The organism is Bifidobacterium pseudolongum subsp. pseudolongum DSM 20099, from assembly GCF_000771225.1.
GTDB classification, from domain to species: Bacteria; Actinomycetota; Actinomycetes; order Actinomycetales; family Bifidobacteriaceae; genus Bifidobacterium; species Bifidobacterium pseudolongum.
Window position 1 is genome coordinate 403555 of record NZ_JDTZ01000003.1, and the last position, 57671, is coordinate 461225.

Annotated in this window: 51 protein-coding genes and 1 tRNA gene (2 of these 52 only partly in view); 36 read left to right on the plus strand and 16 right to left on the minus strand. The window is 63.7% G+C overall.

All coding sequences use genetic code 11. The annotated features are described in order from the left end of the window. On the plus strand, positions 1-397 hold the 3' portion of the coding sequence (locus OU02_RS03900; RefSeq protein WP_033488826.1) for a metal-sulfur cluster assembly factor. The gene continues 161 nt to the left of window position 1, outside the view; only the last 397 of its 558 coding nucleotides appear in the window; its start codon lies beyond the left edge, outside the window; its stop codon occupies positions 395-397. Here OU02_RS03900 and OU02_RS03905 read toward each other — a convergent pair whose 3' ends face one another. Further along, positions 398-1270 (minus strand): TrmH family RNA methyltransferase, encoded by an 873-nt coding sequence (locus OU02_RS03905; RefSeq protein ID WP_033488827.1) that lies wholly within the window; start codon positions 1268-1270, stop codon positions 398-400. A 54-nt stretch (positions 1271-1324) separates the two neighbouring features. Then, on the minus strand, positions 1325-2122 hold the full coding sequence (locus tag OU02_RS03910; RefSeq protein WP_033488828.1) for a 16S rRNA (uracil(1498)-N(3))-methyltransferase: 798 nt from the start codon (positions 2120-2122) through the stop codon (positions 1325-1327). 95 nt (positions 2123-2217) lie between these two features. Here OU02_RS03910 and OU02_RS03915 point away from each other — a divergent pair. The 6 genes from OU02_RS03915 (at position 2218) to era (ending at position 6998) form a co-directional block, all read left to right on the plus strand. Beyond that, positions 2218-2305: transfer RNA gene (locus tag OU02_RS03915), tRNA-Leu, on the plus strand. 212 nt (positions 2306-2517) lie between these two features. Then, positions 2518-2853: a histidine triad nucleotide-binding protein gene (locus OU02_RS03920; protein WP_033488829.1), complete on the plus strand. Its 336-nt coding sequence runs from the start codon at positions 2518-2520 to the stop codon at positions 2851-2853. A 77-nt stretch (positions 2854-2930) separates the two neighbouring features. After that, positions 2931-4058, plus strand: a complete 1128-nt coding sequence (locus tag OU02_RS03925; protein WP_026643132.1) for a PhoH family protein — start codon at positions 2931-2933, stop codon at positions 4056-4058. Further along, on the plus strand, positions 4055-4600 hold the full coding sequence (gene ybeY / locus OU02_RS03930) for an rRNA maturation RNase YbeY (RefSeq protein WP_022857593.1): 546 nt from the start codon (positions 4055-4057) through the stop codon (positions 4598-4600). Before OU02_RS03925 ends, ybeY begins: the two co-directional genes overlap by 4 nt. A gap of 12 nt (positions 4601-4612) precedes the next feature. Beyond that, on the plus strand, positions 4613-6034 hold the full coding sequence (locus OU02_RS03935; protein WP_033488830.1) for a hemolysin family protein: 1422 nt from the start codon (positions 4613-4615) through the stop codon (positions 6032-6034). Beyond that, positions 6021-6998 carry a GTPase Era gene (gene era, locus OU02_RS03940; protein ID WP_033488831.1) on the plus strand — a complete coding sequence of 326 codons (978 nt, stop codon included), beginning with the start codon at positions 6021-6023 and terminating at the stop codon, positions 6996-6998. The genes OU02_RS03935 and era overlap by 14 nt, the downstream gene beginning before the upstream one ends. Before the next feature lie 105 nt (positions 6999-7103). Here era and OU02_RS03945 read toward each other — a convergent pair whose 3' ends face one another. Further along, complete coding sequence (locus OU02_RS03945; protein WP_033488832.1) at positions 7104-9158, minus strand: AMP-dependent synthetase/ligase; 2055 nt, start codon at positions 9156-9158, stop codon at positions 7104-7106. A 263-nt stretch (positions 9159-9421) separates the two neighbouring features. Between OU02_RS03945 and OU02_RS03950 the strand changes: the two genes are divergently transcribed. The 3 genes from OU02_RS03950 to OU02_RS03960 are packed head-to-tail and all read left to right on the plus strand — an operon-like array spanning position 9422 to position 12281. Then, positions 9422-10561: an NAD(P) transhydrogenase subunit alpha gene (locus OU02_RS03950; RefSeq protein WP_033488833.1), complete on the plus strand. Its 1140-nt coding sequence runs from the start codon at positions 9422-9424 to the stop codon at positions 10559-10561. Positions 10562-10563: 2 nt separating this feature from the next. Then, positions 10564-10866, plus strand: a complete 303-nt coding sequence (locus OU02_RS03955; RefSeq protein WP_022857588.1) for an NAD(P) transhydrogenase subunit alpha part 2 — start codon at positions 10564-10566, stop codon at positions 10864-10866. After that, positions 10866-12281 carry an NAD(P)(+) transhydrogenase (Re/Si-specific) subunit beta gene (locus OU02_RS03960; protein ID WP_033488834.1) on the plus strand — a complete coding sequence of 472 codons (1416 nt, stop codon included), beginning with the start codon at positions 10866-10868 and terminating at the stop codon, positions 12279-12281. Before OU02_RS03955 ends, OU02_RS03960 begins: the two co-directional genes overlap by 1 nt. Positions 12282-12369: 88 nt before the next feature. Here OU02_RS03960 and OU02_RS03965 read toward each other — a convergent pair whose 3' ends face one another. Beyond that, entirely contained in the window at positions 12370-13383 is a 1014-nt protein-coding gene (locus OU02_RS03965) for an alpha/beta hydrolase (protein ID WP_051918219.1), read from the minus strand. A gap of 254 nt (positions 13384-13637) precedes the next feature. Here OU02_RS03965 and OU02_RS03970 point away from each other — a divergent pair, with 254 nt between their 5' ends. From OU02_RS03970 to OU02_RS03980, 3 genes are all read left to right on the plus strand, one after another. Beyond that, a complete protein-coding gene (locus OU02_RS03970) occupies positions 13638-14264 on the plus strand; it encodes a 50S ribosomal protein L25/general stress protein Ctc (RefSeq protein ID WP_033488835.1) in 627 nt (208 codons plus the stop codon). Positions 14265-14532: 268 nt separating this feature from the next. Continuing rightward, positions 14533-15660, plus strand: coding sequence for a branched-chain amino acid aminotransferase (locus tag OU02_RS03975; RefSeq protein WP_033488836.1), 1128 nt, complete (start codon positions 14533-14535; stop codon positions 15658-15660). Between the two features lie 117 nt (positions 15661-15777). After that, positions 15778-16599: a trimeric intracellular cation channel family protein gene (locus OU02_RS03980; protein ID WP_080720472.1), complete on the plus strand. Its 822-nt coding sequence runs from the start codon at positions 15778-15780 to the stop codon at positions 16597-16599. A gap of 96 nt (positions 16600-16695) precedes the next feature. On the opposite strand, the gene rpsT is transcribed toward OU02_RS03980, so the two are convergent. Then, a complete protein-coding gene (gene rpsT, locus OU02_RS03985) occupies positions 16696-16956 on the minus strand; it encodes a 30S ribosomal protein S20 (protein WP_026643121.1) in 261 nt (86 codons plus the stop codon). Between the two features lie 152 nt (positions 16957-17108). On the opposite strand from rpsT, the gene lepA reads away from it, so the two are divergent. From lepA to OU02_RS04010, 5 genes are all read left to right on the plus strand, one after another. Next, positions 17109-18989, plus strand: coding sequence for a translation elongation factor 4 (gene lepA, locus OU02_RS03990; protein ID WP_033488837.1), 1881 nt, complete (start codon positions 17109-17111; stop codon positions 18987-18989). Between the two features lie 37 nt (positions 18990-19026). Then, on the plus strand, positions 19027-20196 hold the full coding sequence (hemW, locus tag OU02_RS03995; protein WP_033488980.1) for a radical SAM family heme chaperone HemW: 1170 nt from the start codon (positions 19027-19029) through the stop codon (positions 20194-20196). A 333-nt stretch (positions 20197-20529) separates the two neighbouring features. Further along, positions 20530-25050: a glutamate synthase large subunit gene (gltB, locus tag OU02_RS04000; protein WP_051918218.1), complete on the plus strand. Its 4521-nt coding sequence runs from the start codon at positions 20530-20532 to the stop codon at positions 25048-25050. Position 25051: 1 nt separating this feature from the next. After that, a complete protein-coding gene (locus tag OU02_RS04005; protein ID WP_033488838.1) occupies positions 25052-26587 on the plus strand; it encodes a glutamate synthase subunit beta in 1536 nt (511 codons plus the stop codon). A gap of 86 nt (positions 26588-26673) precedes the next feature. After that, positions 26674-27132, plus strand: coding sequence for a tripartite tricarboxylate transporter TctB family protein (locus OU02_RS04010; protein ID WP_026643116.1), 459 nt, complete (start codon positions 26674-26676; stop codon positions 27130-27132). 112 nt (positions 27133-27244) lie between these two features. Here OU02_RS04010 and OU02_RS04015 read toward each other — a convergent pair whose 3' ends face one another. After that, positions 27245-27733: a peroxiredoxin gene (locus tag OU02_RS04015; RefSeq protein WP_033488839.1), complete on the minus strand. Its 489-nt coding sequence runs from the start codon at positions 27731-27733 to the stop codon at positions 27245-27247. Positions 27734-27817: 84 nt separating this feature from the next. Between OU02_RS04015 and OU02_RS04020 the strand changes: the two genes are divergently transcribed. The 15 genes from OU02_RS04020 (at position 27818) to OU02_RS04090 (ending at position 45214) form a co-directional block, all read left to right on the plus strand. Then, complete coding sequence (locus tag OU02_RS04020; RefSeq protein ID WP_033488840.1) at positions 27818-28684, plus strand: ABC transporter ATP-binding protein; 867 nt, start codon at positions 27818-27820, stop codon at positions 28682-28684. 93 nt (positions 28685-28777) lie between these two features. Beyond that, positions 28778-29896 (plus strand): tRNA (adenine-N1)-methyltransferase, encoded by a 1119-nt coding sequence (locus tag OU02_RS04025; RefSeq protein WP_080720469.1) that lies wholly within the window; start codon positions 28778-28780, stop codon positions 29894-29896. A 90-nt stretch (positions 29897-29986) separates the two neighbouring features. Continuing rightward, positions 29987-30544 (plus strand): SixA phosphatase family protein, encoded by a 558-nt coding sequence (locus tag OU02_RS04030; protein WP_026643112.1) that lies wholly within the window; start codon positions 29987-29989, stop codon positions 30542-30544. A 172-nt stretch (positions 30545-30716) separates the two neighbouring features. Continuing rightward, complete coding sequence (gene metE, locus OU02_RS04035; protein ID WP_033488841.1) at positions 30717-33017, plus strand: 5-methyltetrahydropteroyltriglutamate--homocysteine S-methyltransferase; 2301 nt, start codon at positions 30717-30719, stop codon at positions 33015-33017. A gap of 101 nt (positions 33018-33118) precedes the next feature. After that, on the plus strand, positions 33119-33979 hold the full coding sequence (gene metF, locus OU02_RS04040; protein WP_274518166.1) for a methylenetetrahydrofolate reductase [NAD(P)H]: 861 nt from the start codon (positions 33119-33121) through the stop codon (positions 33977-33979). A 45-nt stretch (positions 33980-34024) separates the two neighbouring features. Continuing rightward, on the plus strand, positions 34025-37141 hold the full coding sequence (locus OU02_RS04045) for a bifunctional [glutamine synthetase] adenylyltransferase/[glutamine synthetase]-adenylyl-L-tyrosine phosphorylase (RefSeq protein ID WP_033488843.1): 3117 nt from the start codon (positions 34025-34027) through the stop codon (positions 37139-37141). A gap of 143 nt (positions 37142-37284) precedes the next feature. Then, positions 37285-38247: an aspartate carbamoyltransferase gene (gene pyrB / locus OU02_RS04050; protein WP_026643108.1), complete on the plus strand. Its 963-nt coding sequence runs from the start codon at positions 37285-37287 to the stop codon at positions 38245-38247. Then, complete coding sequence (locus OU02_RS04055; RefSeq protein ID WP_022857569.1) at positions 38247-38669, plus strand: aspartate carbamoyltransferase regulatory subunit; 423 nt, start codon at positions 38247-38249, stop codon at positions 38667-38669. The genes pyrB and OU02_RS04055 overlap by 1 nt, the downstream gene beginning before the upstream one ends. Further along, a complete protein-coding gene (locus OU02_RS04060) occupies positions 38669-40072 on the plus strand; it encodes a dihydroorotase (RefSeq protein ID WP_033488844.1) in 1404 nt (467 codons plus the stop codon). Before OU02_RS04055 ends, OU02_RS04060 begins: the two co-directional genes overlap by 1 nt. A gap of 51 nt (positions 40073-40123) precedes the next feature. After that, positions 40124-41077 (plus strand): orotidine-5'-phosphate decarboxylase, encoded by a 954-nt coding sequence (pyrF, locus tag OU02_RS04065; RefSeq protein ID WP_033488845.1) that lies wholly within the window; start codon positions 40124-40126, stop codon positions 41075-41077. 63 nt (positions 41078-41140) lie between these two features. Next, positions 41141-41959 carry a dihydroorotate dehydrogenase electron transfer subunit gene (locus OU02_RS04070; protein ID WP_033488846.1) on the plus strand — a complete coding sequence of 273 codons (819 nt, stop codon included), beginning with the start codon at positions 41141-41143 and terminating at the stop codon, positions 41957-41959. Positions 41960-41970: 11 nt separating this feature from the next. Beyond that, positions 41971-42933, plus strand: a complete 963-nt coding sequence (locus OU02_RS04075; protein ID WP_371836468.1) for a dihydroorotate dehydrogenase — start codon at positions 41971-41973, stop codon at positions 42931-42933. Positions 42934-42972: 39 nt separating this feature from the next. Beyond that, a complete protein-coding gene (gene pyrE / locus OU02_RS04080; RefSeq protein WP_033488847.1) occupies positions 42973-43668 on the plus strand; it encodes an orotate phosphoribosyltransferase in 696 nt (231 codons plus the stop codon). A 326-nt stretch (positions 43669-43994) separates the two neighbouring features. Further along, positions 43995-44633, plus strand: coding sequence for a serpin family protein (locus OU02_RS08075; protein WP_051918215.1), 639 nt, complete (start codon positions 43995-43997; stop codon positions 44631-44633). Positions 44634-44788: 155 nt separating this feature from the next. Beyond that, positions 44789-45214 (plus strand): GNAT family N-acetyltransferase, encoded by a 426-nt coding sequence (locus OU02_RS04090; RefSeq protein WP_080720513.1) that lies wholly within the window; start codon positions 44789-44791, stop codon positions 45212-45214. Positions 45215-45241: 27 nt separating this feature from the next. Here OU02_RS04090 and OU02_RS08845 read toward each other — a convergent pair whose 3' ends face one another. From OU02_RS08845 to ahpC, 6 genes are all read right to left on the minus strand, one after another. After that, a complete protein-coding gene (locus OU02_RS08845; RefSeq protein WP_162175183.1) occupies positions 45242-45382 on the minus strand; it encodes a rhodanese-like domain-containing protein in 141 nt (46 codons plus the stop codon). 63 nt (positions 45383-45445) lie between these two features. Then, positions 45446-45790 carry a winged helix-turn-helix transcriptional regulator gene (locus tag OU02_RS04095; RefSeq protein ID WP_033488849.1) on the minus strand — a complete coding sequence of 115 codons (345 nt, stop codon included), beginning with the start codon at positions 45788-45790 and terminating at the stop codon, positions 45446-45448. 165 nt (positions 45791-45955) lie between these two features. Further along, a complete protein-coding gene (locus OU02_RS04100) occupies positions 45956-46885 on the minus strand; it encodes a LysR family transcriptional regulator (RefSeq protein ID WP_033488850.1) in 930 nt (309 codons plus the stop codon). 33 nt (positions 46886-46918) lie between these two features. Then, positions 46919-47560, minus strand: a complete 642-nt coding sequence (locus OU02_RS04105) for an HAD family hydrolase (RefSeq protein ID WP_033488851.1) — start codon at positions 47558-47560, stop codon at positions 46919-46921. 195 nt (positions 47561-47755) lie between these two features. Beyond that, the gene (locus OU02_RS04110; protein ID WP_033488852.1) at positions 47756-49504 is read right to left on the minus strand and encodes an FAD-dependent oxidoreductase; all 1749 of its coding nucleotides are present in this window, start codon (positions 49502-49504) and stop codon (positions 47756-47758) included. A gap of 26 nt (positions 49505-49530) precedes the next feature. After that, positions 49531-50094: an alkyl hydroperoxide reductase subunit C gene (gene ahpC, locus OU02_RS04115; protein ID WP_033488853.1), complete on the minus strand. Its 564-nt coding sequence runs from the start codon at positions 50092-50094 to the stop codon at positions 49531-49533. 297 nt (positions 50095-50391) lie between these two features. On the opposite strand from ahpC, the gene OU02_RS08295 reads away from it, so the two are divergent. Continuing rightward, positions 50392-51027 carry a hypothetical protein gene (locus OU02_RS08295; protein WP_051918214.1) on the plus strand — a complete coding sequence of 212 codons (636 nt, stop codon included), beginning with the start codon at positions 50392-50394 and terminating at the stop codon, positions 51025-51027. Here the strand turns inward: OU02_RS08295 and OU02_RS04125 are convergent. Beyond that, positions 51015-52787, minus strand: a complete 1773-nt coding sequence (locus OU02_RS04125) for a bifunctional ADP-dependent NAD(P)H-hydrate dehydratase/NAD(P)H-hydrate epimerase (RefSeq protein WP_033488854.1) — start codon at positions 52785-52787, stop codon at positions 51015-51017. The two genes, OU02_RS08295 and OU02_RS04125, sit on opposite strands and share 13 nt — an antisense overlap. Before the next feature lie 268 nt (positions 52788-53055). Between OU02_RS04125 and bsh the strand changes: the two genes are divergently transcribed. Together bsh and OU02_RS04135 are read left to right on the plus strand one after the other, a co-directional pair. Then, positions 53056-54000: a choloylglycine hydrolase gene (gene bsh / locus OU02_RS04130; protein WP_033488855.1), complete on the plus strand. Its 945-nt coding sequence runs from the start codon at positions 53056-53058 to the stop codon at positions 53998-54000. A 155-nt stretch (positions 54001-54155) separates the two neighbouring features. After that, positions 54156-55202 carry a cation diffusion facilitator family transporter gene (locus OU02_RS04135; RefSeq protein ID WP_080720467.1) on the plus strand — a complete coding sequence of 349 codons (1047 nt, stop codon included), beginning with the start codon at positions 54156-54158 and terminating at the stop codon, positions 55200-55202. Between the two features lie 16 nt (positions 55203-55218). Here the strand turns inward: OU02_RS04135 and OU02_RS04140 are convergent, their stop codons facing one another. The 3 genes from OU02_RS04140 to OU02_RS04150 form a co-directional block, all read right to left on the minus strand. Further along, positions 55219-56820 (minus strand): ABC-F family ATP-binding cassette domain-containing protein, encoded by a 1602-nt coding sequence (locus OU02_RS04140; RefSeq protein WP_033488856.1) that lies wholly within the window; start codon positions 56818-56820, stop codon positions 55219-55221. 122 nt (positions 56821-56942) lie between these two features. After that, positions 56943-57539 carry a DNA-deoxyinosine glycosylase gene (locus OU02_RS04145; RefSeq protein WP_238551891.1) on the minus strand — a complete coding sequence of 199 codons (597 nt, stop codon included), beginning with the start codon at positions 57537-57539 and terminating at the stop codon, positions 56943-56945. Continuing rightward, positions 57536-57671, minus strand: partial view of a hypothetical protein gene (locus tag OU02_RS04150; protein WP_051918213.1) — the 3' portion only. Its footprint extends 851 nt past the window's final position; 136 of the gene's 987 nt are visible here — the last part of the coding sequence; its start codon lies off the right edge, out of view; it ends in the stop codon at positions 57536-57538. Before OU02_RS04150 ends, OU02_RS04145 begins: the two co-directional genes overlap by 4 nt.

Sequence of the window (57671 nt, forward strand, 5' to 3'; positions counted from 1 at the left end):
TTGCGGCGGACAGGGGTGTGGTTGCCAAGGTGATGGCGAGATTCCACTCAAAGCCGTCGATGAGATCGGCCGTGCCACGGCCGCCGATGTGCGTGAGGCCCTCCATCAGGTGATCGACCCGGAGCTCGGCATCGACGTCGTGGATCTGGGCCTGGTCTATGGCATCGAGATCGATGAGTTGGGACGCGCGATCATCACGATGACGCTGACGACACCGGCATGCCCGCTCACCGATCTCATCGAGGACGAATGCGCGAGCACACTGGCCGGCCTTGTCGAGGAATTCCGCATCGATTGGACGTGGACGCCGCGTTGGAGCGTCGAGAAGATCACGCCCGAGGGCCGTGAACAGCTCGCCGCACTCGGGTTCAACCTCGACTCGATGCCCACGTACTGATCAGTCCTGCCGCACGCGGGTGCTGTAGAACGCCACGGCGCTCGACGCGGCCACATTGAGCGAATCGACCCCATGGCTCATGGGGATGCGTACGGTGAGGTCGGACTGGGCGATCGTATGGTGCGACAGCCCGTCTCCTTCGGTGCCGAAGATGAGCGCAAGCCTGTCGACCGCATCCGGTGCGCCCGCAGGCAGATGCAGCCGGCGCACGAGTTCGTCGAGGCTAATCGAATCGTCGTCGAGCGCCATTGCCGCCGTGGTGAAGCCCAGGTCATGGAGTTCCTTGAGCCCCTGCCATGGCCAGTAATGGGTGTCATCACCGCCGATGCGCGTCCATGGCACCTGGAACACGGTGCCCATCGACACGCGCACCGCACGCCGGTACAGCGGGTCAGCGCAGGACGGCGTCACGAGCACCGCGTCCACATCAAGGGCCGCAGCGGAACGCATGATGGCACCCACATTGGTGTGGTCCACGATGTTCTCCAACACCGCGATGCGCTTTGCGTGCGCGGTGACCTCGGCCACGGACGGCAACGGCCAGCGGCGCATCGCGGCGAGCGCGCCACGGTGCAGCCGGTAGCCGGTGAGTTGGCGCAACTGGTCGGGGGAAGCCACGAACACCGGCACGTCGGGCCCCCAATGGGCGTCGATGAACGCGAACGTGTCCGCCATGCCTTCAAGCCAAGGGCGTTCCACGAGCAGTGACAGCGGTTCGCGGCCTGCGGCGAGCGCCCGGTCGATCACCTTGGGGGATTCGGCGATGAAGATGCCCTTTTGTGGTTCGAGCCTGTTGCGCAGCTGCAGTTCGGTGAGGTTCGTGTACGCCGCCACGCGTTCGTCGTCAATCGAATCGATGTCGATGATCTGCATGATGCATGCCTCCCGGGACCCATGGGTGTGGTTCGAATGCCACGGTTCACCGTATCACGCAAAGCGCCCGAGCGTGCGTGACAGCAGGCTCAATGCCACTGGGCCTGCTGTGGAGGCGCGCAGGATGTTGGCGCCGAGGATGCAGGCGTCCGCACCCGCCGACGTGAGCGCCTCGATCTCTTGGTCGCTGATGCCGCCTTCCGGCCCGACGACGACATAGACGGTGCGCGTTTTGCCGTCGGCGAGGCTGCGCTCCATGAGCGCCTCCACGCGCTGTTCCACGTCGCTCCATCCCACGGTGGCGTCCTGATGCAGCACGATGACCACATCGCCGTTGACGGCGGCGCGGCGGCATTGTGCCAGCAACTGCTTGCTCGTCATGCAATCGTGCAATACCGGCATGAACGCACGGCGCGACTGTTCGGTGGCGGCGCGCAGTGTCTGCGTCCATTTGCGGTCGGTGCGCCCCGCCTTGTAGCGGGCAATCGCACGGTCGGACTGCCAGGGGAACACATCATCCACGCCGATCTGCGTGGCCATGTCGATGGCTTGCTCGTCATGGCCGTTCTTGGCGAGGGCCTGCACAAGCGCCAACCGTACCGTTGGAGCATCCTCTTGGGTGAATGCCTCGACGAGGACCGTGCCGGCGCGTTCATCGGCCACTGTCGCGTCGATGCGCAATCCGGCCCCATCCGATATCTGCAGCGCGTCGCCTTCGTGCAGGCGCATGGATTGGATCGCGTGGCGTTTGACGGCATCGGGCAACGCCATCGTCCACCCGGAGCGCAGCGCGTCACGGTTCAATGGCGAGTCATCGGTGCTGGAATCCACGATAAACAACGGTTGTGTCATGCCTACAAGGCTACCGTACGGGGCGCGACACGCCGAGGTTTGCGTATTGGCGCGAAAGCCCTTATAGTTTCTTTCTGTTGCCAAGCAACGCACCTGTCCGGGTGGCGGAATGGTAGACGCGCTAGCTTGAGGTGCTAGTGCCTATTTTATACAGGCGTGCGGGTTCAAGTCCCGCTCCGGACACCGGTAAGGCCGGTTCGCACATCACATGCGAACCGGCCTTTTTGCTATCCATGGCCCGGCACCTGCGCGCACGGTATGATGCACGCCGGGGGCGCGCCATGTGTCGAGGAATACGTTGCCCCGCCGCGCTGTTTATCCTAGCGACGCAATAGCATGGAGCCGGTGCGCCGCACCGCGTTCCAACAGAAGACCGAAGCAAGGAGAAAGCGGGAATGCAGGATTCCGAATGCTTGTTTTGCAAGATCATCAATTGTGAGATCCCCAGCGAAAAGGTATATGAGGACGCGACCACCTATGCGTTCAAAGACATCAACCCCAAGGCGAAGGTCCATGTGCTGGTGGTGCCGCGCGACCATTACGCCAATGTGGGCGAGCTCGCAAAAAACAACCCGGCGCTGCTGGCGCACATGGTCGAAGTGGCGCAGCTCATCGCCAACCGCGAATACGACGGCGCCTACCGTCTGATCTTCAACACAGGCCAGGAAGCCGGCCAGACCGTCTTCCACGTGCATGGGCATGTGCTCACCGGTGAGCCGCTCGATGAGTGACGGGTCAGCGGTGGCCCGCATGCAGTCATAGAGGCCAACAGCAACAGCAACCGAACACGCAATACAGAAGAGGTGTGGTGGCAACTACAACCAGAACGGTACGCATTCCCGAACAGCTCGACACCGTGCGGGTCCTGGGGCCCAACGACGAGGTCATCCGCGAGCTCGAACATGCGTTCACGCACATCACGATGCACATCCGCGGGCTGGATGTGACGATCAGGTCCACGTCACGTGCAGGGGAGAGCGAGGCGAGCGAAGCCGAAGACATGCTGCACACAATCATCGACGCGGCCTACCGTGAGCCGATGGATGCGGTGACGGCGCGCCGCATGCTCGACCAGCGTGTGCTATCGAACACGGTGCGCGACGAGGCCCCTGGCCACGGCGCGGCAACCGACAAGGTGCGCCGGGCGCGCGCCCTGCGCCGCGACGATGCCCGTGACGCGCGCGGCACCTACCGCAAACCGCATACGCCCGGCGTGATCACCTATGCCGCCGGGTATCCGGTGCGTCCCAAGACCTTGGGGCAGGCGGGCTATGTGCAGGCGATTGACGAGCACACCATCACGTTCGGCATCGGCCCGGCCGGCACCGGCAAGACCTACTTGGCGGTGGCCAAGGCCGTGCGCGCGTTCCAGGAAGGCCAGGTGCGGCGCATCATCCTGACACGTCCCGCCGTGGAAGCGGGAGAGAACCTCGGATTCCTGCCCGGTTCGCTCAACGAGAAGGTGGACCCGTATCTGCGCCCCCTGTACGACGCCCTGTCCGACATGTTCGGTCCGGAGCGCATGCGCGCGCTGCTCGACGACGGCACAATCGAAGTGGCGCCGCTCGCCTACATGCGCGGCCGCACGCTCAACGACGCGTATGTGATCCTCGACGAAGCGCAGAACACGACCGCGCAGCAGATGAAGATGTTCTTGACGCGATTGGGATTCAACACGAAGATGGTGGTGACCGGCGACATCACCCAGGTCGACTTGGCCGCGCCCCGGTCGGGACTGGCCACAATCGAACGCGTGCTCCGCGGCATCGACGACATCGCGTTCGTGCATCTGGGCGCCGCGGACGTGGTGCGCCATGCCCTCGTCGGCCGCATCGTCGACGCCTACGATCGTTACGACGCGGCCCGTGCGGCCCGTGCGGCGCAACGCGCGGCCGGGGCGACAGCGCAGCATGAGGGGAAGGACGGCGCGCAATGAGCGTGGAAGTGACCAATGAGACCGAGTGGATCATCGACCCCAAGGTGTTTTCCGACCTAGGGGTATGGGTGCTCGACCAGATGCGCGTGAGCACCCAATCAGATCTGGCAATCATGTTCGTAGATCCAGAGCCGATCGCCACGCTGCACGAACGCTGGATGAACCTGCAGGGCCCCACCGACGTGATGAGCTTCCCGATGGACGAGCTGCGCCCAGGCGACGGCCGCACCGTCGTCGAAGGCGTGCTCGGCGACATCGTGATCTGCCCATGGGTGGCGGCGCAGCAGGCCGCTGCCGCAGGGCACAGCACCATGGAGGAGATGATGCTGCTCACGATCCACGGCATCCTGCACCTGCTGGGCTACGATCACCGCACGCCGGAGCAGGAACGCCAGATGTTCGGGCTCCAGCGCCAGCTGCTGCTCACGTTCTTCGCGCTCCATCAAGGCAACGCATGGGTGGCGCTCGTGCCACAAGACGCCACGGACGCGTTGGCCCTCTACGAGCAACGGTATGGCACCGACCGTCAACTGGGCCACTGATTGGAAGGAACTATGTCAGAGGAACTGCGCATTATCGCAATCGTGGCCATGGCGGTCATCGCGGTGTTGTTCGCATGGCTCTCGCTCATGATGGCCGCGCTCGAAAGCGCGGTCTCGCGCGTCACCCGTGCCAATCTCAACAACCTCATGATCGAGACGCAGACCGACGGTGAACTCACGCCGTTCACGCGCGCCAAGAAGATCAAGCGCATCCACACCGTGCAGCAGCTCATCGTGCACCGGTACCCCACGGCGAGCGCATGCGCGTTCTTCCGCATCTCGAGCAATGTGCTGATCGGCGCGATCGTCGTGTGCATCATGTCGTTGCTGCATTACCCGTTCTGGGCGCAGTTCGTGTCCGGTGTGGGCGCGGCGCTCATCATGGCGGTCGTCTCGGTGCTGATGCGTCCGCGTACGGCAGGCTCGAGCAAACCGCTCGAAATCATGCTCAGGCACGCCACGCTCGCCTCGGTGGCGACGCATCTGACGCCGTTCATCCGCAAACGCGACGCGGACGATCTGCAGCACCACCGCCGCGCCTCCGAACTGTCCGACGACGAGGAGCTGGAGAAGATCCAGCTCGAGCAGGGCAAGGCGGCGATCGACCGGCTCGTGGAGAGCAACCGGTTCGACCCCGAGGTCTCGCAGATGCTGCGCAACGTGCTCATGCTCTCCGATACGCTCACGCGCGAGATCATGGTGCCGCGCACCGACATGATCTGCATCGAGCAGGGGGACACGCTTGAATCGTTCCTCAGGCTGTGCTCACGCTCCGGTTTCTCCCGTGTGCCGGTCATCGGCAGCGACATCGACGACCTGCTCGGCGTGGCGTATCTCAAGGACGCCGTGCGCGCGACCGCGTTCAACGCGGATGCGCGCACCCGCGCGATCGAGTCGATCATGCGCAAGCCGATGTATGTGCCGGAATCCAAGCCCGCCGACGACCTGTTCCACGAGATGCAGCAGACGCGTAACCATGTGGCCATCGTCAGCGACGAATACGGCGGCATCGCCGGCATGGTCACGATCGAGGACGCGATCGAGCAGATCGTGGGCGAGCTTGACGACGAACACGACCACGCGCAGCACGCGGAACCTGAACAGATTGGTCCGCGCACATGGAGCATGCCCGCGCGCACGCCAATCACCGAGCTCGAGGAGATCTTCGAGATCGATCTGGATGAGGACGATGTGGACACCGTGTACGGTCTGCTCACCAAACTGCTCGGCCGTGTGCCGATCGTGGGCTCGACGGCCACGACGCGCGGACTGCGCCTGACCGCCGTCGATTCCGCCGGCCGGCGCAAAAAGGTCTCCACAATCGTCGTGGAACCCATCAGCGTCGAGGGCGCTGATGAAACTGGCACTACCGCAACCGAAGACGAACCCGAGACGGGCGACGAAGACAAGGACACCTCCCATGACGAACAATGATCCGCAGGACACCACCACGCAACCGCCATACCGCTCCGGGTTCGTGGCCGTGGTCGGCCGGCCGAACGTGGGCAAATCCACCCTCATCAACGCGCTGATCGGCACACAGATCGCCATTGCGTCGTCACGCCCGGAGACGACGCGCAAGGCGATCCGAGGTGTGCTGACGCTCGACAACGCGCAGATGGTGCTCGTGGACACCCCTGGCATCCACCGTCCGCGCACACTGCTCGGCCAGCGCCTCAACGACGTCGTCGACGAGTCGCTCGCCGACAGCGACGAAATCGCGTTCCTGCTGCCCGCGGATCAGGAGATTGGCCCGGGCGACAAGCGCATCCTGAGCCGTCTGCGCTCCCAGTTCGCCACGAAGAACGCCGACGGTGGGTTCACGTGGAAGGTGCCGCTCATCGCAATCGTCACGAAGATCGACGAACTCAACCGCACCGAACTCATCGACAAGCTCATCGAAGTCAACGAGTTCGCGCAGTTCTCCGACATCGTGCCGGTGAGCGCGCTCAAGGACGACAATCTGCGCGAAGTGAGCAACGTGCTCGTCGAGCACTTGCCCGAAGGCCCGCAGATGTACCCGGCGGAGCAGATCAGCGAAGAGCGCCCCGAAGAGACGATCGCCGAACTCATCCGCGGCGCGTTCCTCGAGGAACTGCACGACGAACTGCCGCATTCACTCGCCGTCGTCGTCGACGGCATCGAATACCCGCGCGACAACGAGAGCGGGCGGGTGTATGACGGCAAGGCGCGCGTGCTTGTCTCGATCTATGTGGAACGTGATTCGCAGAAGCCGATCATCATCGGGCACAAGGCCGAGCATCTCGTGCGTGTCAAGAAGAAGCTGCGCACGGCGGTCAACCGCATCGTCGGCACCAAGGCGCAGCTCGACCTGCACGTCAAGGTCGCCAAGAACTGGCAGTCCGACCCGAAGAAACTCGACCGTCTGGGGTTCTGACCTGGAGTCTGGAGGCCGTCAGGTCCTGTATGCATGCGCGGGGCCCACCGTACGATCATGTACGGTGGGCCCCGCGCATGCATACGGTGCGCCAATGGCCTCAGGTCAGTTGGCCCGCTGTCCGTCGGCCTTGCGCGACGTGTACATCTGCGTGTTGAGCAGGTCGGCGTACCGCTTGATGACTTTCGGGCGGATGACCTTCATCGACGCGGTCATCAGACCGTTCGCCTGGGTGAACTCCTCAGGCAGGATGATGAACTTGCGCACGGATTCCGCACGGGAGACGCCCTCATTGGCCTTGTCGACCCACTTCTGGACTTCGGCACGCACCACAGGGTTTGTGGCGGCCTCCTCCATCGTCATGTCGGCGTCGAGGCCCTTCTTGGTGAGCCATGGGCGCAGTGATTCCTCGTCGAGGGTGATGAGGGCCGAGATGAACGGGCGCTTGTCTCCGAGCACGAGCGCCTGCGAGACGAACGGCGCACGCTGGATGACTTCCTCCATCGGTCCGGGGGAGACGTTCTTGCCACCGGCGGTGATGATGAGGTCCTTCTTGCGGCCGATGATGTAGAGGAACCCGTCGTCGTCGAGACGCCCCAGATCGCCGGTCGCGTACCAGCCGTCCGGTGTGAACGAGGTCTCGGTTGCCTCCTCGTTCTTGTGGTAACGGGGGAACACGGCCGTGCCCTTGACCTGGATCTCGTTGCCGTCGCCGATGCGCACCTCGAACCCGGGGAAGGGGATGCCCACGGAACCTTGATGGTAGGGCACGCCCAACGGATTGAACGCGCACGGCGCCGTGGTCTCGGTCAGGCCGTAACCCTCATAGACCGGTACGCCGGCACCGCGGAAGAACGCCATGAGGTTCGGGTCGAGCGGTGCGCCGCCGGTCACGATCCACTTGGCGTTGCCGCCGAGCACATCGCGGATCTGCGCGTAGACGAGCGGGTCGAACGCGTTGCGGCGCATCGTGGCGAACCGGCTCGCCTTGCCGCGCGTGCCGAGTTCCTCCATGTACTTCTGCGCGGCCACCACGGAAGCGGCGAACACACGGCCCTTGGGGCCATTGCCGGCCTTCTGCGAAGCGGCGTTGTACACCTTCTCCAACACACGCGGCACCACGATCATGATGTGGGGGCGTGCCACCTTCATGTCGGAGGTGAGCGTCTTGATGCCGTTGGCGATGTAGATGTGGATCTCGCTCGCCACGCAGATGTAGTTGATCGCGCGCGCGAACGAATGCGCCTGCGGCAGGAACAGCAGCACACGGTTCTTCTTGTCATGCAGCAGTTCAGGCATGTACTCGGGCAGGTTGGTGGCGGTCGAGCAGTAATGCGCGTGCGTCATCTCCACGCCCTTGGGAGCCGACGTGGAACCGGACGTGTAGACAATCGAGCACAGGTCGGTCTTGTTGACCGAATTGATGCGCTTGTCCAAATCGGCGTCCTTGACCTGCTTGCCATAGGTCACCAGCTCGTCAAGGGCGCCGTTCTCCAAACACATGATGTGCTTGAGCGTGGGGCATTCGTCCTTGGCGAGCGCCGCCTTGACGAGCATGTCGCGCGTTTCCACCATGAGCAGCTTGGCGTCGGAGTTGTTGACGATGTTGCGGATCTGCTCGGTGGAATCGGTGTCGTACACCGTGGCGAGGACCCCTCCGACGGCGAGCACCGCGGCGTCAAACACGTCCCACGCGTATGAGGTGTGGCACATGAACGCCACACCGTCGCCCTTCTTGAGCCCCATGTGGATCAGGCCCTTGGCCACGGCGCGGATGTCCTCCAGCGTCTCCGAGGCGGTCTTCGAGACCCATTCGCCGTTCTCCTTGTAGGTGTACAGCGGTTCGTCGCCCATGCGCGCGGCGCGGTCCTCGTAGATGCGGTACACATTGAAATCGTCGGGTAGCGGGTCATTGCCCTGCGTGCTCGCGGTGATGAATGTGGAGTCGGCGTCGATGAACGTTGTCGTCGGACGGTCCGGACCCCAGAAATCGACGTGCGGCAGGTCCTCGTAATTGTGGTGCTGCACTTGCTCCTCGGGGTCGACGTAGTCGGGTTCGTCGTCTTTGCTGCTGATGGGGTGGCGGAAGTCGCTTCCCAACTGCAACACGCGTTGCGTGACGTCGGAAGCGTGTTCCTTGACTGACGAGAAAACGGACATATGAACTCCTTACACCCACCGATAAAAGCGTTTTCTACCTGAAGTGTAGCCGTTTTCGCAGGGCGCGTCACCTTACGCTTACGTAGGAACGGGGCATATTCACATACAGCGTCGAGTGCCACGGCGTGCGCATGCTATGGCCCCAAGGGGCCGTCGTGTATTCGAAAGATGGACGCCCGGTGCCGCTGAGGAGGTGTTTCATTACACTGGGACGCTGTATGTTCACCATCCCGCGCAGGGCGGGATGCATAGAAAGGGTTCACATGGCCGAACTACCAGAAGGCACTGTGGTCTTCGGCGTCTTCAACGAGACGTCGGAACACGAGTCGCGCGTCGCGTTGACGCCTGACATCGTGGCACGGTTGCGCAAGTCAGGAGTGACCGCACTCATCGAACACGGTGCAGGCGCGGCTTCCGATTACACGGATGCGGATTATGAGGCGGCGGGCGCACAGGTCACCGACGCCGCCACGATCCTCGGGCAAGCGGACGCGCTCGGTTTCGTCGACCGTCCGTCCGACGACCTGATCGCCCGCATGAAGCCGGGCACATGGGTCATTGGCATGCTCGGGTCGTTCACCGACGCCGACTACATCGAACGTCTCGCCAAGGCCGGCCTCACCGCCGTCGCGATCGAACGCCTGCCCCGCCAGCTGAGCGCGGCGCAGTCGATGGATGAGATGACCTCGCAGAATTCGGTGATGGGCTACAAGGCGGCATTGGTGGCCGCCAACGCCTACGGCTCGTTCCTGCCGATGATGACGACCGCCGCCGGCACGATCCGCCCGGCCAAGGTGCTCGTGCTCGGCGCCGGCATCGCCGGCCTGCAGGCCATCGGCACCGCCAAGCGCCTCGGCGCGGTCGTGACCGCATACGACGTGCGGCCGGCCTCCAAGGACGAGGTCGAGTCTCTCGGCGCCAAGTTCCTCGATCTGGGCCTCGACTTCTCGAAAGGCCAGGGCGAAGGCGGCTATGCGCGCGCGTTGACCGCCGAGGAGCAGGCGCAGCAGCAAGCCGCCGTCGATGAGAAGGCCGCCGGCTTCGACATCATCATCACTACCGCCAAGGTGCCTGGCCGCAAGCCGCCGATGCTGCTCACCGCACGCGGCGTCGACGGGCTGCACCGCGGCGCCGTGATCGTCGATTGCGCGGCGAGCGACCTCGGCGGCAACGTCGAGGGATCCAAGGTCGGCACGCATGTCACCGACGGTGGCGTGACCATCATTGGCGCGCCGTATCTGGCGAGCGAGGTCAGTACGACCGCTTCGAACCTGCTCAGCCGCAACGTGGCCGACATCCTCGTGCATTTCATCAAGGACGGCGCGCTCGTCGTCGATCCGGCTGACGAGATCGACGCCGCCATGGTCGTCGCGGGCGCCGCCACGGCATCGAAGGGAGAGTAACCATGCCTGAGCTCGTAGTTTCCATCACCCTGTTCATCCTTGCGCTGCTCATCGGCATCGAGGTCATCGGCAAGGTCCCGGCCACGCTGCATACGCCGCTCATGTCGGGCGCCAACTCCATCCACGGCATCGTGATCGTCGGTGTGGTCATTGTGGCCGCCGAAGCGAATTCGCCGCTGTCATACGTGTTCATCTTCCTGGCCGCCGTGCTGGGCACGATGAACGTCGTGGGCGGCTACGTGGTCACCGACCGCATGCTCGAGATGTTCAAGAGCGACAAGAAAGACAAGGGAGGCAATAAGTAATGACCGCAACACCCATCGATATCGTCGCGTGGTTCGTCTATGTGCTGGCCTCGGTCATGTTCGTCATGGGCCTCCATTACATGAACTCCCCGAAGACCGCGCGCAAGGGCAACTTCATCTCCGCGGCGGGCATGGTCCTCGCCGTGGCCATGGCGTTCGTCAAGCTGTTCGTCACAGGCGGCTATAACTGGATCGCCGTCGGCCTGCTCATCGCCGGCATCGCGGTCGGCGCCATCGCCGGCGTCGTCTCCGCGAAGAAGGTCAAGATGACCGACATGCCGCAGCTCGTCTCCGTGTTCAACACGGTGGGCGGTGGCGCGGCGGCCCTCGTCGCGCTCAACGACATTCTGGCCTCCGACCATACGCCGAACCTCGTGGTGCTCATCACCGCCGGCCTCGGCGTCATGATCGGTTCGGTCACCTTCACCGGCTCGCTCATCGCGGCCGGCAAACTGCAGGGCATCGGCTTCGTCAAGAAGATGCGCCTGCCCGGCAAGAGCGTGTGGAACGTGCTCTTCATCGTGCTCATGCTCGCCTCGTTCGTGCTGCTGTGCGTCTTCCCCGAACAGCGTCTGCTGTGGTCAATCCTGACCACGGTGTTCGCCCTGTGCTACGGTCTGGTGTTCGTCATCCCGATCGGCGGCGCCGACATGCCGGTCGTCATCTCCGTGCTCAACGCGTGCACCGGCACCGCCGTGGCGATGAGCGGCCTGGCAATCGACAACGTCGCGCTCATCGTGGCCGGCGCGCTCGTGGGCGCCGCTGGTGTGACGCTTTCGGTGCTGATGAGCCAGGCCATGAACCGTCCGCTCATGTCGGTGCTCGCCGGCGGTTTCGGCGGTTCGGATGCGTCCACGGGCGCCGCGGACGGCCCTGAAGGCACGATGAAGGAGACCACGGCGGACGACGTGGCCGTCCAGCTCGTGTACGCCGACAAGGTCATCTTCGTGCCCGGCTTCGGTCTCGCCCAGGCGCAGGCCCAGCGCGAGCTCGCCGACCTCGGTGAGCTGCTCAAGGAGCACGGTGTCGAGGTCGAGTACGCGATCCACCCGGTGGCCGGCCGTATGCCCGGCCACATGAACGTGCTGCTCGCCGAGGCGAACGTGCCGTACGACGAGCTCGTGGACCTCGACGACGTCAACCCGCAGTTCCCGAGCGCGAACGTCTCGCTCGTCGTCGGTGCGAACGACGTGACGAACCCGGCGGCGCGCAAGCCCGGCACCCCGGTTTCGGGCATGCCGATCCTCGACGTCGACAAGTCGCAGAACGTCGTCGTGATGAAGCGCGGCCGCGGACGCGGCTACGCGGGCATCGAGAACGAGCTGTACTTCGAAGACAACACGCAGATGCTCTTCGGCGACGCGAAGGCCGGCCTGCAGGCCGTCATCGCCGCGGTCAAGGAACTGCTTGACTGACGAATGCCGTGCGGCCCCGTCTGCATGGCGGGTAGGGGAAGGCCCCATCCGAATGATTCGGATGGGGCCTTCCCCTACCCGGCCGGGATCAACGCAACGGGAACAGGCGGTCGATGAACGAGTCGATGGCGTTCCAATACAGGCCCGGCGCCGCCGCGAACTCCGCGGTGTGTATGGCGCCGGGCACCTCGAGCAGCGTCGCGTCGTTGCTGGCGCACGCTTCATACAGCGTGCGGGCGCATGCGGGGGAGACGATGGTGTCGTCCATCCCATGGATGAACAGCACGGGGATGCGCATATGCCGCACGGCATTGAGCGGGGAAACGTCTGCGAAGCTGAACCCAAGCCGCAGCTTGTTCCACAGGCTCGCGCAGGCGACCACGGGCTTGGACGTCCACGCAGGGGCGTTCAGCAGCGAGGCCACGGTCATCTCGAGTTGGCTGGACAGGCCCGCATAGGCGCTGTCCTCGACCGCCGCCACCACATTGGGCGCCAACCGCGGGTCGGCGCATGCCAGCAACACCGTGGCCGCGCCCATGGAATTGCCGTCCAAGAGGATGCGCGCCTGCGGATCATGTGCCACGATGGCGTTCACCCACTGCATCAGGTCACGGTGTTCCATGTATCCCATCGTCACGAACCGGCCTTCGCTGTCGCCATGCCCACGTTGGGCCGGCACGATCACCGTGAAGCCGCGGCGCGCATAATGGTATGCCCACGGTGCCATCTCCACCGGTTCGCCCGTATATCCGTGCATGCATATGGCATAGCAATGCGCGGCGGGTCGGGTGGTGTCCGGGTCGAACCTCCAGCCATGCAGCATCAGTCCGTCATGGGTGCGCAGCGACACGGGCTGGCCTGATTCCTCGAACCACGTGCTCGCCGCCTTGTCGTGGTATTGCGCCAGGGGGCCATGGTGTGTGAACCGGTCATTACGCTTATGCGCAAACGTGGAATTGGGATACTCGGTGTCAAACACGATCGAGCACAGTGCGGCGCCGGTGCCGGCGATGATCCCCGCGGCGGCTGCGGCGGCCACACCCGCCGCGATGGCGGCGATGTGGGGCGCGCGCGAACGGTGGGTCAGGTCTTGTTGTGTCATGGAATGCCTCCAAGCAGTCATTGTAGCGGTTGCGCCACGCAATGGCGCCGGAAGTGGGGGGTTTGACGCGGGGCGTACGGTGCGGTGCTTGTCGGCGGGGAGGGCTAGGGTGAACACGTTGCTCTGGCGAGGGAAGCGGCGGTGAGCCGTTTCCGTTATCGACTCGGCGTGAAGGTCCTTCCCGAATGCGTGTGGGGGAGCTTTGGCGTGGGGGAACGCCGGAGCTGGACACGAACCGTTAAGGAGAACCGATCATGGCAAACAACACCATCGTGCTTGAAGGCGAACTGCGCACCGAATTCGGCAAGGGTCCGGCCCGCCGTATGCGCGTCGCCAAGGAAATCCCGGCCACCGTGTACGCGGGTGGCGAGCAGCCGGTCTACCTGAAGCTGCCGATGAAGGACACCACGCTGGCCCTGCGCCACACGAACGCGCTCATCACCCTCAAGTTCGGCGACGAAAGCCGCATGGCCGTCGTCAAGGATGTGCAGCGCAACCCCGTCAGGCGCATCGTCGAGCACGTGGACTTCTACGAGGTCAAGGCTGGCGAGAAGATCGAGGTCGAGGTGCCGGTGTTCGTCGACGGCACGCCGAAGGGCGCGGCCATCGCGTTCGTCGATATTCAGGAGCTCAAGGTGCGCGCCGATGTGGCCAACCTGCCCGAGCGCATTGTCGTGGACGTCAACGGCCTGACCGAAGGAGACAAGGTCTTCCTCAAGGATCTGGCGCTGCCGGAAGGTGTGGAGCTGGCCATGGACGACCTCGAGGAATCCGTCGTGACCGTTGAGGTGCCTGAAGAGGCTCCGGCCGCCGAAACCGCCACCGATACCAACCCCGCCGACGTTCCGGCCACCGCCGAGAAGGACGACGCGGAAGCCTGATTGCCCTGACCGCCCCGTACCGCGGACGATGACGGGACGAGAGGCATGTATGGGAGAAAGGGGCGCAGTCCACCCGGTATGGACTGCGCCCCTTTCGTGATCCTTGGCGGCGCGCTGGCGGAATCCCACGAATGGTGTCAGTATGTGAACGCTACCGGCGTATTGGTAAAGGGGTTGTGCAACAGTATTGACCAAGACGGCGCCACAAGCGCTGCACGTACCCCAGAATCATTACTATTTCGCAATCCATTGCAAAGAAGTATGCATTATGACCAATGAATCCCATCATGACCCGGCGTATCTCGATTCACTCGCGGAACGCTTCACCGTGCTGCCCAACGAGAACCCAGCATCGGACGCCAAGCGCGAGGAACTGATCGACAAGCCCGCGTTCGGACAGATCTTCTCCGACAGTATGGCGCACATGACCTGGACGAAGGGCGAAGGCTGGTCCGACCGCCGCATCGAACCGTATGCGCCGCTCAAGCTCGACCCGGGCGCTTCGGTGCTGCACTATGCGCAGGAATGCTTCGAAGGTCTCAAAGCCTACCGCCATGCCGACGGTTCGACGTGGCTCTTCCGCCCGGACGCGAACGCCGAACGCATGCAGAACTCGGCCAAGCGCCTGTATCTGCCGGAAGTGCCGATCGAGGACTTCCTCGGTTCGTGCGCCGCGCTCGTCGAACGCGATGTCAAGTGGGTGCCGTCCCGCCGTGAATACACGCTGTACCTGCGTCCGTTCCTGTTCGCTTCCGAACCGTTCCTGGGTGTGCGCGCGCCGGAAGAGGTCGACTACTGCGTCATCGCCTCGCCGTCCGGTCCGTACTTCCCGGGCGGCGTGAAGCCGGTGAGCATCTGGGTCGAAGACAAGTGGTTCCGCACCGGGCCCGGCGGCACCGGCTTCGCCAAGTGCGGCGGCAACTACGCCGCCTCGCTGCTCGGTGAATACCGTGGCATCGCCGAGGGCTGCGAGCAGGTGTGCTTCGTGGACGCCGCCACCAAGACGTATCTCGAGGAGCTTGGCGGCATGAACATGATGGCCGTGTACAAGGACGGCCACGTGGAGACCCCGAGCCTGACCGGCAACATCCTGCCGGGCGTCACACGCCGCTCGATCATCCAACTGCTCGAGGACGGTGGCCATGACGTGGTGGAGACAATGATCGAACTCGCCAAGCTGCTCGACGACATCAGGTCCGGCGAAGTCACCGAGGTGTTCGCATGCGGTACCGCCGCGATCGTGACGCCGATCGGGCGTTTCAAGTCCGAGACTTTCGACGTCACCGTGGGCGACGGCGAACCGGGTGAGCTCACGATGGTGATCCGCAACCAGCTGCTCGGCATCCAGCTCGGTGAGATCGACGATCCGCACAACTGGATGTGGAAGGTCTGCTGACCCGCATCCATCCGCAGACAACCGGTGTCGAACGCGCCGGTCCATCGTACGGGGGTACAATGGACCGGCGCGTTCGACACTGACCGGCGGCTGGCCGGCATGCGGAGAGGAGCCGGTATGGAAGTCGCATTGCAAAGCACACCGTTCTTCCAAGGGGTCGAATACCTCGCCATCTTCTGCTGTGGGCTGGTCGGTGGCCTCGCTGCGATCCGCAAGCAATACGACGTGTTCGCGATCATCATCACCGCATGGCTCACCGCATTGGGCGGCGGCATCATCCGCGACATCCTGCTGGGGGCCGTGCCGCCGGTGGGCATCTCCGATAAAGGGTCGGTGCTCACCGCGCTCATCGCCGGCTGTGTCGTCGCGGTCATTCATGTGGAAGTGGGCAGGCTGCGCCGCACGATGCTCATCCTCGACGCGCTCGCGCTCGGCCTGTTCGCCGTCAACGGTACGAGTAAGGCGTTGATGTACAATACGTCTGGCCTCACCGCTGTGTTCCTCGGCACGTTCACCGCCATGGGAGGCGGTCTGATCCGCGACATCCTGCTCAACGAGGTGCCCGTGGTGATCCGCGACCGGCATTGGTACATCATGCCCGCCGTCATCGGCAGCGTGCTCACCGTGGTCGTGTGGCGATGGCGGGCCCATGCAGCGATTTCAATGCACATGGGGATCATGCTTGACGTGGGCATCGTGGTGTTGGTGTTGGTGCTGCGCCTGTGCTCGGTCAAATTCAACTGGCAGTTGCCCGGCGCGGTCGAACGCTCGCAGGCGCATCTGCCGCACCGGATCGTGCTCAAACGCCATGTGCGCCATCACGACGGGCCAGATACCATCCAGCACACGCAAGCGCCATCTGCGACCGCGCCCGGCGCGCCCGGATCTGTGCGGAAGGCCGATTCCGGCGGGGAAGCGGACCACAGGCGGTCCGTGTGACCGTGGCGGCATGGCTGGCGTTACACCGCCCGCGGATATGGAAACACCCCGACACCGGTAGGTGTGCGGGGTGTTTTGCAGGCGTGGCGCCTTCGATCACATGGCGTTGATCTTCAGGGCAAGACCGGACTTGCGGTTCGCAGCCTGGTTCTTGTGGATGACGCCCTTGCTCGCGGCCTTGTCAAGCTTGCGTGCGGCGATCTGGTAGGCGGCTTCGGCCGCGGCCTTGTCGCCGGCCTCGATGGCTTCGCGAGTGTGACGGATGGCGGTCTTGAGCGCGGACTTCACCGCGACGTTGCGCTTGTGCGCCTTTTCGTTGGTACGAACGCGCTTCTTCTGCGACTTGATGTTTGCCACTGTGTTTTCTCCAAACGACGTGTTCTATAAGGACATACAGCAGAACAGGATAACATGCGGCACGGATATTGCGCACACGCGTGCGGGCCGGATGCGTTTGCCGTGCGCGTCGGTTAGAATCATGGACGAACTCGTACATACAGGAGGATGGCGTGAGCCAGCATCATAACCAGCCCGGTTTTACCGATCAATCGTTGATCCGCAATTTCTGCATCATCGCGCACATCGACCACGGCAAGTCCACCGTGGCCGACCGCATCCTGCAGTTGAGCGGCATCGTACCGGAACGCGAGATGCGCGACCGCTTCCTCGACCGCATGGACATCGAACAGGAACGCGGCATCACCATCAAATCGCAGGCCGTGCGCGTGCCCTGGACCTTCGACGGCGTGGAATACACGCTCGGCATGATCGACACCCCCGGCCACGTGGACTTCACATACGAGGTGTCGCGTGCGCTCGCGGCGTGCGAAGGGGCCGTGCTGCTCGTGGACGCCACGCAGGGCATCGAGGCGCAGACGCTGAGCAACCTGTACATGGCGATCGACCATGACCTGACGATCATCCCCGTGCTCAACAAGATCGACCTGCCAAGCGCCGAACCGGACAAGCACGCCGAGGAAATCGCCGGACTGATCGGCTGCGACCCCGCCGACGTGCTGCGCGTGTCCGGCAAGACCGGCGAAGGCGTGCGCGAACTGCTCGACCGCATCGTCGTCGAAGTGCCCGCGCCCACCGGCGACTCCCAGGGGGATGCGCGCGCCCTGATCTTCGACTCCGTCTACGACTCATACCGCGGCATCGTTACCTACATCCGCATGGTCGACGGCGAGCTGCGCTCGCGTGAGAAACTGCACATGATGGGTGTGGGCACCACATACGACCCCATCGAGATCGGCGTGATCAGCCCCGACATGATGCCCACGCGCGCGCTCGGTGCAGGGGAAGTCGGCTATGTGATCACCGGCGCCAAGGACGTGAGCCAATCGAAGGTGGGTGACACGATCACCTCGGCCGCGCATCCGGCCACCGAACCGCTGCCGGGCTACCGCGACCCGCAGCCGATGGTGTACGCGGGCCTGTTCCCGATCGACAACGCGCAGTTCCCCGAACTGCGCGAGGCACTCGACAAGCTCAAACTCAACGACGCCGCGCTGATCTACGAACCGGAGACCTCGGTCGCGCTGGGCTTCGGATTCCGCTGCGGCTTCCTCGGATTGCTGCACATGGAGATCGTCTCCGAACGCCTCAGCCGCGAATTCGGGCTCGACCTGATCTCCACCGCGCCGAACGTGCCATACGAGGTGACGAGCGAGGACGGCACCGTGCACCGGGTGACGAACCCGAGCGAATTTCCCGAAGGCAAGATCAAACGCATTGTCGAGCCGATGGTCGCGGCCGACATCATCACGCCCAAGGAGTTCATCGGCGCCGTCATGGAACTGTGCCAGGACCACCGCGGCATCATGGGCACGATGGAATACATTTCCGCGGACCGTGTGGAGATGCACTACCGCATTCCGCTCGCCGAGATCGTCTTCGACTTCTTCGACCAGCTCAAGAGCCGCACCAAAGGCTATGCGTCGCTCGACTACCATGAGGACGGCGAACAGGCCGCAGACCTCGTCAAGGTCGACATCCTGATCCAAGGCGACAAGGTCGATGCGTTCTCCGCGATCGTGCACCGTGACAAGGCCTACAGCTACGGCGTGATGATGACCAAGAAGCTGCGCGAACTGATTCCACGCCAGCAGTTCGAGATTCCGATCCAGGCGGCGATCGGCTCGCGCATCATCGCGCGCGAGAACATCCGCGCCCTGCGCAAGGATGTGCTCGCCAAGTGCTACGGCGGCGACATCACCCGCAAGCGCAAGCTGCTTGAAAAGCAGAAGGCCGGCAAGAAGCGCATGAAGATGCTGGGCCATGTGGAGGTGCCGCAGGAAGCGTTCGTTGCGGCCCTGTCCACCGGCGAATCCACCAACGACCGCGACACGAAAGACAAGATCCGCGCCGCCCAGAAAAGCGAGGGCTGAGGCCACGGTGGGCAACGATTTCGAAGTCTACGTGCATGTGCCGTTCTGTTTGAGGCGTTGCGGCTATTGCGACTTCAACACCTACACCGCACCCGACCTGGGTGCGGGCGCCTCGCGTGCCAACTATGCGTGCATGGCCGCCCGCGAGATGGAACTGGTGCATGACTGGCAGTGCGCGCACGGCATCGCCGAACCCGCCGCCTCGACCGTGTTCTTCGGTGGCGGCACGCCGACCGTGCTCCCGGCGGACGACCTGGTGTTCCTTGTGGGGCGCATCCGCGCGTTGTGGGGCATCGCGCCGGGCGCGGAGATCACGACCGAAGCGAACCCAGACACCGTGGACGCCGCATATATCGACCAGCTCGCCAAAGGCGGGTTCACCCGCATATCGTTCGGCATGCAATCCGCGGTGCCACACGTGCTGCGCACCTTGGAGCGCACACACACGCCCGCGCATGTGACGCGCGGCGTGCGGGCCGCGCAGGCCGCGGGGCTCGACGCGAGCGTCGACCTGATCTACGGGGCGCCGGGGGAGAGCCCCGACGACTGGCGTACGAGCGTGCGCGCGGCGCTCGACCTGGGTGTACGGCACCTGTCCGCCTACGCGCTCACCGTCGAACCCACGACCGCCATGGGCCGGCGCATCGCCTCCGGTACGCTGCCCAAGCCGGACGATGACGACGAAGCCGTGAAATACGAGATCGTCGACGCCATGGCACAGGAGGCCGGGCTTGAGTGGTACGAGATCTCCAACTGGGCCGCCCCCGGGCACGAAAGCAGGCACAATCTGGGCTATTGGCGCAATGTGGACTGGGCGGGCATCGGCCCCGGGGCGCACAGCCACTACCGGATGCCCGACGAAGGCGCTGCGTCTGGGAAAACACACGCCATGCGCGCATGGGACACACTGCACCCACGGCGCTGGGGCCAGCAGATCAACGAAGGGCACGTGCCATTCGCCGGTCACGAGTCCATCAATCCGCAGGCGGACCTCGAAGAGACGATCATGCTCGGCCTGCGCCTGCGCGAAGGCCTCGATATGCAGGCTGTGCACGCGCGCACCGGCGTCGATCCCGCGCCGGTCATCCAAGAACTCACCGACAGCGGACTCGTCACCTGCACACAGGGGCGGATCATCCCCACGCTGCGCGGACGCCTGCTCAACGACACGGTGATTCAACGCGTGTTCAGCGCCGTGCTGCACTGACCGATACGCCGACATGTGACCGTCGGCGGCGGCCTTCTCACTATGTGAATCACTTTTCCCGTTCATGGGTGTTCGACATACAACCGAAATATTCCACCCCATAGAATGCTCAAGGCAAGGTTGGCCACCAGCGCGCACCACGGCGCCAGACGCCGTGCACGGCACGCGATGACGGCTGTTTCGGCCACCGGACACCACAGCGTGGATGCATGCCGGTGGTTGGTACCCTGTGTTGGCAACTTCAGTAGGGAACGGGCATTCCCTGTGCAGAGAGAGGTGATCGCGGTGACGTTTGGAACCCCGCTAGATTTGACGGTTCATCGCCCGGAAGGCATGTACGACCCCAGTTCCGAGCATGACGCCTGCGGTGTAGGCATGGTCACCACCCTCAATGGAAAGCCGGAACGCAAAATCGTTGACGACGCCATCGAGGTGCTGGTGAATCTCAACCACCGCGGTGCCGTCGGCGCCGAGGAGAACACCGGCGACGGCGCCGGCATCCTCATGGCCATGCCCGACGAGTTCATGCGGGCCACCATCGACGCCGACCTGCCCGAGGTAGGGCACTACGCGGCCGGCATCGCGTTCCTTGACCGTGACATCGCCGCATCGGGACGTCAGGAACAGGCCATCGCCACAATCGCCAAGGAAGAGGGCCTCGACGTGCTCGCCTGGCGTACCGTGCCGACCGATCCCAACGGACTGGGCCTGCAGGCGCTCGCCAGCATGCCGGCGTTCAAGACGCTCGTGCTCGCCGATCCGGAAGGGCATCTGGCGGGCATCGAGCTCGACCGCCGTGTCTACCATGTGCGCAAGCGCGCCGAGCATGAGGTTGGTGTGTATTTCGCGTCGCTGTCGAGCCGCACGATCACCTACAAGGGCATGCTCACCACGATGCAGCTCAAGCCGTTCTTCCCGGACCTGTCCGACGAGCGCATGAAGACGACCGTCGCCACGGTGCATTCGCGCTTCTCGACGAACACCTTCCCCTCCTGGCCGCTCGCGCAGCCGTTCCGCATGCTGGCGCACAACGGCGAGATCAACACGATCCAAGGCAACCGTAACTGGTTCACCGCCCGCCAGGGGCGCCTCAAGTCCGACCTGCTGGGTGACATGGCGGACCTGCTGCCGATCCTGACGCCCGGATATTCGGATTCCGGCACTTTCGACGAGGTGCTCGAACTGCTCAATCTCGCCGGCCGTTCCCTGCCGCACGCCATTTTGATGATGGTGCCGCCGGCATGGGAGAAGAACACCGCACTCGACCCGGATGTGCGCGCGTTCTATGAGTACAACAACACGCTTATCGAACCGTGGGACGGCCCCGCCGACCTCGTGTTCACCGACGGTTCGCTCGTGGGTGCTCTGCTCGACCGCAACGGGTTCCGCCCGGGCCGCTGGCAGATCGATGACGAAGGCTATGTGGTGCTCGCTTCCGAGGCAGGCGTGCTGCCGCAGGTGGGCGATGAGCACATCGTGAGCAAGGGCCGTCTGGAGCCGGGCCGCATGTTCCTCATCGACATCGAGCAGGGGCGCATGGTCCCCGACGAGGAGATCAAACACGATCTGGCCACGCAACACCCGTACCGCGAGTGGGTCGAGGGTAACACGGTGAGCATGGCCGACCTGCCGGCCCGCGAGCATGTGAGCCATTCGAACCAGTCGGTGCACCGCCGCCAGCGTGCGTTCGGCTACACGCAGGAGGAACTGAAGATGGTGCTCCTGCCCATGGCGAACACCGGCAAGGAACCACTGGGTTCGATGGGCAACGACACCCCGATGTCGGTGCTGTCGGGCCGCAGCCGCATGCTGTTCGATTACTTCACACAGAAGTTCGCGCAGGTCACGAACCCGCCGCTCGACTGGGAGCGTGAGAAAATCGTCACCTCGGTGGAGTCCGCGATTGGTCCCGAGCCGAACCTGCTCGACGACTGCGCGCTGCACGCCAAGAAGATCCTCATCGAACAGCCCGTCATCACCTCGGACGAGATGGCGCAGCTCAAGCGCCTCGACCGCGCGAGCCAGCTCGACGGCTACTACCGCCCGTACACCGTCAAGGGCCTGTACCAGGTCACCGGTGGAGGCGATGCGCTGCGCGAACGTCTCGACGAGATCTTCGCCGAGATTGACGCGGCCATCGAAGACGGCAAGAACTTCCTGATCCTCTCCGACCGCGATTCGAACCACATGATGGCGCCGATCCCGTCGCTCCTGCTCACTTCGGCCGTGCAGCACCACCTGCTGCGCCGCCAGACGCGCACGCAGATCTCGATGGTCGTCGAAGCCGGCGATGTGCGTGAGATCCACCATGTGGCGTTGCTCATCGCGTACGGCGCGGCAGCCGTCAACCCGTACCTCGCGTTCGAATCCGTCGAGGACCTCGCCCATGACGGGTTCCTGACGGTGGACGAGGGCAAGGCCATCGTGAATCTGCGCAACGCGCTGTCGACCGGCGTGCTCAAGATCATGAGCAAGATGGGCGTCTCGACGATCATGAGCTACCGTGGCGCCCAGTTGTTCGAGGCCGTCGGCCTCGACGACGCGGTGATCGACGACTACTTCACCGGCACCGTCTCGCGCGTCGCGGGCTGCAGTCTCGATGATCTGGCGGAGGAGGTGGCGATCCGCCACCGTGTGGCTTATCCGAACCAGTGGACTGCCACACCGCACCGCAACCTGCGCACCGGCGGCGACTACAAGTGGCGCCGCACCGGTGAGGAGCACCTCAACGACCCCGAGGCGATCTTCCTGCTGCAGCAGTCCACGCAGCGCGGTGATTACGCGATGTTCAAGCAGTACACGCACCACATCGACGACACGTCGCACCGCCTCATGACGCTGCGCGGCCTGATGAAGTTCGATTCGCCGCGTGAGCCCATCAGCATCGACGAGGTCGAACCGGCCACGGAGATCGTCAAGCGTTTCTCGACCGGTGCGATGAGCTACGGCTCCATTTCGAAGGAGGCGCACGAGACGCTTGCGATCGCGATGAACTCGATCGGAGCGCGTTCGAACTCCGGTGAGGGCGGCGAATCGACCGAACGGCTCAACGATCCTCTGCTGTGCAGCAAGATCAAGCAGATCGCCTCGGCTCGCTTCGGTGTGACGAGCGACTATCTGGTGCACGCCACGGATCTGCAGATCAAGCTCGCCCAAGGTGCCAAGCCCGGTGAGGGCGGCCATCTGCCCGGCGCGAAGGTGCCGCCGTGGATCGCCAAGGTGCGCCACGCCACGCCTGGCGTCGAACTGATCTCCCCGCCGCCGCACCATGACATCTATTCGATCGAAGACCTCAAGCAGCTGATCAACGACGCGAAGATGGCCAACCCGAAGGCGCGCATCCATGTCAAGCTCGTCTCCGAGTTTGGTGTCGGCACGATCGCCGCAGGCGTAGCGAAATGCCATGCCGACGTGGTGCTGATCTCCGGCTACGACGGCGGCACCGGCGCGGCACCGCTCAACGCGATCCGACACGCGGGCACGCCGTGGGAGATCGGCCTGTCCGAAACCCAGCAGACGCTCGTGCTCAACGGCCTGCGTTCGCGCGTGACCGTGCAGTGCGACGGCGAGCTCAAGACGGGCCGCGACGTGGTGATCGCCGCGCTGCTCGGCGCCGAGGAGTTCGGATTCGCCACCACGGCGCTCATGGTCGAGGGCTGTGTGATGATGCGCGCATGCCAGAAGAACACCTGCCCGCAGGGCATCGCCACACAGGACCCGGAATTGCGCGCACGCTTCACCGGCAAGCCGGAGCATGTGATCAACTTCATGATGTTCATCGCCGAAGAGGTGCGTGAGATCCTCGCCCAGCTGGGCTTCCGTACGCTCGAGGAGGCCGTGGGCCATGTGGAGTGCCTCGACCAGAACGAGGCGGTGCGCCGCTGGAAGTCCGAAGGCATCGATCTGTCGAACGTGCTCATGCAGCCCGGCCCGGTGCCCGGCACGATCCTGCACAAGACGATCGAACAGAACCATGAACTCGACAAGACACTCGACAACGAGCTCATCGCCCAGGCACAGCCGGCCCTCGAGCATGGCGAGCGCGTGTCGATCACGATGGACATCCGCAACGTGAACCGTACGCTCGGCACGATGCTCGGTTACGAGATCACGCGCCGCTATGGTGGCGAGGGACTTCCCGACGACACCATCGACATGACCTTCACCGGTACCGGCGGACAGTCGATCGGCGCGTTCATCCCGCGCGGCGAGACGATCCGTGTGGTGGGCGAGGTCAACGACTACGCGGGCAAGGGCTTGTCGGGCGGCCGCATCGTGATCAGCGCGCCGACCGACGTGACCTATGACGCGCACGAGAATGTGATCGCCGGCAACGTGCTGGGCTTCGGCGCCACGACCGGTGAGATGTTCGTGGCCGGCCGCGCGGGCGAACGCTTCGGCGTGCGCAACGGCGGCGCCACGTTCGTCGTCGAAGGCGTGGGCGACCACGGCTGCGAGTACATGACCGGCGGCACCGTCGTGATCCTCGGCCCCACGGGCCGCAACCTCGGCGCGGGTTTCTCCGGCGGCCATGTCTTCGTGCTTGACCTCGACATGGGCAAGGTGAACCCCGAGTCCGCGGCCGGCGCGCTGCGCTTCGCCCCGCTCGACGAGACGAGCGAGCCGGTGGTGCGCACGCTTGTGGAACGCCACGCCCAGGAGACCGGTTCGGGCTTCGCCCAGTCGCTGCTTGACGACTGGGACAACGCGAAGACCCGCTTCACCCACATGGTTCCCAAGCAGTTCGTGGCGATGACGCACGCCATGGAGGAAGCCAAGCGGGAACATATCGATTTCAATGAGCCTGGAGTCTGGGAGCAGACTTACGAGCACGTTATGGAAGGAGCGCGCTGACATGGGTGATCCACGTGGTTTTCTCAAGGTCCGCACACGTCACGAACTAGCCGAACGCCCCGTCGAGGAACGCATCCACGATTGGCTGGACGTGCATGCCGAATCCGGCTTGCAAAGTTGGACGCAGGAGCAGGCGGCACGCTGCATGGATTGCGGCACCCCGTTCTGCATGTCTGGCTGCCCGCTGGGCAATCTCATTCCCGAATGGAACGACCTGGTGCGCCAGGGCCAGTGGCTCGAGGCGTACAACCGCCTGTCGATGACGAACAACTTCCCCGAGGTCACTGGCCGCATCTGCCCGGCCCTGTGCGAATCGGCGTGTGTGCTGGGCATCCACCAGCCTCCCACGATGATCAAACTCGACGAGGTCACCGCGATCGACCAGGCTTGGGAGCTCGACTATGTCAAGCCGTTGCCACCGGAGCGTCTCAGCGGCCAGACGGTCGCGGTCGTCGGATCGGGGCCGGCCGGTCTGGCATGCGCCCAGCAGCTGACGCGTACCGGCCACACCGTTGTCGTGTTCGAACGTGATGACGAGGTCGGCGGCCTGATGCGCTACGGCATTCCGAATTTCAAGCTCGACAAGGGGCTCATCGACCGCCGTGTGGAGCAGATGAAGGCCGAAGGCACCAGGTTCCGCACCAACACCGAGGTGGGCAAGGATATTTCGTGGGACGCGTTGCGCGCCAGCTATGACGCGGTCGTCGTGGCGATCGGCTCCACGGTGCCGCGCGACATGAACATACCGGGCCGTCAATTGGACGGCATCCATTTCGCCATGGAGTTCCTGCCGGACGCGACGCGCCGGTTCTACGGCAAGCAGCCGGTGCACGACATCACCGCCGAAGGTAAACATGTTGTGATCATCGGCGGTGGCGACACCGGTTCGGACTGCCTGGGCACGTCGATCCGCCAAGGCGCCAAGGATGTGACGGTGCTCCAGATCATGCCGCAGGAGCCCACGAGTCGCCCCGACAATCAGCCGTGGCCGACTTTCGCGCGCCTGTACCAGAAGACCTCGTCGATGGAAGAGGGCGGCGAATACACCTACAACACCGATTCCGTGAGCTTTGAAGGCACGCCGGAGCAGGAGGCGCGCATCAGCGTCGAACACGGCACGCAGGCCGAGGGGTTCGTGGCCGATGCGCAAGGCCATGTGACCGGCCTCAAGGTGGTGTCGGTGGCGCCGGGGGAGGATGGCCCGTTCACCCGCCAGCCCGGCACCGAGCGCGTGCTGCCCGCCGACTTGGTGCTCATTTCGGTCGGCTTCCTGCATCCGGACACCACGACGCTCGTGGACCAATTGCCGGTCGAACTCGACAACCGTGGCAATGTGGCGCGTGACGACGCCTATGCCACGTCGCAGGACGGTGTGTTCGCGTGTGGTGACGCCGGCCGTGGCCAGAGCCTGGTGGTCTGGGCCATCGCGGAAGGCCGTTCGTGCGCCGCCGCCGTGGACCAGTACCTGATGGGTTCCACCGAACTGCCGTCACCGATCGTGGCTTCGGAGCGCCCGATGGCTTTGCCGCGCCGCTGAACCGGGATGGCGCGCCTTGCGCATGCAGTACAGTAAAAACCGTGGCTGTGTGCATGCGCAGCAATCGAGGTATCAAGGAGGGAACAATGCCCAACCGAGCGGAACGCCGTTCCAAGAACAAGAACGGGGTGCCGGACCAGTACGACCAGACCCGTGGCCGTGGCCGTTCCGGCATGATCGACGAGTACGCGCTTCAGGAGAAGTCCAGGCGGCTCAAGGAAGGCAAGAGCGGCCCGTGGAAGCCGACGAGCAGTGAACTCGAGCACGCCGAGGAAGTGGCGATGGATACCGATCCAGACAATTTCGATCCGCCGCAGGTGCTGCGTGCACCCCATTCGGTGCGCCAATGGTTCCGTGTGGTGTCGTGGGTGCTCATCGTGGTTTCGGCGATCCTGTTCTTCGTCGTCATGTGGATCCCGAACCGCCCCATGTGGTCCATCATCACCATCGCCGCCGTCTTCGGTGCAGGCGTGGTGAGCCTGTTCTTCACGGCCGGAGACCCCAAGAACAACCCGAACCTAGACCAGAACGGCACCGCTGTCTGACCGTTCGGCGCCATATACGACCGATGGTCGGCTCCTCTCAGCAGCGGGGGGAGCCGACCATCGTATTGGTCAGTCGTGGTGTCAGGTGCAACGCGCCGTCACCGGTGGCGCATCACTTGAGCGCTTCGAGCTTGGCGAGCACACGGTCGACGTGGCCCTTGACGTCGACGTCGTATTCGGCGTCTTCGATTGTGCCATCGCCATTGATGATGAAGGTGGAACGGATCGGCGTGTATGCGCGCTTGCCGTCCTGCTCCGACTCCTCAACGGTGCCGTAGAGCTTGTGGACCTCGTACTCGGGGTCGGACAGCAGCACGAAGTTGAGGTGTTCCTTCTCACGGAACTCCTGCAGCGGGCGCACGTCGTCGCCCGACACGCCGATCACGGTGTAGCCGGCGGCCTCGATGCGGTTGAGGTTGTCGCGGAAGTCGCAGGCCTCGGTGGTGCAGTACGAGCTCATGGCCTGTGGATAGAAGTACAGCACAATGTTCTTGTGCTTGAAATCGGCGAGCGCATAGTGCTTGTATTCGTCGGATTCCAGTTCGAAGTTCGGTGCGGTGTCGCCTTTGGCCAGGCGAATGGGCTTAGTTGATTCACTCATGGTCTCCACGTTAGCCCCCATGCACGTGCTACCGTGGAAGAATACGCGTTGGGAGAATACCCCCGGTGGGTGGGAGTGGCATATATGGCAGGTGGGAACACGGCTGGCGCGCAGGCTGCATTGAGGTTGCAGGGTGTGGAGCTGCGCCGGTACGGGCGCACGATCATCACCGATGTCAATCTCGAGGTGCCTCGGGGTGGCAAATGGGTGCTGTTCGGTCCCAACGGCATCGGCAAATCGAGCCTTGTGCAGATGATGGCCACCCGCGCGTTCCCCTCGTGCGGCACGGTCGACGTGCTCGGCCACCGGCTCGGTAAGACGAACGTGTTCTCCTACCGCCACCTCATCGGATTGAGTTCCGCGGAACTCGCCCGCGCGTTCCCGCCCGGCGAGGACCCGCTCGACGCGGTCGTCACGTCGCTGACGGCCACGACCGGACGGTGGCGCGACCGGTACAGCGACGACGAGTATGCGCAGGCGCGTGCGTTGATGCGCCGGTTCGGCATTGATTATTTGGAAGGCAAGGCCATGCGTGCGCTTTCGGAAGGCGAGCGCACGCGGGTCATGCTGTGCCGTGCGCTCATGGCGCGTTCCGAACTGTTGATCCTTGACGAGCCGACGACCGGACTCGATTTGGGCGGCCGTGAGATCACGTTGCGCGCGTTGGGAAGGATCGGGCAGGACGACCCCGAGCGCACGGTCGTGCTCGTCACCCACCGTCTTGAGGAGATCCCACGCGGATTCGACCATGTGGCGATCATGGGGCGTCTTGAGGGCAGCGAGGCGGACGCGCACGCCGCACAGGGCGACGGCGCCGACCCGGCGCCCGGCACGATCGTGTATGCGGGCCCCTTGGACCGCGGGTTCACCGATGCGCGGTTGAGCGCGGTGTTCGGTCTTGACCTGCACGTACGCCACGACGACGGCCGGTGGAGCGCCGTGGCCCGGTGAAGGGCCTGCGCGCCGCACCGTGCCGCGGTCGTGTAAGCTGGGGCGGTGGTGTGCCGCCGCGCGCCAGTCATCGCAGAACGGTAAGGAGTCAGCATGCGTCGAGGGCCGTTGCAGGCAGGGGAGAAGGTGCAGTTCACCGACCGCAAGTCGAACAAGATCACCGACCAGTTGGTGCCCGGGGGGTCGACGCAGACCTCGCATGGGCTGATCCTGCACGACGACGTGATCGGCTCTCTTGAGGGGAGCGTCGTCACAAGTGTGACCGCGAAACGTGAGGCGCAGATCAACACGGAGCACCCTGAACGCGATGCGGGCAAACCATGGAAGGGCACACGGGCGATCGGCGGATGGCAGTTCACGGTGATGCGCCCGCGGCTGGCGGACTATGTGCTGTCCATGCCGCGCGGCGCGCAGATCATGTACCCCAAGGACATTGCGCAGGTCATCCAGCTCGGTGACATCCGCACCGGCATGCGCGTGTTGGAGTCCGGCGCGGGGTCGGGTGCGATGAGCCTCAACCTGCTTGACGCGGTCGGCCCCGACGGGCAGGTGACGACGGTCGAACTGCGCCCCGAGTTCGCGCGCGTCGCCGAAGCGAACGCCACACTCTACTATGGCATGCGCCCCACATGGTGGACATTGCTCGTCGGTGATTTCGATTCGCGCGCCGCCGGGCTGCCGGAACACTGGTTCGACCGTGTGGTGCTCGACATGCTCGACCCGTGGAACCGGCTCGACGCCGCATGGCGCGTGCTTGCCCCCGGTGGCGTGCTGACCGCCTATGTGACGACGACGACGCAGATCTCCCGGCTCGCCGAGGCGTTGCGCGCCTCGAACCAGTGGACCGAACCGCAGATCATGGAGACGCTTGAACGCAACTGGAAGGCGCAAGGGCTCGCGATCCGCCCCGACCACCAGATGATCGGCCACACCGGGTTCCTTGTGGTGGCGCGGTCCATGGCGCCAGGCGTGGACGCGTTGCGCAAACAGGACCGTGCCACGAAAGACACGACGAGCGACATCGACGCCTTGAGCCCGCAGGAGCGCGAACGCATGTGGGAGGACCTCGAACTGCGCGACATCTCCGACCGCAAACTGCGCAAGGTGCTGCGTGACCTGGACAGGCAGGTGCACGCCGTGCAGGCGGACCATACCCCATCGCAACCGGACGATGCCACGGCACAGGCCACCGGTCCGGCGATGGGTGATTGACCCGGCACCCAGGAAGCCCATGATGCCGCGCGATGGGGTATAGTGGCGTACCAGTACGACCACCCAAGCGCAGCAAGGACGGCACCACCAATGGCTTCGAACCTCAAGAGCATCGCCAAGCAGGCGAAGGACTACAAGTACATCCTGTTGGTGATGCGGCACGCGAAGACCGAACCGTTCAACGCGCACGGCGATTTTGAACGCTGCCTGCTCGACAAAGGGCTCAAGCAAGCCAAACGCGTGGCCAAGGGGCTCAAGGGCATGGGGCTCGTGCCCGACGCGATCGACTGTTCGAGCGCAGTGCGCGCCCGTCAGACGTGCGAACGCATGCTCAAGGTATTCGGTGACGACCCCAAGGTGCATTATTCGAAGGCGTTGTACGCCGACGGCATGCAGGCGGTGTTCGACGCGCTCGCCAATACGAAGGACAAGCGGCATACCCTCATGGTGCTCGGCCATGAGCCCACCGTGTCGATGGCCTGCCAGTGGCTCGCCGGTAAACGCAGCGACCCGGGCATGCTCGACCTGTTGAACCTTGGCATGTCCACCGCGTGTGTGGCCGTGTTCGGCTCGGAGGCGCCGTTGCGCAAATGGGGTGTGCATGAGGCGGAGCTCATCGCGGTGCTCAGCCCCAAGGATTTCGACTGACCCGGTACGGGATATAGGTAGGGCGGTTGATTTCGACCGCCGGTATAAGCTCAGGTTATGACGATGTCTCAATAACCACTATGGCCTCCTGCAAGATTTCGCATGTCCGGTGCCGGTTTGTTTGGTAGCGTAAAGCACGTTGCAGTTGAAACCACCCCCTGTTGGAGGCATCATGAGCGTATTGACGTCGATTTCCGGGTTCCCGCGCGTGGGCAGGAACCGTGAACTCAAGAAGATCATCGAAGCGTATTGGAAGGGCAACGCGACCCTCGACGACGTGCGTGGCGTGGGCCGTGAACTGCGCGCCGAGCATTGGAAGCTCGAACAGGCGGCCGGCATCGACCTGCTGCCGAGCAACGATTTCAGCCTCTACGACCAGATGCTCGACACGGCGATCCTGCTCAACGTGATCCCCGCACGGTACCGCCGCCTGTCGTTCAAGGAGCCGGAGGAGACGCTGTTCGCGATGGCGCGCGGCTACCAGGGGGAGCGCGGCGACGTGACCGCCCTGCCGATGAAGAAGTGGTTCACCACGAACTACCATTACCTCGTGCCGGAGTTCGACGAGGCGACCGAAGTCAAGCTCAACGGCAGCAAGCCCTTCGACGAGTATGAGGAAGCGAAGGCGTTGGGCTATGAGACCAAGCCCGTGCTGATCGGCCCGTACACGTTCCTCAAGCTCGCCCGCAACAGCGAGGCGCAGGAACTGGACATCGACGAAGGCCTCATCGACGCGGTCGCCGGCGTCTACGCGCAGGTCGTGCGCCGGTTCGCCGATCTGGGCGCCCAGTGGCTGCAACTGGACGAACCGTATCTCGTCATGGACAAGAGCGACGCGGACGTGCGCCTGTTCAAGGCCCTGTACTCGCGCATCCTGCCGGCCCGCGAAGACCGTGTGAAGATCCTGCTCAACACATATTTCGGCAATATCGCCGACATCTACGAGACGGTGAAGCTGTTCGAATTCGACGGCGTGGGCCTCGACCTGGTGGAGGGACGCGACGAGAACCTCGCCGCGGTGCACCAGCATGGCGTCGCCGCACGCACCACGCTGTTCGCCGGCGTGGTCAACGGCCGCAACATCTGGCGCAACAACTACGCCACCAGCATCGGCCTGATCGACGCCCTGCGCCAAACGACCGACCGTGTGGCCGTGGCCTCCGCCTGTTCGCTGCTGCATGTGCCGTTCAGCACGCAGGGTGAAGAAGCGCTCGGCGAGGATGTGCTCAAGCATTTCGCGTTCGCCGTGGAGAAGCTCGACGAAGTGCGCCAGATCGCCGACCTGGTGGAGCTCGACGACGACGCCAAGCGCGCGTCCAGTGCGCTCGCAGCCAACCAGCTGCTGTTCGACGGCAGCCGTGTGGCGCGCGACGAGGCCGTGGCCGCCCGTCTGGCCGCGTTGAGCGACGCCGACTTCACGCGTCTGCCGGCGCGCGCCGAACGCCAGCGCGCCCAGAAGGAGGCGCTTGGCCTGCCGGCGCTGCCCACCACGACGATCGGTTCGTTCCCGCAGACCAAAGAGGTGCGTGCGGAGCGTGCGCGCCTGCGCAAGGGGGAGATCAGCCAGGACGAGTACGACGCGTTCATTCGTGGCCAGATCGATGAGGCGATCCGTCAGCAGGAGCGGATCGGTTTGGACGTGCTGGTGCACGGCGAGTTCGAACGCAACGACATGGTGGAGTATTTCGGGCAGAACCTCAATGGGTTCCTGTTCACCAAGAACGCGTGGGTGCAGTCCTACGGCACCCGTTGCGTCAAACCGCCGATCGTGTGGGGCGACGTGTCGCGCGCCAAGCCGATCACCGTGGCGTGGAGCACGTATGCGCAGTCGCGCACCAGCAAGCCGATGAAGGGCATGCTCACCGGCCCGGTGACGATCCTCAACTGGTCGTGGCCGCGTGAGGACATCTCCAACGAGGAGCAGACGCAGCAGCTCGCCTTGGCGATCCGTGACGAAGTGCTCGATCTGCAGAACGCGGGCATCACGATCATCCAGATCGATGAGGCCGCACTGCGTGAGAAACTGCCGTTGCGCCGCTCCGACTGGCATGCCAAGTACCTCGACTGGGCGGTGCCCGCGTTCCGCCTGGTGCATTCCGCAGTGGAGCCGACCACGCAGATCCACACGCACATGTGCTATTCGGAGTTCAACGACATCATCGAGGACATCGACGCGATGGACGCGGACGTGATCTCGTTCGAAGCCTCCCGCGGCGACCTCGTGGTGCTTGACGCGATCCATGACGCGCAGTTCGAAACCGAAGCGGGCCCGGGCGTCTACGACATCCACAGCCCGCGCATCCCCTCCACCGACGAGATCGAGGAACGCATCGGTGAGATCCTCGACAAGATGGACGTGGACAAGGTGTGGATCAACCCCGACTGCGGTCTCAAGACCCGCGGCAACGCGGAAACCTGGCCGAGCCTCGAACACATGGTCGAAGCCGCGCGCCGTGTGCGCGCACGCCTGTGACCGCACCAGACCACATGACCCCAACTCGGGCCGTGGACGGGCGCATCTGACACGCCCGTCCACGGCCCGAGCCGCAAGACCCCCAGACCGCATGCCATATCATTCGTAAGAAGCGAGAGACGACGATGACCATTTTCTCGTTGGAGGTGTTCCCTCCCAAACGCACCGCGCCGGTAGGCACGATCTACGACACGCTCGACGGATTGACCGGGTTGAGCCCGCACTTCATCTCCGTGACCTACGGCACAGGCAAAAGCGCCGACCGCACCGCCACCGCGCGCATCGCCCACACCGTGCGCGCCGAATACGGCATCCCCGCCGTGGCGCACCTGACCGCCCAGTATCTCACCGAAGACAGCGCTGAAGAGGCGCTCGCCATGTTCGACGAGGCGAAGGTGGCCGGCGTGCTCGCCCTGCGCGGCGACCGCAATCCGGACCGTGAACCGGCAGGCGTGTTCCACTACGCGAACGAACTGACCGCGTTCATCCGCGAACGCCGTCCCGACATGAAGATCTACGGCGCCTGTTACCCCGAAAAACACCCGCAGGCCGACACATTGGACCACGACATCGACAACCTCAAACGCAAGGTCGACGCCGGTGTGACCCACCTCATCTCGCAACTGTTCTACGACAACAGCGACTTCCTGCGCTTTCTCGACAAAGCACGCGCCGCAGGCATCACCGTGCCGATCGAAGCGGGCATCATGCCCCCGGTCAACGCGCGCTCCGTACACCACATGGCCGGCATGTGCTCCTCGAAGATCCCCGAACGGCTCGCCACGATGCTCGACCGCTGGCAGGACGACCCGAACACGTTGAAAACCGCCGGCATCCTCTACGCCTCCGAACAGATCAACGACCTACTGGCCCGAGGCGTGGACGGCATCCACCTGTACACGATGAACCATCCATGCGTCACCCGGCGCATCTGGGCGAACGTGCAGGACCTGTTCGCCTGAACCCGTAACCCGCCGCGTCACCAAACCCCTGTACATTGGAACGGTATGGAAGCCAACAGCACGCACACCGTGAGCACCCGAGACATCATCCATGCGGGATTCCAGGAGATCGGGCGCGCCAAAGAACGCCTGAACGCCCTGGGCGAGCAGACGGGCGGCCGTGTGGACCCGCCGGCGTTGCTGGCACGCCTCGCGCACAGCATCGACCCCGACACCGCGCTCGCCAACCTCGCCGACATCATCCAGGTGATGCCCGGCGAACCGCTCACGTCGATCCTGGACGACGGGCCCGCACTGCAACGGCTCATCGACGTGCTTGGCGCCTCCAATGCGCTCGGCGTGCTCATGCGCACCCGCCCGGACCTCGTCGCGGCGGCCACCGCCGACCCGGCCCGCACCGTGATGGTCACCGCCGCCGAACGCCGCACGCAACTACTCGACGCGGTCGGAGCGGACAGTACAGGCACTGCGGGCAGTGACGGGCCAGCGCAGGAATCCTCTCTGCCCCTCGCGCAGGCGGCGAGCGTCCTGCGCCGCGCATACCGTGAACAACTCGCCGCGATCATGGCGCAGGACGTGGTGGCCGATGACCCCATCGACATCCAACCCACGGTCAGCCGTGAACTGTCCGCCCTGACCGACGCCACCTTGGAGGCGGCGCTCGCGATCGCGCGCCATGAGGTGCAGGGCAGTAGCATGGTGCGCTTCGCGATCATCGGCATGGGCAAGCTTGGCGCGGGCGAACTCAACTATGTGTCGGACGTGGACCTGATCTACGTGGTGGAACCGGCGCAAGATGATGTGGACAACACGGTGCTCACGCGCGTGGGCACCAAGATGGCCACCATGATGCAACGCGTCTGCCAGTCGGTGATCGCCGGTGTGGCCGAACCCGCCCTGTGGCAGATCGACGGCGCGTTGCGCCCCGAAGGCAAGGATGGCCCGCTCGTGCGCCGCTTGGAGTCGCATCGCGCCTATTATGAGCAGTGGGCGCAGAACTGGGAGTTCCAGGCGTTGCTCAAAGCGCGCGCCGTGGCCGGCGACGCCGCATTGGGCCAGGAGTACATGGATATGGCATCGTCGTTCGTGTGGACGGCGGCGAGCCGGGAGAATTTCGTGAACGACTGCCAGCGCATGCGTGAACGTGTGGAGAACCTCATCCCCGCCAATCTCAAGGACCGCGAGATCAAACTCGGCCGCGGTGGCTTGCGCGACGTGGAGTTCACCGTGCAGATGCTGCAGCTCGTGCACGGGCGCACCGATCCCGCATTGCGCACCCGCTCAACCCTGAACGCGTTGCAGGCATTGTCCGAAGGCGGGTATGTGTCACGCGTGCAGGCACGGCAGTTGAGTTGGGACTACCGGTTCGAACGCGTGCTCGAACACCGCCAGCAGATGTGGCAGCTCAAACGCACCCACCTGTTCCCCGACCTGGGCGCCGGCAACGACGGGGGACTCGAGAAGAAACGCACCCTCAACACCGACGAACTCAACCAGAACCCCGAACTGCACCGGCTGGCGCGCGCCGTGCACATGCACCCCGAGGAGCTCGTCGAACACTACGATGAGACACGCCAACAAGTACGCCACCTGCACAACGACATCTATTACCGGCCCATGCTGCCGATCAGCGCGACCTCACCAGACGAATCGGTGGCGTTGAGCGAAGAGGCCACGCTTGAACGCTACGAGGCGATTGGATTCGCCGACCCGCAGGCCGCGTTGCGCCATGTGCGCGCCCTGACCGACGGCGTCACACGCGCCGCGAAGATCAACCGCATCCTTCTGCCGGCGGTCCTGCGCTGGCTCGGGGAAGGGCAGAACCCGGACATGGGCCTGCTGTACTGGCGCACCCTTGAGGAACACTTCGGCGGCGAACACGAATACCTCGGCTTCCTGCGTGACTCACCGTCCGCCGCGCAACGCCTGTGCCACGTACTGTCCAATTCACGCTACTTGGGAGACGCGCTCAACAAATCATTGGAATCCATCACATGGCTCGGCGACGACGCCCAACTGCACGCCCGCTCGCGCGCCAGCCTCGACACCCAATGCACGGCGATCATCGACCGCCACTCCCACGCCGCCAAAGAAGCGGCCACCGCCTTGCGCGCCCTGCGCCGCCATGAGATCGAACGCATCGGACTGGGCTGGATGAGCGGCGTCGTATGGGGCCCCGAAATGCTCAACGGCATGACCGACGTATATGACGCGATCCTCGACGCTGCGCTGCGCTGGTCCATCGCCGCCCAAATGCGTGAAGACAACGTGCCGGAGGCGCCCGCGGCCATCGCCATCATCGCGATGGGCCGCTACGGCGGGCGCGAAGTCAACTTCAGCTCCGACGCGGACGTCATCATCATCTACCGCCCCTCCGGCGGCGCCGACGACCAGAGTGCGAACCGGTTCGCCCGCAAAGTCCAGGAACAACTGCGCATGCTCGTGCAAGGCCCCATCAGCCTCGAACCGAAGATCGAACTCGACATGGATCTGCGCCCCGAAGGCAAGAACGGCCCACTTGTGCGCTCCTACGCGTCATGCGAGGAATACTACCGCTCATGGTCCAGCACATGGGAACGACAGGCCCTGCTGCGCGCACGCGCCGCAGCCGGTGACATGGCGCTCGCCAACGACTTCCTCACGCACATCGCCGACCCGCTGCGCTACCCGGACCGGGCCCTGACCGACGAGGAGATCGGGCAGATCCGCAAGCTCAAGGCGCGCATGGAAGCCGAACGCCTGCCGCGGGGCGTGCGCCGCGAACGGCACCTCAAACTCGGCAAAGGCGGGTTGAGCGACGTCGAATGGACCATCCAACTGCTGCAACTGCAACACGCGCACAACGACCCGGACCTGCGCGTCAACTCCACCACGGCGGCATTGGGCGAGCTCGTGGCCGATGGCGTGATCTGCGAAGAAGACGCAGATACACTCGGCGAAGCATGGCAGATGTGCACCGACGCGCGCAACGGCAACTACCTGTGGAGCGGGCGCGCCAACCAGGCGGACATCCTGCCCACCGACGTGTATTCGCTCGGCGGCATCGCCGTCTATCTCGGCTATGACGCGAACCACGGCCAACGATTCGAAAACGACATCCTCGCCGTGATGCGCCGCGCCCGAGAAGTCACTGACCGCCTCTTCTATGGCATCGAACCATGAGCCGTTGGCCCCAGCATTCGGGCACCGATTCGCCACAGGGGTGGCATGCGGTTATAGTTGGTGAGGTCAAACATGGCCACCTTGCCACACGAGCGAAAGGTGAACCGTTGGATATGCATTCGCACACGCCGGCTGAACAATCAATGGTGGGCATGAGCGTCATCACATTGGACGATCTGTCCGTAGCGAACATCACAACCCTGCTCAACAAAGCCAGATACATCGACACCCACAGGCGCGAAGTCGCCCACACATGCGACGGCCGGGTGCTCGCCACCCTCTTCTACGAACCCAGCACCCGCACCCGCCTGAGCTTCGAAACGGCGATGCTCAGACTCGGCGGCCAGGTCATCGGCTTCGCCGGCGCGCAACTCGCCTCCGTCACCAAAGGCGAATCCATCAGCGACACCCTCAAAACCGTCTCCAACTATGTGGACGTCGTCGCCATCCGCCACCCCAAGGAAGGCGCCGCCCTCGTCGCCGCCGAAGCCGCCAGCGTACCCGTGATCAACGCCGGCGACGGCGGCCACATGCACCCCACGCAGACCCTCGCCGACCTCGCCACCCTCCAATCACGCTTCGGCCGCGTCAACGACCTGACGATCGGCCTGTGCGGCGACCTCACCTTCGGACGCACCGTCCACTCCCTGATCGAAACCCTGTGCCGCTTCGGCAACGTGCGCTTCATCCTCATCTCACCCAAGGAACTGCGCACACCCCAATACGTGCTCAACCGCATCAACGCCACCCCCAGCTGCTCCTACGAGGAAGTCAGCGACCTGACCTCCGTCATCGGCGACCTTGACGCCCTGTACATGACCCGCGTGCAGAAGGAACGCTTCTTCAACGAAGACGACTACCTGCGCCTGCGCGACACGTACATCCTCGACGAAGCGAAACTCGCGCTCGCCAAACCCGATATGGCGGTGCTGCATCCGTTGCCGCGCGTCAACGAGATCGCCAAGGACGTCGACAACGATCCGCGCGCCGCGTATTTCGAGCAGGTCAAGAACGGCATGCTCATGCGCATGGCGTTGGAAAGCTCCGTGCTGGGAGACACCCTGCCCGGTTTTGACGCGTTCGAGAACAAGGAGGTCGCGGCCTGATGGAAGTCACCAGCATTCAGGACGGCATCATCATCGACCATGTGCCGGCGGGCACGGCGCTCAAGGTACTCGAGTATCTGAGCATCAATCCGGCATCCACGAAGCTCGCGCTCATCATGAACACCGATTCGCACCGGTACGGCACGAAAGACATCATCAAGATCGAGGACCCGGACACGGCGATCGACCTTGATGTGCTGGGGCTGGTGGCGCGCTCGGCCACGGTGGATGTGATCCATGGCGGCCGGATCGTCGACAAGATGACCCCCACGCTGCCCGAACGCGTCGTCAACGTGATCACCTGCGTCAACCCGCGCTGTGTCACGACCACGGAGCCCGGCATCGATCAGGTATTCTACCTCGACCGCACGGATGGCGAGGCGTACCGTTGCCGTTACTGCGATGAGGAGGCCGAGTTCTGATGGCAGTCACCTTCACCAACATCCGTGTATGGGACACAGGCGAGCGCATCGACCTGATCGTGCCCGACGAGACCCGTGACGTGGCCCTGGACGCGTCCGCGCTCACCGTGGCGCCGGGTCTTGAGGACCCGCATGTGCACTTCCGCGACCCGGGCCAGACGTACAAGGAGTCGATGGTCTCCGGGTGTGCGGCCGCGGCGTCCGGCGGCTACACGAACGTGCTCATCATGCCGAACACCGTGCCGGCGATGGACGGACAGCGCGTGCATGAGGGTGAGCCGGGCGCCCAGGAGATCCTCGACGCAGGCTGCAGCAATGTCATCGACTATCTGCAGCACTATGAGCAGATCCACAATGTGACGCTGCCGGTGCGCTATGAGCTGTGTGTATGCGCCACGAAGGATCGTGCGGGCAAGGTGCCGAGCGATCCGGCGGACTGGGCGTGGTATATGCCCGGCCATGACGGTGAGAAGGACGCCGCGCAGATCGCCCACCCGGTCACCGCGATGAGCGACGACGGGGCCGCCGTTCCTGCGCCGGTGTTGCGCGCCGTGTTCCAGAACGTCAAAGACACCGGCCTGTATCTGATCGAACACTGCGAACACCATGACACCGGCGCCGTCAACGAGGGGCCGGTGTCGCGCGCACTCGGTGTGCCCGGCATTCCGGAGGACACCGAACTGGCGATTGTGCAACGCGACATCGACCTGGTGCGCGAAACCGGCGTGCACGTGCACTTCCAGCATGTGAGCACGGCGATCAGCTTCGACGCGATCCGCCGCGCGAAGGCGGAAGGCCTGCCGATCACCTGCGAGACCGCCCCGCATTATCTCGCGCTCAACGACGAGGCGCTCCTGAAATATGGCACGCTCGCGAAGATGAACCCGCCGTTGAGGAGCGAGAAGGACCGGCAGGCCACAATCGCGGCGATCGCCGACGGCACGGTGGACATGATCGCGACCGACCATGCGCCCCACACGCTCGACGAGAAACGCCTTGGGTTCCTTGAGGCGCCCAACGGCATCATCGGCCTCGAATGTGCATTCGGCGTATGCCACAAGATCCTCGTGGACGGCGGCTATATCAGCGACGAACGGCTCATCGAACTCATGGCGCTCAACCCGGCGTCCCTCATGGGCCGGCATTCCACCGACATCGCCGGCCTGCTCAACACGAGCGCACGATGCGCCACCACACGCACACTCGACCTCGCCGCGACCGAACACCCCGAATCCAACGACCTCGTCATCCTCGGACTGGACGACGAGTGGACCGTCGCCGCGGACGAATTCAAATCCAACGCGCGCAACACGCCATTCGACGGCTGGCAGGTCACCGGCCGGCCCTATGCGACGATCATCGGGTCACGGCTCGTGTTCACCCGCCTGGACGCGCTGGACTGACCCAAGCATACAGCCGGCGCATAAGGCCGGCGATACGCACGAAGGAGCAGTATGGACCATCTCATTGAAGCCATCGAATCCAAACAGAACCCCAGCGTTGTGGGCCTCGACCCAACACCGGCGCTCGTGCCGGCGCAGGTCATGGGCGCCTACGCCGTCGAAGCCGGGGAATACGTCGAAGACGATGACGACAACCTCGCCGCGACCGGTGCGGCCGCCGCCTACTTCGAATTCAACCGCGCCATCATCGACGCCGTCGCCGACATCGTCCCCGCCGTCAAACCACAGATTGCGATGTATGAGGCGCTCGGGCCTGCGGGCATCGACTGCTATACGATGACCTGCCAGTATGCGCGTGAAAACGGCCTCTACGTGATCGGCGACATCAAACGCGGCGACATCGGGTCGACCGCCGCCGCCTACGCGAAGCACCTCACCGGTTTCGACGGGGCTGACGTGTGGCATGAGGACGCCGTGACCGTCAACCCATACCTCGGCTCAGACGGCATTGAACCCTTCACCGCCGCCGCGCAGGAAGCGGACCGCGACCTGTTCATCCTCGTACGCACGTCCAACCCATCCAGCGCACAGATCCAGGAGCTCGAACTCAACGGCGGCACGCGTGTCTATGAGCATGTGGCCGACCTCGTCGAGCAGTGGGGCGCGGACACGATCGGGCGTTTCGGTTACTCACGCACCGGCGCGGTCGTCGGCGCCACCCACCCCGAGGAAGGCGCGGCGCTGCGCGCGCGCATGCCCCACACGTTCTTCCTTGTGCCCGGCTACGGCGCACAAGGAGGCACCGCGCAATCCGTGGCCGGCATGTTCGACCACAACGGTTCCGGCGCGATCGTCAACTCGTCACGCGGCATCATCGGCGCATGGCGCAACGACCCGCGGTACAGTGAGACGCTCGAACCGGAGACGGCGCTCGAGATCGTCGCGGACAACGCGCGTGAAGCGGCGAAGGACATGCGCGACCAGCTGCGCGTCGCACTGGCCTGACGTGCACGGCAGATTTTGGAATCACCGACCACCAGCAGAGCAGAAGAAAGAACAAGGAGACCCATGCCAACCACAGCGTTTTCCCATACCGTGGCGCAGGCCGAACAGGCCGGCCGCACGCCCACGCGGCGCACCGTGGACGTCACCGACGTGCGCAAGCTCACGCCGGGCGTCGTGCGGTTCACGTTCCGTGACGAGTTCATTGCCGCGAACACCGAACCCGGACAGTTCGTCAACCTGTATTCGCACAACCCGCAGCATCTCATGCCGCGCCCGTTCGGCGTGAGCGAGGTGGACGGCGACAAAGTGAGCCTCATCTTCGCCGTCGTCGGCTATGGCACCGAGGAATTCGCCGCGCTCACGGTCGGCGACCATGTGGATGTGCTCGGTCCCTTGGGCAAACCATTCAACATCCGTACGGACGCCGACTACCTGCTCGTCGGCGGGGGATTGGGCATTCCGCCGCTGCTCGAAGCCGCACAGGCGCTCAGCGAACGCGCCGACTGCCACACGACTGCCGTGCTCGGCTACCGCGCCGAGCATTTCGCCGACGTGTATGCGGCGAAGTATGCGGACGAGGTGCATAGCATCGACGAGTCGGAAGGCAATGTGCTCACCCTGCTCGAACGCCTGTGGCCCGGCCTGCAGGAGCGCGGCCGTGAGCTCATCATCCTGTCGTGCGGCCCGACACCGATGATGAAGGCGGTCGCCGAATGGGCGGCGAAACGTGGTGTGGACGCGCAACTGTGCATGGAACAGCGCATGGGCTGCGGCTACGGCACATGCGTCGCGTGCACGGTCGACACGCGCGACGGACGCGAGAAGGTGTGCGAGGCCGGTCCGGTCTTCACCGCGCACCAGCTGGGATGGGACAACAAGTGAGGGAAGACACCGTGAACATCGAACAGGAACTCAACGAAACCCCGACGAATCTGTACGCCCCGCACGAATGGCGCCATGGCACCGTCGTTGCCGGCATACCGTGGAAGAACCCGGTCGGCACCGCCTCGGGCACCTTCAATGTGGACGCGTGCGGCCAATTCTATGACGTCGCCCAGCTGGGTTCGGTCACCACCAAGGGTGTCTCCCCGGTCGAATGGCTCGGCAATCCGGGTGTGCGCACGGCGGAAAGCCCTGCAGGCACCGTCAACGCCGTCGGCCTGCAGAACCCGGGCGTCGACCATTACCTCGAATACGACCTGCCGAAACTCAAGGGGCTCGGCGCGACCGTCATCGCGAACGTCGCCGGCCATTGCGACGACGACTACGCGCAGGTCGTGGAAAAGCTCGCTGTTTCCGACGCCGACATGCTCGAGATCAACGTGAGCTGCCCGAACGTGACGCACGGCGGCATGTCCGTGGGCACCGACCCGGTCGCATTGGGCCGACTCATGGACCGGCTGCGCCCGATGACGGACAAGCCGATGATCGTCAAGCTCACCCCGAACGTGACCGACATCGCGGCGATCGCACGCGCGGCAGCCGAGGGTGGCGCGGATTGCCTGTCGATGATCAACACATTGGTCGGCATGCGCATCGACATCCGCACCGGTGAGCCGATCATCGCGAACCGCACCGGCGGCGTGTCCGGACCGTGCGTGTTCCCCGTCGGGCTCGCATGCGTGTGGCGTGTGCGCGCGGCGTTGCCGGATATTCCGATCATCGGCATCGGCGGCATCGACTCGGGCGAGAAGGCGCTCGAATACCTGTATGCGGGCGCGAACGCCGTCGAAGTCGGGGGAGCGGCGCTCTACGACCCGACCGCACCGATCCGCGTGGCACGCGAACTCGAGGAACTGCTCGACTCGCGCCCCGAACTGACCGAAAAACTCGCGAAGGGCGACACGTGGCGCTGAGTCGCGCGCCCGGCACACCCATGATTGTTAGGAGACAGGATGTTTGATTCACTCGACCATCGATTCACCAAGTTCCTGCTCGAATCGAACGCGCTCAAATTCGGCGACTTCACGTTGAAGTCGGGCCGCCAATCCCCGTATTTCATCAATGCGGGCGCGTTCGACGACGGCAAGAAGATCGCCACGCTCGGCGGCTTCTATGCGGAGAAGATCCAGACCGAGATCGACAACGAACAGCTGCCGATCCGCATCGACACGATCTTCGGGCCGGCGTACAAGGGCATTCCGCTCGCCGTGGCCACGTCGATCGCGCTCGAACTCAATTATGGCGTGACCGTCGGCTACACCTTCGACCGCAAGGAGAAGAAGGACCACGGTGATGGCGGCATGATGGTCGGCAAGCCGCTCGAAGACGGCATGAACGTGCTGCTCGTGGACGACGTGATGACCGCGGGCACCGCCGTGCGCGAGGTCGTGCCGAAGCTCAAGGCGCAGGCCGACGTCAACATCGTCGGCCTCGTGTTGTCCGTGGACCGTATGGAGAAGACGAAGGACTCCGACCTGTCCGCCGTGCAGGACGTGCAGCGTGAATTCGGCTTCCCCGTGCTCGCGATCGCGAACGTCAAGGAGATCTTCGCAGCAGGCCGCCAGCTCGCCACCGCCGAAGGCACCCCGTATGTGACCGACGAGATCGCCGGCGCCGCGGAGGAGTACCTGACGCAGTACGGGGCGTGAGCAGACAACCCGCAATACTGATACGTACTCAGCATTATGGCCCGCACGGCTCATCGCACCACTGGGAGTGAGCCGTGCGGGCTTTTGCCATCACTAAACCATGGGGGGGGGGAGAGAACAGGGGGCAGAACAATGGAAGCCGATATCGCACTCTTCGACGTACTCACGGACTTGACGGCGAAACAAGCGAATGCACCGGTTTCATCTATATTGTTGTCCATCATCAGCACCGTATTCGCAGACAGCCGCTGGAAACCCCATTTGAACTCAACGACACCGAGCCTGCAGTATTCCATGGAGACCGGGGAGACGCAACGGTGCCATTCATGCGCCAACGGTGTGAGGACGTCTCCTATCTATGTGATGAGACCTTCGGATGGGAACGCGTGGATATCCCATTCGACGATGACAGCGAGCTGCGCATAGTCCTGCCCGACCCAGAGACCCTCGAGATACTGGTGCACGATCCCACAGCACTGTGCCGAGCGTTCAGCACAGAACTGACGGAGACCCTCCCGCAGGAAGACAAGCAGGAACTCACCGGCATGGACAGGCTCGAAGCCAAACTCGCCGCACGCAAGAACCCCACAAGCATGCCCATCTATGCCAACACGGTCACCGCTACAGTGGCATTGCCCCGGTTCGAAATCGACAGCGCCATCAACGCAAGAACACTGGTCGGCATCCTGCGTTCATTGGGCATCACCGATGCATTCGATCCCACACATGCGGATTTCTCTGGTATATGCGAAGGGGCGCTCGCCATCAGCGGCATCATGCAGGGCACGTACATCGAAGTCAACGAGCATAGGGCGCGAGCCGCCGTGTACACAGGCATCGCCGTGGCAGGCGCAGCACCACAATGGGGCCCTGAAATCACCTTCACCGTGGACCGCCCATTCATGTATGCACTCATGACACGAGACCGACTGCCATTGTTTGTCGGAGCCGTATGCAATCTGTGATGGCCAACGAGATATTGCCGATTACTAGAGCATGGTCGCTGTCATACTGTCAATGCTACATTCCATACCTGTGGGTTTCGTTTTCCCCTCTCCTATACGATAGCAACCGCTGATGCATATCCATACACCTGAGAAGGACCCACATGATTCGCATCATGACCCCCGACGACTACGACGCCGTACACGCATGCTGGATGGCATGCACCTGCATGGGACTCAACACCATCGACGACTCACGCGAAGGCATCATCAGATACCTCGAACGCAACCCCAACACCTGCTTCGTCGATGAGCAAGAGGGAACAATCACCGGCGCCATCCTCGCAGGACATGATGGACGACGTGGCTATATCTACCACACCGCCGTCAACCCCGCATACCGGCACCAAGGTATCGGCACCGCACTCGTCAACGCCGCACTGCATGCGCTCGCGAACGAAGGCATCATCAAAGTCGCCCTCGTCGTCTTCTCACGCAACGATGCAGGCAACGCCTTCTGGGAACGCCTCGGTTTCACTGCGCGCGGCGATCTAACCTACCGCAACAAAGCCCTGTGCGCCATCACCCGCATCGACACGTGAAGTCAGATCAGGATTGCCTACACGGGCTTAACGGCCAATCAAATCATTGGTCAAGTGCTGCGAGCAAGAGGGATGCGGCATCATGAAAGCACCTGGGTCTCCGCGGCTGAGAAGCACATCACCTTCTTGAATAGCCTCGTAACTTTCAGCATTGGGTTCTTCCGACATATTTGAAAGCATAGCTCTTTCTATACCAGACCAGACGGTGCTCAGGAAAGCCTTATTACGCACTCAGTCGCGCTCGTACACCATCACGTCCGCGTTCGTGTTGACCAGCGTCACGAGCTGCTGGAGCGGTTTGACGAACTGCCTGCCCAACGGCGTCAGGGCGTATTCTACTTGAGGGGGAGTGGCGTGCTGTACGACGTGCCTGCGCACCACGCCATAGTGTTCCAGATACTTGAGCGTCTGTGACGCCATGCGCTCACTGATGCCACCAATATGCCGTACAAGCTCGCTGAATCGCAGGGGATGGTTGGCCAACGAGAGGATGATGAGCAACCCCCATTTTCCGCTGATTGTTGAAAGGGCGAACCGCGTAGGGCAGGTTTTGCTGAAAATGTCGATCTCTTGCATGGAACGAGTGTAGCATGCGCACTATCAAGAAGTATGGTACTTACGAAAAGTAAGCATTAAACCACAACCCACTACCACAACACCACAAGCGCACAAAGCAAACAGCATAGAGAGTAGGTTCGTTTTATTCTCTTCTTATATTATGATTAATAATCTGTTTATTCATCACTCGGACAGGATCGTATACCCATGTTCGGCGATGACTTCCTTGAGCTTGTCCAAGTAGATCTGGGCGGGGTGGGAGAGCTTGGCGCGCTCGTTGGTGATCCAGCCGAGCAGCATCGTCTCGTCGGACTCCAGCGGCACGGTGACGATGCGCTCGTTGTTGAGGTCGCCATTGTCGATGCCGGTGCAGACCGTGTACCCGTTGAGCCCGATGATGAAGTTGAGGATCGTCGCACGGTCGGTCACGTTGATCTGCTTGGGCGCATAGTCGGGCCACACCGCCTCTTCGGCGAAGTAGAAACTGCCTTCGTTGCCCTGCTCGTACTGGATGAACGGGTAGGGCTTCAGGTCCTCCATCGTCAGTTTCTTCTTCATCGCGAGCGGGTTGTCACGTGAGATGAACACGTGCAGGGGAGCACGGAAGAGCGGATGGAACTCCAGGTGCTTTTCGCGCAGCAGTTTGCCGATCACCTGCTTGTTGAACTCGGACAGGTACAGGATGCCGATGTCCGAGCGCATGTTCGCCACTTGGTTGATGATGTCGCGCGTCTGCGTCTCGCGGATCGTGAACTCGTATTCGTCGGAGCGGAACGAGTTGATCATCTTCACGAACGCCTCCACCGCGAACATGTAGTGCTGTGTGGAGACCGAGCACAGTTGTTTGCGCGGTTTGGCATTCTTGTAGCGTTCCTCGAGCAGTGACGCCTGGTCGAGCACCTGGCGCGCGTAGGTGAGGAACTCCGCGCCGTCCACCGTCAGCGCGATACCCTGCGAGGATCGCGTGAAAATCTCGATGCCCAGCTCGTTCTCCAGTTCCTTGACCGACGAGCTCAGCGCGGGCTGCGAGATGTACAGTGCACGAGAGGCTTCGTTCATCGACCCGCATTCCACGATTTTCACGATGTATTTGAGCTGCAGTAGTGTCGCCATGGTGTTTTCCCCTGTTCTGCGGTCAACTGTCGGTCAGTGTTCGCCCAACTGCACGCCGAGCGCGGCGAGGTCGCGGCGCGCCTGTTGTGCGTCGGCGAAGCGGCGCGCATGCCAGCCCGCGTCTGCGGCTCCTTCGACGTTCTTCTGGGTGTCGTCGAAGAACACCGTGCGCGCGGGGTCGAGCCCGAAACGGACCTGTGCGAGCTCGTAGATGTCGCGGTTCGGCTTGCGCAGTTTCTCAATGCCCGAGACGACCGTGCCGCCGAGCAGTGCGTCGAGCTGCGGGAAGCGCTCGAACGCGTAATGGAACGTCTCGCCTGACCAGTTCGTCAATCCCCAGACGCGCACGCCGGCCTGCGTCAGGTCTCGCAGCAAATCTTCCGCGCCCGGAATCAGGCGGGGGAGCGCATCGCCGTAATGCGCGATGTAATACTCGAAGATGCGCGCGATCTCCTGCCCCTGTTCCGCGACGACGCGCGGATAGACATCGGCGAAGTCCATGCCCGAGTCCATGTCGTCTTCATACCGGAAGAACCCGTACGGGTCGTCGTCCGCGGCGATGCGGTCCACCAGTTCGGCTGGGTAGTGGCCGTCGAGCGCCGCGCGGCACTGCCAGTCGATGAGCACACCGCAGAAATCGAACACGACGTCGGTGATGGGCTGGGGTGAGGTCATGGGCCGGCTCCTTGTGTTGTTGGTTGGGGCGGGAATGCACGCCGATCACCGGCGCGCCCATCACACAGTGTAGCGTCTTGCGCCCCGCTCGCTCAACGCCCGGACCGTGATATGGCAATGGCTGGGTATAGCAAAAAGAGGTAGCCGGATGATGGTTGTTCCTATACCCCGGCTACCTCCGCTCAAGTCGCGCGGTCAGACCGCGTCGAGCACGTCAAGCATCTGCGAGACGTTCTTCTTGCCGAACTCGATCGTCTCACGGCCGTGGCGGCGCATGACGATGCACGGCACGCTCATCACGTCGTAGCGTTCCTTGAGCTCGGGGAAGTGCGCCAGGTCGTACGCTTCGGCGCGCACATTGCTGTTCAGTGCGGCGATGCGTTGCGCCGCACGCACCGTCTCCGGACACATCGTGCAGGTGAGCGAGACGAGCAGCATGATCTCCACGGGGTCGTGGATCGCTTCGATGCGTTCGCGTTCGTCGCCGATCAGCGGCTGGCCGGGGCCGGCGGCATTGTAGATGCCGAGCACGAACGAATGGAACTCGTGCCCGGTGGGCACGCCATGGAACGCGATGCCGGTGGATTGCAGCATGCCGGAGTCGTCGCGCACCATCAGGCGCACCATCGGCGTGGCGTAGGGCAGCGGGCGGTCGTAGTCCACCGCGCCGCGCCCATTGGCCGAGAGCTCCTCGACGGTCTCGCTGATCGACTCGAGCTTGCCGTCGCTCAACGAGACGAGCTCGTCGATGAACGACTGCAACTGGTGCGACAGTTCCGTGCGGTCGAGCTGGAGCTGCAGCGTGACCGTGCGCTCCATGCGCGCGAAGACGACGTTGAGCTGTGCGACCACGTCATCTGTGAACACCGCACTCACCGGATGCTCGGTATCCGCGGACGCGCCCGGGTTCGATGCGGGCGCCGGTGTCGTCTGCGCTGGCGCGCTGTCCTCGCTGTGCTCCTCACGCCGCTGGTAGGGAGTCGCGGTGGGCGCCTGCGGTGTGATGCCGGTGCGCTTGCTCGCCGCCGCCGCATATTCCTCCGCATGCACTGCGGCGATGGCGCCGTCGGCGGTCGCGGTGACGACCTGCCGCAGGTCCTTGACGCGCAAATCACCCGCCGCGAAAACACCAGGGACCGACGTGCGCAGGGCGTCGTCGGTCACGACGTACCCGTTGCCGTCGAGTTCCACAACGCCGCGCACAATCTGCGTCTGCGGTTCGTAGCCGGCGAACACGAAGACGCCGAACGTGCCGCCGTCCTGCGGCTTCCACACGCTCGTCTCGCCGGTATGAGCGTCTTTGAGCGTCGCTTCGGTGAGACCTTTTGCCCCTGCGGTGACGCCGGCGAGTTCGGTGCCATAGCGCACGGTGATCTTTGGATCGTCCTTGGCATGCTGGGCCACGGCGGCGTCGCAAGTGAAGTCGTCTTCGCGCACGAGCACGGTCACCGCGCGCGCATAGCGTCCCAGAAACACGGATTCCTCGGCCGCGGCGAATCCGCCGCCCACCACGAGCACGTCCTTGCCGGTGAAGAACTCGCCGTCGCATGTGGCGCAGTAGGCCACACCACGGCCGGCGTATTCCCGCTCGCCCTCGAACCCGATCTTGCGCGGTGCTGCACCCATCGCGAGCACGATGGCGAAGCATTGCACGTCACCGCGCGTGGTATGCACGGTTTTGACGTCGCCTTGCGCGTCGATGCCGGTCACAGCACCCATGCGCAGTTCGGCGCCGAAATCCTGCGCCTGCTGGCGCATCGCGGCGGTGAGTTTACGCCCATCGGTCATCGGTACGCCCGGGTAGTTCACCACTTCGGATGTGATGGTGATCTGTCCGCCGAAATCCGCCTGTTCGATGATGAGCGTGCGGTAGCGTGCGCGCGCCAAGTACATGCCGGCAGTCAGGCCTGCCGGGCCGCCGCCGATGACGACGGCGTCATACATATTCGATTGTGGGGTGGTCACATCTATCAGAGCTCACCAACGAGGTCGAGGCTCGGCTTGATTGTTTCCTCACCGGGCTCCCATTTGGCCGGGCAAACCTGATCACTATGCTCGTAGACAAACTGCGAGGCCTTGACACGGCGCAGGATCTCGTCGGCGTCACGCCCCACATTCGAAGAAATGACCTCGTATGCCACCACACGGCCTTCCGGATCGAGGATGAAATCACCGCGCTCGGCGAGACCGGTCGTCTCATTGTACGTATCCAGGTCACGAGCCAGCGTGGCGGTGGGATCGGCTAGCATCGGGTAGTTCACCTTGCCGATCTTCTCATTCGAATCATGCCAGGCCTTGTGCACCCACTGGGTGTCGCACGAGACAGCATAGACCTCACAGCCGGCCTGCTTGAACTCGTCATAGTGGTCGGCCAGATCCTCGAGTTCCGTCGGGCAGACGAACGAGAAATCGGCGGGGTAGAAGAACAATACCGACCAGTGGCCCAGCAGGTCTTTCTTGCTCACGTCTTGAAGTTGACCGTTGTTGTATGCAGAAACGGTGAAGTCGGTGATTTCATGTTGCAGCAATGTCATGATGCGCTCCTTACGCCAAATGAATCATGCCGTGCCGTCACACCACACCCATGTCTCATGGCAGGCATGGCCCGTACGCGGCACCTTTCACGCTTGAGTATGGCACACAAACCGGCAAAAGGGCAGGGGGCTGCAGCGTACATTCCTGTGGTTTTCCTCACAGCGCACCGCACATCATTCCCAAGGACTACATGGTGGTCAAAACCGGCCATGGGGATGATAGGCAAGCCGCATATACGCCCATACCTTGGATGCATAGCAATATCACGTCCACCACTATCAAGCGGGGAAGGCATCATGACCGGGTTTCTCTCCACGTTTTCCAAGCCGTTCCAGCTGGCGGTCCTGCTGTGGCCGTTCGTGGCGGTGCTGTTGACGGTGCCGGCGGCGGTCTATCTGTACCATCGTGACAACCGCCTCCGACCGGCGAGTGTGCTCGGCGCTTATTCGTTCATGTTGTATGTGCTTGGCCTTGGCTGTTTCACCTTGTATCCGTGGCCGCGGGATCCCGCCGCTTACTGCGCCACACACCATCTGGGTGCCCAGCTCAACCCGTTGCAGTTCATTGGCGATATCCGCGCCGACGGTGTGACCGCCATCCTGCAGTTGGGCATGAACATCGTGTGGTTCGTGCTGTTCGAAGGCGTTGTGCCATGGTGCACCCATGGACGCACCATCGGCTGCCTCCTCACCCGGATGACGGTGGAATCCACGCAGCGCACATTGCCGCAACGTCTGGCGTTCCATGCGGCGCGCACCGCGCTCTTGTACACACTGACAATCGGACTGTGCACGTGGCGGTCACCATGGTCGTTCGTACTGGGCCTCGCCACCGTGGTGTGGTGGATCGTCTGCAAGCAAATGCCGTATGACGCCATTGGCGAAAAGCGGCGCACCGCCGGCAACCCAATGGCAGGGGGTCAGTCCTCGTAGCGTGCGGTGGTGTTGAGCAGGTCGAACGCCGAAGGCAGAGCGGCGATCACATCGCTGGCGATGATTGGATGCCCGCACGCGGATTGGGCGATGTCCCGCTTCGGCTCGCCGTACAGGTGCGGACCCTGCCATGCATGCTGGTCACTGTGCGCCGCCATGGCCGCCGCCAAACCGTGCGTATAGACCGCGCCGGCCGCTGTTTCGGCCACAAGTGTCGGATCCTCGATCAGTTCCTGGGCCCGTTGTGCGAGCAGGGCGCCGGTGATGCCCGCGAGTACATCGCCTGCGCCTGCCGTGGCCAGGAACGCCGGCGCGCGCCCGCACACCAAGGTGCGCATGCCGCCATTGCCGTCAGGGCCGACGATCACCGTATAGGCGCCCTTGAGCACCACGGTCGCTCCGGTGAGTTCACAGGCGCGCTGTGCCTGCCGCAATGGCTCGGCCATGACCTCCTCGCGGCTCGTCGGTGCATCCATCCGGGTAAGCAGTCGGGCCAGTTCGCCGGCGTGCGGCGTGATCACCACCTGCGGCGGCACATGGTCCGGCAACAGGTCGAGCGCGCCAGCATCCACCACAATCGGCGGCATGGCGAGCGCCTCGCTGTTCGCGCCGTCTTGGGTGAGGCTGTAATGGGCGAGCAGTGCGCTGATGGCGGTGCGTTGGATGTCTACGGTGTCGGTGTGGTCGGTGTCTGGCACGCCACACCCGGTGACCCATGCTTGTACGTGGCCTTTGCCCATGACCGCTTCGGGGAGGGCCTGCAGCACCAGGTTCTGGGCGCGTTCGGGGCCGAGGTAGCGGACCATGCCGGTGTTGGAGCGTGCGGCGGCGCAACTGGAGAGCACTGCCGCGCCCGGGTAATGGGCGGATCCGGTGATGAGTCCGACGACGCCGCGGTTGTATTTGGCGTCTTCGACGAGCGGGATGCGCAGCGCGTTCTGTGCGTAACCACAGTCGACGGTTTCGACGGTGGGCGTGGCATCGCCCACGTCGAAACCGAAGTCGACGAGCACGATGTTGCCGCATGCCAGTGAGGCGGGCGGGAGCATGGCGCATGGTTTGAGCGCGCCGTACATCATGGTGACGTCCGCGGGAATGTATGCGCCGGGGAGTGATCCGTCGTCGACGCCGATGCCGGAGGGGGTGTCCACGGCCACGACGAAGGGGAAGTCGATGGCGAGTTCGTCGTCGGGCAGGCCCAGTCGCCGTGGCGGTGTGTTGGTGCGGCCGAGGACGGAGGCGAGGGCCGCGGGGATGCCGTGGAGTGCGCCGGTACCGCCTATGCCGGTCATGGCGTCGATGATAATGTGGGCTTTGCGGGCGAATGCGATGGCATGCTCGAGCCGTTGGCCGGCTTCTCCGGCGGGGAACCCGCTGGGGCAGCCGGGGATGTCGTTGGCCGGGTCGAGGGCGTAGATGTGGCCTCCGGATTCGAGAAAGGCTTCATAGGCGGCGTCATGCAGGGTGCGTCCCACGGCGATTGCGGTGACGTTGAGCCCCTCCGCTGCGAGCATCGCGCCGGTGTAGAGGCCGTCGCCACCGTTGTCACCGGCACCGGCGAGCACGCAGACACGCAAGTTGGTCTCGCCCCATTCCTCTTGGTCGATCACGTCGAGGATGGTGCGCGCCGTGGCACTGGCGGCCATGCGCATGAGGGGGACTTCGTCGGCGAGCAGCGGCTGTTCGAGCGCGCGTACGGTCGCGGTGTCGAATGCCGCGTTGGTCAGGGTGTCGGTGTGGTCTGCTGTCTGGTCTTCCATGGGAACTGTCCTTATGTGCTGTGCGCCGGCCGTTGCCGCATTGGGTGCGCCCGGATTGGCCTGTATGCTCATTCCAACTCTAGTACCGTTCGCCTTGACGTGCGCGCTGCGTTCAGCCGATGTTAGAACCGCGTTTCCGCGGTGTGTTGCTCCCGCACTTATTCCCATAACGATAACCAGACGAATCCACGCCATACGTCCCTATAATCGCAATAGCAGTCCATCACGCCGCCGATTCACAAGGCGGCCTCGAAGAAAGGAATCACCCATGTGCACTGCGGTCCGTTTTGTCGATGGCGAAGACAACATGTTCTTCGGCCGTAACCTTGATTGGTCGTTCTCGTACGGCGAGAAGGTGCTGTACACCCCAAAGGATTACAACTACCAGCCGGTGTTCAACGGCGAGGACCGCAACCATGCGGTGCTCGGCATCGGCATCGTCGTCGACGACACCCCCCTGTATTTCGATTGCGCCAATGACGCAGGCCTTGCCGTTGCCGGACTCAATTTCCCGGGCTATGCCGAATATGCGTCCGACAGTGTGAACCTGACGGTCAATGTGGCCGCCTATGAGTTCCCACTGTGGGTGGCGCGCAATTTCACGTCGGTCGACGACGTGGCGGAGGCCCTGAAGAACGTCACAATCGTGGCGAAGCCCATCAACGACCAGTACCCGGTTGCGATGCTCCACTGGATCATCTCCGACGCGACGCGCACCATCGTCGTCGAATACACGGCAAGCGGCATGCACGTCTACGACGACGACATCGACGTCATGACGAACCAGCCGGAGTTCCCAGTGCATCGCGCCAATCTCATCAACTACATCAACTGCGATCCGGCGATGGTCAAGCCTGTCAAGTGGGGCAATGCGGAACTCAAGCCGTGGGGCGCCGGACTGAGCTCGCATGGGCTGCCGGGCGACCCGAACTCGATGTCGCGTTTTGTGCGCGCCGCCTACACGAACGCCCACTATCCGAACAAGGAGGGTGAGCAGGACAACGTCACCCGCCTGTTCAAGACGCTTTCAAGCGCCGCGATGATCGAGGGCATGAGCGCGATGGCTGACGGCCAGTACGAGAAGACCATCTTCACGAGCGGCTTCTCGGCCAACACGATGACGTACTACAAGAACACGTACGACGATCCCACAATCCGCGCGTACGCCATGGCCGATTTCGACGAGACGAGCAACCAGCTGCAGACCAAGTGATGCGCACCATGGCAGTGCATGGCGTGTGAACATCGACAAACCAATGGGGCCCTGACCATCCACAACGGAGGTCAGGGCCCCGGCGTCTGCCCATGCACACGGTCACGCGCAGCAATCAAATACGAATCCAAGAACAGGAGAGGGGAGCACAACCCATGAAGGAACCGACAGACACGTTGCCGTTGGATGCCACGGCGAGTCAGGCACAGCTCAATGCGTCAGGGGACGCCAATCCCACTGTGGTGGCCGAACAGAAACATGCTGGCGCAGCGGTGAAAGCGGCGCTCATCGCCAACATCGGGGTGGCCATCGCCAAGCTCGCGGCCGCGGTGTTCACCGGATCTTCCTCGATGCTCTCCGAATCCGTGCACTCCATCGCCGACTGCTCCAATGAGATCGTGCTCATCATCGGGGACAAGGTCTCCAAGCACAAACTCAATTCGGAGCATCCCTTCGGTTGGTACCGCACCAAATATCTCGCGTCGTTCGTCGTGGCGACGTTGCTGTTCTTCGTCGGCGGTTTCTTCTCCACATCCGAAGCCGTGAAAAAGATTGTCGCCGTCAACGGCGACCCGGCGCTGCAGAACGCCAACCGCATGGAGCTGGCAGTGGCCCTCGTGGTGGTGCTGATCAGCGCCTGCCTCGAAGGGTATGGCCTGCACCAAAGCATCAAGGAAGCCAACGAGCGCATGAAGCGCACCGGCACACCGCAGATGGGCATCTTCCGGTTCTGGAAGCACACCAAGTCCGCGGAGCTGGCCTCGGTCATCATGGAAGACACCCTCGCGTTGATCGGTCTGGCGTTCGCCTTCATCGGCATCGGATGTGCGATCATCTTCGACAACGAGCTGTTCGACGCGATTGGCGGCCTCATGGTCGGTCTCCTGCTGGTCGTCGGCTCACTCGTCCTGGCCTACAAGTCCGGGTCGCTGCTCATCGGCGAATCGGTGACCCCGGACACCCGCGAACGCATCGTGCGGGCGGTCGAACAGACCGATGGCGTGGAGAGGCTGATCAACATGCAGACCGTGCACATGTCGGAGGACAACATCCTGCTGTGTCTCAAAGTGCAGACGTCCAAGCTCGACCGTGACTACGATGTGCAGACTGTCGACAAAATCGAACGCGATGTGCGCACGGCGCTGCCTTGGTTCAATTTCGAAATCTACGTGGAGCCCGACGTGCTGCGCGTCAACAGGTAGCGGCCGGGCCGATGTACTACTCTTCGGCGACGAGCTCCAGGTACGAATCGTTCCACAGGTCCTCGTCGCCGTCGGGCATGAGCAGCACACGCTCCGGGCGCAACGCCTCGACCGCGCCCTCGTCGTGGGTCACGAGCACGATCGCGCCCTCGTATTTCGCGATGGCCTTGAGAATCTCCTGGCGCGAGGCCGGGTCGAGGTTGTTCGTCGGTTCGTCGAGCAGCAGCACGTTGGCGCGCGACGTAACCAAGGTGGCGAGCGCCAACCGCGTTTTCTCGCCGCCGGAGAGCACGTGGGTGGGTTTGAACGCGTCGTCGCCGGAGAACAGGAAGGATCCCAGGATCGAGCGTGCTTGGGTGTCGTTGAGTTCCGGGGCCACGTTGCGTAGGTTGTCCAGCACACTCACCCCCATGTCGAGGGTGTCGTGCTCTTGGGCGAAGTAGCCGATTTTGGCGCCGTGACCGTATTCGACCTCGCCGGTGTCGGGCTGTTCCAAGTGGGCGAGCAGACGCAGCGTGGTGGTTTTGCCTGCGCCGTTGTAGCCGAGGATGACGACCCGGGAGCCTTTGTCGATGGCCAGATTGACACCGGCGAACACGATGTTCGACCCGTAGGCCTTTGAGATGTCCTTCGCTTCGATGGGGGTGCGACCGCAGGGGGCTGGTTCGGGGAAGCGGATGTCGGCGACTTTTTCGCGTTTCTGTGCGGTGGAGGTTTCGGAGAGAAGCTTTTCCGCTCGGCGCATCATGTTCTGCGCGGCCACGGCCTTGGTGGCTTTGGCATGCAGGCGGATGCCCTGCTGCATGAGGCGTTCGGCTTTCTTCTCCGCCACTTCGCGTTCACGGCGGCGGCGCTCCTCGTCCACGGCGCGCTGGTGCAGGTAGGCGGTCCATCCGAGTGAATACATGTCGATCTGGCCGAGTTGCGCGTCGAGGTGCCAGACCTTGTTCACCACTTCATCGAGCAGTTCGGTGGAGTGGGAGATTACCAGGAATCCGCCTTCGTACTGCTTGAGGTAGCTGCGCAGCCATTCGATGGAGTCGGCGTCCAAGTGGTTTGTGGGTTCGTCGAGGATCAGGGTGTCGGCGTCCGAGAACAGGATGCGCGCCAGCTCGATGCGTCGGCGCTGGCCGCCGGACAGAGTGCCCAAGGGGCGGCTCATCACTTCCTGGGGCAGGCCGAGGCTGGAGGCCATGGCCTGCGCTTCGGATTGCGCGGCGTATCCGCCGGCTTTTTCGAAGTCCTGCATCGCCTTGTCGTAGCGGTTCATCGCCTTGGTCATCACGTCAGGATCCGGGTCCGTCATGTCGCGTTCGGCTTTGCGAATGCGGTTGATGATGGTGGCGATGTCACGTGCGCTCATCATGCGGTCGAGCGCGGATTGTTCGGGGTCGGCGGCATGGGTGTCCTGTGGCAGATACCCCAGTTTGCCGCTCACGCGCACCGATCCGGCGGTGGGCAGCAAGTCGCCGGTGATCACACGGGTGAGTGTGGTTTTGCCTGCGCCATTGCGACCGACGAGGCCGATCTTGTCGCCTTTGCTCACGTGGAAGTTGGTGGGGTGCAACAGGGTGCGTGCACCGATTTGAATCTCGAGTCCCTGCGCTTCGATTGGCATGCTTCACCGTCTTTCCTGTGCTATGCGCTTGGAATGTAAGGCCTGTGACGAATGGGTGCGCCGGGTGTCGGTCGTCGCCGGTCGCACGGTTGCGCCGCGGGCCGCCAACGCACCGCAGACCATCATATGCGGTGCGTCGGTCTTCGTCCAGCGCCGTCAACCACCGGCGTACGGTAGGCGTTCCAATCGATGCGCGCACGGTATGTGGCGATCAGGTCGTCGAGGATTGCCGCGGCATAGGCGGGGCTTGTCGACGGCAGTGCGGTTGCGGGAAGGGTGATGCCTTGCGCGGCCAGATCCGGCTCGCAATAGCGGTGGTAGAGCGCGGTGGCCTTCGCCCCGCACGTATAGATGTGGTTGACGCGCGAACCGGTGATGATGGGAGCCAGATCGCTCGGCACCACATTGCGGATGCTCGCGTCGCTGGCGTGGCGAATGTCACAGGATTCGATCGCATCCCATAACGCGATGTGGTGTCGCAACGCGAACGCACGCCGCGATTGCACCGAGGCGTCCACGCGGTCAGCGGGGTCGTCCGGGTCGGCGAACAACGCTTCCATGACCGGCCAGAACCGGTTGCGCGGATGCATATAGAAGAAACCCTGGCTGCGCGACGCCGGACTGGCCATGGTTCCCAAAAACAGGATGCGTGACGCATGGTCGTACAGCGGGCCGAACCCATGGTCGACCCGCTGCAGGCCTTCCCCGTGCTCGGTCACTGGCGTAACCCCTCATGCGTCGGGCCACCCTGATAATCCTTGGTGGCGGGGGATCCCATGCTGGTGAGGCGGGGGGAGATGCGAGCCCATGGAATGTACATGAACACCGCGGCCGCAGTGGCGAGCGCGATG

Excerpts from the sequence above, each read along its gene's own strand:
- OU02_RS03905 (WP_033488827.1), bottom strand. The coding sequence starts at position 1,270 with ATGCAGATCATCGACATCGATTCGATTGACGACGAACGCGTGGCGGCG.
- OU02_RS03910 (WP_033488828.1), bottom strand. The coding sequence starts at position 2,122 with ATGACACAACCGTTGTTTATCGTGGATTCCAGCACCGATGACTCGCCA.
- OU02_RS03920 (WP_033488829.1), top strand. The coding sequence starts at position 2,518 with ATGCAGGATTCCGAATGCTTGTTTTGCAAGATCATCAATTGTGAGATC.
- ybeY (WP_022857593.1), top strand. The coding sequence starts at position 4,055 with ATGAGCGTGGAAGTGACCAATGAGACCGAGTGGATCATCGACCCCAAG.
- OU02_RS03935 (WP_033488830.1), top strand. The coding sequence starts at position 4,613 with ATGTCAGAGGAACTGCGCATTATCGCAATCGTGGCCATGGCGGTCATC.
- era (WP_033488831.1), top strand. The coding sequence starts at position 6,021 with ATGACGAACAATGATCCGCAGGACACCACCACGCAACCGCCATACCGC.
- OU02_RS03945 (WP_033488832.1), bottom strand. The coding sequence starts at position 9,158 with ATGTCCGTTTTCTCGTCAGTCAAGGAACACGCTTCCGACGTCACGCAA.
- OU02_RS03950 (WP_033488833.1), top strand. The coding sequence starts at position 9,422 with ATGGCCGAACTACCAGAAGGCACTGTGGTCTTCGGCGTCTTCAACGAG.
- OU02_RS03955 (WP_022857588.1), top strand. The coding sequence starts at position 10,564 with ATGCCTGAGCTCGTAGTTTCCATCACCCTGTTCATCCTTGCGCTGCTC.
- OU02_RS03960 (WP_033488834.1), top strand. The coding sequence starts at position 10,866 with ATGACCGCAACACCCATCGATATCGTCGCGTGGTTCGTCTATGTGCTG.
- OU02_RS03965 (WP_051918219.1), bottom strand. The coding sequence starts at position 13,383 with ATGACACAACAAGACCTGACCCACCGTTCGCGCGCGCCCCACATCGCC.
- OU02_RS03970 (WP_033488835.1), top strand. The coding sequence starts at position 13,638 with ATGGCAAACAACACCATCGTGCTTGAAGGCGAACTGCGCACCGAATTC.
- OU02_RS03975 (WP_033488836.1), top strand. The coding sequence starts at position 14,533 with ATGACCAATGAATCCCATCATGACCCGGCGTATCTCGATTCACTCGCG.
- OU02_RS03980 (WP_080720472.1), top strand. The coding sequence starts at position 15,778 with ATGGAAGTCGCATTGCAAAGCACACCGTTCTTCCAAGGGGTCGAATAC.
- gltB (WP_051918218.1), top strand. The coding sequence starts at position 20,530 with ATGTACGACCCCAGTTCCGAGCATGACGCCTGCGGTGTAGGCATGGTC.
- OU02_RS04005 (WP_033488838.1), top strand. The coding sequence starts at position 25,052 with ATGGGTGATCCACGTGGTTTTCTCAAGGTCCGCACACGTCACGAACTA.
- OU02_RS04010 (WP_026643116.1), top strand. The coding sequence starts at position 26,674 with ATGCCCAACCGAGCGGAACGCCGTTCCAAGAACAAGAACGGGGTGCCG.
- OU02_RS04015 (WP_033488839.1), bottom strand. The coding sequence starts at position 27,733 with ATGAGTGAATCAACTAAGCCCATTCGCCTGGCCAAAGGCGACACCGCA.
- OU02_RS04020 (WP_033488840.1), top strand. The coding sequence starts at position 27,818 with ATGGCAGGTGGGAACACGGCTGGCGCGCAGGCTGCATTGAGGTTGCAG.
- OU02_RS04025 (WP_080720469.1), top strand. The coding sequence starts at position 28,778 with ATGCGTCGAGGGCCGTTGCAGGCAGGGGAGAAGGTGCAGTTCACCGAC.
- OU02_RS04030 (WP_026643112.1), top strand. The coding sequence starts at position 29,987 with ATGGCTTCGAACCTCAAGAGCATCGCCAAGCAGGCGAAGGACTACAAG.
- metE (WP_033488841.1), top strand. The coding sequence starts at position 30,717 with ATGAGCGTATTGACGTCGATTTCCGGGTTCCCGCGCGTGGGCAGGAAC.
- OU02_RS04045 (WP_033488843.1), top strand. The coding sequence starts at position 34,025 with ATGGAAGCCAACAGCACGCACACCGTGAGCACCCGAGACATCATCCAT.
- pyrB (WP_026643108.1), top strand. The coding sequence starts at position 37,285 with ATGGTGGGCATGAGCGTCATCACATTGGACGATCTGTCCGTAGCGAAC.
- OU02_RS04055 (WP_022857569.1), top strand. The coding sequence starts at position 38,247 with ATGGAAGTCACCAGCATTCAGGACGGCATCATCATCGACCATGTGCCG.
- OU02_RS04060 (WP_033488844.1), top strand. The coding sequence starts at position 38,669 with ATGGCAGTCACCTTCACCAACATCCGTGTATGGGACACAGGCGAGCGC.
- pyrF (WP_033488845.1), top strand. The coding sequence starts at position 40,124 with ATGGACCATCTCATTGAAGCCATCGAATCCAAACAGAACCCCAGCGTT.
- OU02_RS04070 (WP_033488846.1), top strand. The coding sequence starts at position 41,141 with ATGCCAACCACAGCGTTTTCCCATACCGTGGCGCAGGCCGAACAGGCC.
- pyrE (WP_033488847.1), top strand. The coding sequence starts at position 42,973 with ATGTTTGATTCACTCGACCATCGATTCACCAAGTTCCTGCTCGAATCG.
- OU02_RS08075 (WP_051918215.1), top strand. The coding sequence starts at position 43,995 with ATGCGCCAACGGTGTGAGGACGTCTCCTATCTATGTGATGAGACCTTC.
- OU02_RS04090 (WP_080720513.1), top strand. The coding sequence starts at position 44,789 with ATGACCCCCGACGACTACGACGCCGTACACGCATGCTGGATGGCATGC.
- OU02_RS08845 (WP_162175183.1), bottom strand. The coding sequence starts at position 45,382 with ATGTCGGAAGAACCCAATGCTGAAAGTTACGAGGCTATTCAAGAAGGT.
- OU02_RS04095 (WP_033488849.1), bottom strand. The coding sequence starts at position 45,790 with ATGCAAGAGATCGACATTTTCAGCAAAACCTGCCCTACGCGGTTCGCC.
- OU02_RS04100 (WP_033488850.1), bottom strand. The coding sequence starts at position 46,885 with ATGGCGACACTACTGCAGCTCAAATACATCGTGAAAATCGTGGAATGC.
- OU02_RS04105 (WP_033488851.1), bottom strand. The coding sequence starts at position 47,560 with ATGACCTCACCCCAGCCCATCACCGACGTCGTGTTCGATTTCTGCGGT.
- OU02_RS04110 (WP_033488852.1), bottom strand. The coding sequence starts at position 49,504 with ATGTATGACGCCGTCGTCATCGGCGGCGGCCCGGCAGGCCTGACTGCC.
- ahpC (WP_033488853.1), bottom strand. The coding sequence starts at position 50,094 with ATGACATTGCTGCAACATGAAATCACCGACTTCACCGTTTCTGCATAC.
- OU02_RS08295 (WP_051918214.1), top strand. The coding sequence starts at position 50,392 with ATGACCGGGTTTCTCTCCACGTTTTCCAAGCCGTTCCAGCTGGCGGTC.
- OU02_RS04125 (WP_033488854.1), bottom strand. The coding sequence starts at position 52,787 with ATGGAAGACCAGACAGCAGACCACACCGACACCCTGACCAACGCGGCA.
- bsh (WP_033488855.1), top strand. The coding sequence starts at position 53,056 with ATGTGCACTGCGGTCCGTTTTGTCGATGGCGAAGACAACATGTTCTTC.
- OU02_RS04135 (WP_080720467.1), top strand. The coding sequence starts at position 54,156 with ATGAAGGAACCGACAGACACGTTGCCGTTGGATGCCACGGCGAGTCAG.
- OU02_RS04140 (WP_033488856.1), bottom strand. The coding sequence starts at position 56,820 with ATGCCAATCGAAGCGCAGGGACTCGAGATTCAAATCGGTGCACGCACC.